At 69.0% G+C, this 56989-nt stretch carries 53 protein-coding genes and 1 pseudogene (2 of these 54 running past the window's edge); 24 read left to right on the top strand and 30 right to left on the bottom strand.

Going from position 1 to position 56989, the window contains the following annotated elements; genetic code table 11:
• Both IEY17_RS15650 and IEY17_RS15645 read left to right on the top strand, forming a co-directional pair.
• Positions 1-1385: the 3' portion of a bifunctional aminoglycoside phosphotransferase/ATP-binding protein gene (locus tag IEY17_RS15650; protein WP_229680198.1), read on the top strand. It extends 115 nt beyond the left edge of the window; 1385 of the gene's 1500 nt are visible here — the last part of the coding sequence; its start codon lies beyond the left edge, outside the window; it ends in the stop codon at positions 1383-1385.
• Between the two features lie 111 nt (positions 1386-1496).
• Entirely contained in the window at positions 1497-2351 is an 855-nt protein-coding gene (locus IEY17_RS15645; RefSeq protein ID WP_229680197.1) for a universal stress protein, read from the top strand.
• A 3-nt stretch (positions 2352-2354) separates the two neighbouring features.
• Here IEY17_RS15645 and otsB read toward each other — a convergent pair whose 3' ends face one another.
• Entirely contained in the window at positions 2355-3938 is a 1584-nt protein-coding gene (gene otsB, locus IEY17_RS15640; protein ID WP_188988342.1) for a trehalose-phosphatase, read from the bottom strand.
• Between the two features lie 174 nt (positions 3939-4112).
• Positions 4113-4556: an Hsp20/alpha crystallin family protein gene (locus IEY17_RS15635; RefSeq protein WP_229680196.1), complete on the bottom strand. Its 444-nt coding sequence runs from the start codon at positions 4554-4556 to the stop codon at positions 4113-4115.
• A 110-nt stretch (positions 4557-4666) separates the two neighbouring features.
• On the opposite strand from IEY17_RS15635, the gene IEY17_RS15630 reads away from it, so the two are divergent.
• On the top strand, positions 4667-5662 hold the full coding sequence (locus IEY17_RS15630; protein ID WP_188988340.1) for an Acg family FMN-binding oxidoreductase: 996 nt from the start codon (positions 4667-4669) through the stop codon (positions 5660-5662).
• A gap of 4 nt (positions 5663-5666) precedes the next feature.
• On the opposite strand, the gene ppsA is transcribed toward IEY17_RS15630, so the two are convergent.
• The 9 genes from ppsA to IEY17_RS25840 form a co-directional block, all read right to left on the bottom strand.
• On the bottom strand, positions 5667-7937 hold the full coding sequence (gene ppsA, locus IEY17_RS15625; protein ID WP_188988339.1) for a phosphoenolpyruvate synthase: 2271 nt from the start codon (positions 7935-7937) through the stop codon (positions 5667-5669).
• Positions 7938-7944: 7 nt separating this feature from the next.
• Positions 7945-8172, bottom strand: a complete 228-nt coding sequence (locus IEY17_RS15620; RefSeq protein ID WP_188988337.1) for a DUF1918 domain-containing protein — start codon at positions 8170-8172, stop codon at positions 7945-7947.
• A 192-nt stretch (positions 8173-8364) separates the two neighbouring features.
• The gene (locus IEY17_RS15615) at positions 8365-9375 is read right to left on the bottom strand and encodes a DUF5914 domain-containing protein (protein ID WP_188988335.1); all 1011 of its coding nucleotides are present in this window, start codon (positions 9373-9375) and stop codon (positions 8365-8367) included.
• Entirely contained in the window at positions 9372-10928 is a 1557-nt protein-coding gene (locus IEY17_RS15610) for an FAD-dependent oxidoreductase (protein WP_188988332.1), read from the bottom strand. Before IEY17_RS15610 ends, IEY17_RS15615 begins: the two co-directional genes overlap by 4 nt.
• Positions 10918-11658, bottom strand: coding sequence for a class I SAM-dependent methyltransferase (locus tag IEY17_RS15605; protein WP_188988330.1), 741 nt, complete (start codon positions 11656-11658; stop codon positions 10918-10920). The genes IEY17_RS15610 and IEY17_RS15605 overlap by 11 nt, the downstream gene beginning before the upstream one ends.
• Positions 11655-11984 (bottom strand): lycopene cyclase domain-containing protein, encoded by a 330-nt coding sequence (locus IEY17_RS15600; RefSeq protein WP_188988328.1) that lies wholly within the window; start codon positions 11982-11984, stop codon positions 11655-11657. The genes IEY17_RS15605 and IEY17_RS15600 overlap by 4 nt, the downstream gene beginning before the upstream one ends.
• Complete coding sequence (locus tag IEY17_RS15595) at positions 11981-12322, bottom strand: lycopene cyclase domain-containing protein (RefSeq protein ID WP_188988326.1); 342 nt, start codon at positions 12320-12322, stop codon at positions 11981-11983. The genes IEY17_RS15600 and IEY17_RS15595 overlap by 4 nt, the downstream gene beginning before the upstream one ends.
• Positions 12319-13365: a phytoene/squalene synthase family protein gene (locus tag IEY17_RS15590; RefSeq protein ID WP_188988324.1), complete on the bottom strand. Its 1047-nt coding sequence runs from the start codon at positions 13363-13365 to the stop codon at positions 12319-12321. Before IEY17_RS15590 ends, IEY17_RS15595 begins: the two co-directional genes overlap by 4 nt.
• A 370-nt stretch (positions 13366-13735) precedes the next feature.
• Positions 13736-13858, bottom strand: coding sequence for a hypothetical protein (locus IEY17_RS25840; RefSeq protein ID WP_268240356.1), 123 nt, complete (start codon positions 13856-13858; stop codon positions 13736-13738).
• 261 nt (positions 13859-14119) lie between these two features.
• Here IEY17_RS25840 and IEY17_RS15585 point away from each other — a divergent pair, with 261 nt between their 5' ends.
• The 4 genes from IEY17_RS15585 to IEY17_RS15570 all read left to right on the top strand — a co-directional run bounded on the left by IEY17_RS15585 (position 14120) and on the right by IEY17_RS15570 (position 17105).
• Positions 14120-14740 carry a TetR/AcrR family transcriptional regulator gene (locus tag IEY17_RS15585; protein WP_188988322.1) on the top strand — a complete coding sequence of 207 codons (621 nt, stop codon included), beginning with the start codon at positions 14120-14122 and terminating at the stop codon, positions 14738-14740.
• 23 nt (positions 14741-14763) lie between these two features.
• Positions 14764-15240, top strand: coding sequence for a hypothetical protein (locus IEY17_RS15580; RefSeq protein ID WP_188988320.1), 477 nt, complete (start codon positions 14764-14766; stop codon positions 15238-15240).
• 333 nt (positions 15241-15573) lie between these two features.
• A complete protein-coding gene (locus IEY17_RS15575) occupies positions 15574-16005 on the top strand; it encodes an NfeD family protein (protein ID WP_188988318.1) in 432 nt (143 codons plus the stop codon).
• 2 nt (positions 16006-16007) lie between these two features.
• Positions 16008-17105: an SPFH domain-containing protein gene (locus IEY17_RS15570; protein WP_188988316.1), complete on the top strand. Its 1098-nt coding sequence runs from the start codon at positions 16008-16010 to the stop codon at positions 17103-17105.
• Positions 17106-17193: 88 nt separating this feature from the next.
• Here the strand turns inward: IEY17_RS15570 and IEY17_RS15565 are convergent, their stop codons facing one another.
• A complete protein-coding gene (locus IEY17_RS15565) occupies positions 17194-17430 on the bottom strand; it encodes a hypothetical protein (RefSeq protein WP_188988314.1) in 237 nt (78 codons plus the stop codon).
• Positions 17431-17940: 510 nt separating this feature from the next.
• Complete coding sequence (locus IEY17_RS15560) at positions 17941-19068, bottom strand: PucR family transcriptional regulator (protein ID WP_229680195.1); 1128 nt, start codon at positions 19066-19068, stop codon at positions 17941-17943.
• A gap of 449 nt (positions 19069-19517) precedes the next feature.
• Here IEY17_RS15560 and IEY17_RS25470 point away from each other — a divergent pair, with 449 nt between their 5' ends.
• On the top strand, positions 19518-19934 hold the full coding sequence (locus IEY17_RS25470) for a TraR/DksA family transcriptional regulator (RefSeq protein WP_229680194.1): 417 nt from the start codon (positions 19518-19520) through the stop codon (positions 19932-19934).
• 105 nt (positions 19935-20039) lie between these two features.
• Here IEY17_RS25470 and IEY17_RS15550 read toward each other — a convergent pair whose 3' ends face one another.
• The 4 genes from IEY17_RS15550 to IEY17_RS15535 form a co-directional block, all read right to left on the bottom strand.
• The gene (locus tag IEY17_RS15550; protein ID WP_188988311.1) at positions 20040-21539 is read right to left on the bottom strand and encodes an alanine/glycine:cation symporter family protein; all 1500 of its coding nucleotides are present in this window, start codon (positions 21537-21539) and stop codon (positions 20040-20042) included.
• Positions 21536-22432 (bottom strand): 4-hydroxy-tetrahydrodipicolinate synthase, encoded by an 897-nt coding sequence (dapA, locus tag IEY17_RS15545; protein WP_188988309.1) that lies wholly within the window; start codon positions 22430-22432, stop codon positions 21536-21538. The genes IEY17_RS15550 and dapA overlap by 4 nt, the downstream gene beginning before the upstream one ends.
• Positions 22429-23871 carry a flavin monoamine oxidase family protein gene (locus IEY17_RS15540; RefSeq protein WP_188988307.1) on the bottom strand — a complete coding sequence of 481 codons (1443 nt, stop codon included), beginning with the start codon at positions 23869-23871 and terminating at the stop codon, positions 22429-22431. Before IEY17_RS15540 ends, dapA begins: the two co-directional genes overlap by 4 nt.
• Positions 23872-24295: 424 nt before the next feature.
• On the bottom strand, positions 24296-24979 hold the full coding sequence (locus tag IEY17_RS15535) for a GntR family transcriptional regulator (RefSeq protein ID WP_188988305.1): 684 nt from the start codon (positions 24977-24979) through the stop codon (positions 24296-24298).
• Between the two features lie 693 nt (positions 24980-25672).
• On the opposite strand from IEY17_RS15535, the gene IEY17_RS15530 reads away from it, so the two are divergent.
• The 4 genes and pseudogenes from IEY17_RS15530 (at position 25673) to IEY17_RS15520 (ending at position 29532) form a co-directional block, all read left to right on the top strand.
• Positions 25673-27184: an aminobutyraldehyde dehydrogenase gene (locus IEY17_RS15530; protein ID WP_188988303.1), complete on the top strand. Its 1512-nt coding sequence runs from the start codon at positions 25673-25675 to the stop codon at positions 27182-27184.
• 431 nt (positions 27185-27615) lie between these two features.
• Positions 27616-28017 (top strand): annotated as a pseudogene (locus IEY17_RS26110) (helix-turn-helix domain-containing protein); the annotation flags it as partial.
• Positions 28018-28176: 159 nt separating this feature from the next.
• The gene (locus IEY17_RS15525; protein ID WP_229680193.1) at positions 28177-29085 is read left to right on the top strand and encodes a GntR family transcriptional regulator; all 909 of its coding nucleotides are present in this window, start codon (positions 28177-28179) and stop codon (positions 29083-29085) included.
• A 6-nt stretch (positions 29086-29091) separates the two neighbouring features.
• Positions 29092-29532 carry an FCD domain-containing protein gene (locus IEY17_RS15520; RefSeq protein WP_188988392.1) on the top strand — a complete coding sequence of 147 codons (441 nt, stop codon included), beginning with the start codon at positions 29092-29094 and terminating at the stop codon, positions 29530-29532.
• Between the two features lie 536 nt (positions 29533-30068).
• Here the strand turns inward: IEY17_RS15520 and IEY17_RS15515 are convergent.
• Together IEY17_RS15515 and pruA are read right to left on the bottom strand one after the other, a co-directional pair.
• Positions 30069-30869 (bottom strand): proline dehydrogenase family protein, encoded by an 801-nt coding sequence (locus IEY17_RS15515; protein ID WP_188988299.1) that lies wholly within the window; start codon positions 30867-30869, stop codon positions 30069-30071.
• Between the two features lie 476 nt (positions 30870-31345).
• Positions 31346-32986: an L-glutamate gamma-semialdehyde dehydrogenase gene (gene pruA / locus IEY17_RS15510; protein WP_188988297.1), complete on the bottom strand. Its 1641-nt coding sequence runs from the start codon at positions 32984-32986 to the stop codon at positions 31346-31348.
• Between the two features lie 168 nt (positions 32987-33154).
• Between pruA and IEY17_RS15505 the strand changes: the two genes are divergently transcribed.
• Together IEY17_RS15505 and IEY17_RS15500 are read left to right on the top strand one after the other, a co-directional pair.
• Positions 33155-33790 (top strand): GntR family transcriptional regulator, encoded by a 636-nt coding sequence (locus IEY17_RS15505; RefSeq protein ID WP_229680192.1) that lies wholly within the window; start codon positions 33155-33157, stop codon positions 33788-33790.
• 110 nt (positions 33791-33900) lie between these two features.
• The gene (locus IEY17_RS15500) at positions 33901-34590 is read left to right on the top strand and encodes a hypothetical protein (protein ID WP_188988293.1); all 690 of its coding nucleotides are present in this window, start codon (positions 33901-33903) and stop codon (positions 34588-34590) included.
• Positions 34591-34668: 78 nt separating this feature from the next.
• Here IEY17_RS15500 and IEY17_RS15495 read toward each other — a convergent pair whose 3' ends face one another.
• From IEY17_RS15495 to IEY17_RS15475, 5 genes are all read right to left on the bottom strand, one after another.
• Positions 34669-36261 carry a hydantoinase B/oxoprolinase family protein gene (locus tag IEY17_RS15495; RefSeq protein WP_188988291.1) on the bottom strand — a complete coding sequence of 531 codons (1593 nt, stop codon included), beginning with the start codon at positions 36259-36261 and terminating at the stop codon, positions 34669-34671.
• On the bottom strand, positions 36258-38270 hold the full coding sequence (locus IEY17_RS15490) for a hydantoinase/oxoprolinase family protein (RefSeq protein ID WP_229680191.1): 2013 nt from the start codon (positions 38268-38270) through the stop codon (positions 36258-36260). The genes IEY17_RS15495 and IEY17_RS15490 overlap by 4 nt, the downstream gene beginning before the upstream one ends.
• 142 nt (positions 38271-38412) lie before the next feature.
• Positions 38413-38673, bottom strand: coding sequence for a hypothetical protein (locus tag IEY17_RS15485; protein ID WP_188988287.1), 261 nt, complete (start codon positions 38671-38673; stop codon positions 38413-38415).
• A 271-nt stretch (positions 38674-38944) separates the two neighbouring features.
• Entirely contained in the window at positions 38945-39685 is a 741-nt protein-coding gene (locus tag IEY17_RS15480) for a GntR family transcriptional regulator (RefSeq protein WP_229680190.1), read from the bottom strand.
• A gap of 67 nt (positions 39686-39752) precedes the next feature.
• Positions 39753-40673, bottom strand: coding sequence for a LysR family transcriptional regulator (locus IEY17_RS15475; protein WP_188988283.1), 921 nt, complete (start codon positions 40671-40673; stop codon positions 39753-39755).
• Between the two features lie 118 nt (positions 40674-40791).
• Between IEY17_RS15475 and IEY17_RS15470 the strand changes: the two genes are divergently transcribed.
• From IEY17_RS15470 to IEY17_RS15425, 10 genes are all read left to right on the top strand, one after another.
• Positions 40792-41955 carry an FAD-dependent oxidoreductase gene (locus IEY17_RS15470; RefSeq protein ID WP_188988281.1) on the top strand — a complete coding sequence of 388 codons (1164 nt, stop codon included), beginning with the start codon at positions 40792-40794 and terminating at the stop codon, positions 41953-41955.
• A 41-nt stretch (positions 41956-41996) separates the two neighbouring features.
• Positions 41997-43259: an allantoate amidohydrolase gene (locus IEY17_RS15465; protein ID WP_229680189.1), complete on the top strand. Its 1263-nt coding sequence runs from the start codon at positions 41997-41999 to the stop codon at positions 43257-43259.
• Positions 43260-43573: 314 nt separating this feature from the next.
• The gene (locus IEY17_RS15460) at positions 43574-44305 is read left to right on the top strand and encodes a GntR family transcriptional regulator (protein WP_188988279.1); all 732 of its coding nucleotides are present in this window, start codon (positions 43574-43576) and stop codon (positions 44303-44305) included.
• 39 nt (positions 44306-44344) lie between these two features.
• The gene (locus IEY17_RS15455) at positions 44345-45409 is read left to right on the top strand and encodes an ABC transporter substrate-binding protein (protein WP_188988277.1); all 1065 of its coding nucleotides are present in this window, start codon (positions 44345-44347) and stop codon (positions 45407-45409) included.
• On the top strand, positions 45406-46482 hold the full coding sequence (locus IEY17_RS15450) for an ABC transporter ATP-binding protein (protein ID WP_188988275.1): 1077 nt from the start codon (positions 45406-45408) through the stop codon (positions 46480-46482). Before IEY17_RS15455 ends, IEY17_RS15450 begins: the two co-directional genes overlap by 4 nt.
• Positions 46440-47327, top strand: coding sequence for an ABC transporter permease (locus tag IEY17_RS15445; RefSeq protein WP_188988273.1), 888 nt, complete (start codon positions 46440-46442; stop codon positions 47325-47327). The genes IEY17_RS15450 and IEY17_RS15445 overlap by 43 nt, the downstream gene beginning before the upstream one ends.
• The gene (locus IEY17_RS15440; RefSeq protein ID WP_188988271.1) at positions 47324-48127 is read left to right on the top strand and encodes an ABC transporter permease; all 804 of its coding nucleotides are present in this window, start codon (positions 47324-47326) and stop codon (positions 48125-48127) included. The genes IEY17_RS15445 and IEY17_RS15440 overlap by 4 nt, the downstream gene beginning before the upstream one ends.
• 116 nt (positions 48128-48243) lie before the next feature.
• Positions 48244-49746: an alpha/beta hydrolase domain-containing protein gene (locus IEY17_RS15435; protein ID WP_188988269.1), complete on the top strand. Its 1503-nt coding sequence runs from the start codon at positions 48244-48246 to the stop codon at positions 49744-49746.
• 129 nt (positions 49747-49875) lie between these two features.
• Entirely contained in the window at positions 49876-51354 is a 1479-nt protein-coding gene (locus IEY17_RS15430; protein WP_188988267.1) for a peptide MFS transporter, read from the top strand.
• A 32-nt stretch (positions 51355-51386) separates the two neighbouring features.
• Positions 51387-52484, top strand: coding sequence for an NAD(P)/FAD-dependent oxidoreductase (locus IEY17_RS15425; protein ID WP_188988265.1), 1098 nt, complete (start codon positions 51387-51389; stop codon positions 52482-52484).
• Between the two features lie 54 nt (positions 52485-52538).
• Here IEY17_RS15425 and IEY17_RS15420 read toward each other — a convergent pair whose 3' ends face one another.
• The 6 genes from IEY17_RS15420 to xylB all read right to left on the bottom strand — a co-directional run.
• On the bottom strand, positions 52539-53060 hold the full coding sequence (locus IEY17_RS15420; protein WP_308423997.1) for an MIP/aquaporin family protein: 522 nt from the start codon (positions 53058-53060) through the stop codon (positions 52539-52541).
• Positions 53061-53086: 26 nt separating this feature from the next.
• A complete protein-coding gene (locus IEY17_RS25965) occupies positions 53087-53275 on the bottom strand; it encodes an aquaporin (protein WP_308423996.1) in 189 nt (62 codons plus the stop codon).
• 181 nt (positions 53276-53456) lie between these two features.
• Positions 53457-54209, bottom strand: a complete 753-nt coding sequence (locus IEY17_RS15415) for an SDR family NAD(P)-dependent oxidoreductase (RefSeq protein ID WP_188988263.1) — start codon at positions 54207-54209, stop codon at positions 53457-53459.
• A complete protein-coding gene (gene rpiA, locus IEY17_RS15410) occupies positions 54206-54967 on the bottom strand; it encodes a ribose-5-phosphate isomerase RpiA (RefSeq protein WP_188988261.1) in 762 nt (253 codons plus the stop codon). Before rpiA ends, IEY17_RS15415 begins: the two co-directional genes overlap by 4 nt.
• A 26-nt stretch (positions 54968-54993) precedes the next feature.
• Entirely contained in the window at positions 54994-55656 is a 663-nt protein-coding gene (locus IEY17_RS15405) for an HAD family hydrolase (RefSeq protein WP_188988259.1), read from the bottom strand.
• On the bottom strand, positions 55653-56989 hold the 3' portion of the coding sequence (gene xylB, locus IEY17_RS15400; protein ID WP_188988257.1) for a xylulokinase. It continues 172 nt past the right edge of the window; the window shows 1337 of its 1509 coding nt (coding positions 173-1509); the start codon falls outside the window, past its right edge; it ends in the stop codon at positions 55653-55655. Before xylB ends, IEY17_RS15405 begins: the two co-directional genes overlap by 4 nt.

The following is a 56989-nucleotide window of genomic DNA, read 5'->3' as shown; positions in this document are numbered from 1 at the left end:
AGAAACCGGTCGACTTTGGCTTCCTGGACTTCAGCACCGTGGCGGCCAGGGAACGGGCGTGCCGGGCCGAGCTGGAGCTCAACCGCCGATGGGCACCCGACGTCTACCTCGATCTCGCCCAGGTCCTCGACGGGCGCGGCGTGACCTGCGACTGGCTCGTGGTGATGCGCCGCATGCCCGCCTCGCGCCGCCTGTCGACACTGATCGAGCAGGGCGCGGACGTGCGCCGTGACGTGGAGAAGCTGGCGCGGCTGGTCGCCTCCTTCCACAGCACCGCCCGGCGCGGCCCGGAGATCGACCGCGCTGGTGGCCTTTCCGCACTGCGCAGGCGGTGGGTGGACAACTTCGCCGGAACCGAGCCGTTCGTGGGAACGACGATCGATCGCGCGGAGTTCGACGAGGTGGTTGGGCTGGTCCTGCGGTACCTGGACGGCCGGGCGCCGCTGTTCGACGAGCGCGTCCAGCGGGGCTGCGTCGTCGACGGGCACGGAGATCTGCTCGCTGACGACATCTTCTGCCTGCCCGACGGGCCGCGGGTGCTGGACTGCCTGGAGTTCGACGACGCGCTGCGGTACGTCGACGGTCTTGACGATGCCGCGTTCCTGGCCATGGACCTCGAACGTCTCGGTGCCGCCGATCTGGCGCGGGACTTCCTGGCCTGGTACCGCAGGTTCTCCGACGACCCCGGTGTCATCTCGCTGGCGCACCACTACGTGGCATACCGGGCGTTCGTCCGCGCCAAGGTCGCGTGCCTGCGGCACACCCAAGGCGTGCCCGAAGCGGCCGCGCAAGCCCGGACGTTGATCACCATGGCGCGGCAGCACCTGCGCACCGGGCAGGTCAGGCTGGTCCTGGTGGGCGGCCTGCAGGGCACCGGCAAGACGACCCTGGCCGGTGCCCTGGCCGACCGCATGGGAGCGGTCCTGCTGCGCACCGACCAGATCCGCCGGGAACTGCCCGGTGCCGCAGGGCTGGCCGCCCACGCCGGGTACGGCCGCGGTCTGTACGACAGCAGCAACGTCCATGACACCTACCAGGAGATGCTGGAGCGCACGCGGACACTGCTCGCGCACGGCGAGAGCGTGGTGCTGGATGCGAGCTGGAGCAGCGCCGCGGAACGCGCATCGGCCAGGGTGGTGGCGGAAACCTTCGCCGTACCCAGCGAGCTGTGCTGCGAAGCACCAGCCGAGGTCATCGAGTCCCGCATCGCGTCCCGGGTCGGGGATGCCTCGGATGCCACGGTCGAGGTCGCTGCCCGGATGAGCCACCACTTCGCCCCCTGGCCGGAGGCCATCCGCATCGACACCTCCGGCCGCCCCGACACCGCGATCGCCGCGGCCGCGGAGGCGGTCGCCTGCGCTCAGGGACCGGTGCGTACCCGGTGACGCGGATTGGCGCGGGCGCCGACCGGGGTATCGCAGGTGTGACGGGGTTCGACAGTCGGCGAACCGGGAGGTGGGCGAGTCGTGCGGGGCGCGGGAACGAGGCCCGTCGTCGTGGGTATCGACGGATCCTCGGCGGCGCTGGAGGCCGCCCGGTGGGCCGCCGTCGAGGCCCGCAGGCGTGGCACCTGGCTCCGCCTGGTTTTCGCCGACGTCTTCGCACTGGTGTACATCCCGGACCTGCCCACCGTGCCGCTGCCACAGAGCTATGCCGAGGCCATGGCACGGCAGGGGCAGCAGTGGCTGCACCGCGCCGAGGAGGAGGCGATCGCCGCGTCCCCGGGCGTGGAGGTCGTGACCCACGTGCACCAAGGCGGTGCCATCCCGGTCCTCGTCGAGGAGTCGCGGCACGCGCAACTCGCCGTTGTCGGCAGCAGCGGCCTCGGCGGCTTCACCGGGCTGCTGGTGGGCTCGGTCGCGGTCGGTCTGTGCACGCACGGCCACTGCTCGGTCGCGGTGGTGCGTCAGCGATGGACCGTCCCCGCCGACGCCCCGGTCGTCGTCGGTGTGGACGATTCTCCGGACGAGGAAACCGTGCTGAGGACGGCATTCGAGGAGGCCGCGATGCGCGGTGTCGCGCTGGAGGCCGTGCACGCCTGGTACGCCGTGGGCACCGAGGAAGCCTGGTACCGCTTCCACCGCGATGGCCACGGGGCGGCGGTGCAGGCCGAAGAGGAACGCGTCCTCGCCGAGAAACTGGCGGGCTGGGGCGAGGAGTACCCCGCTGTCGAGGTGCGTCGGATCGTGGCGCACAACAAACCGGCGCGTGCGTTGCTCGACCACGCCCAGCACGCGCAGTTGGTGGTGGTGGGCTCCCGCGGACGCGGCCCTGTCTCCGGCCTGCTACTGGGATCGACGAGTCAGCAGCTGGTGCACCGCGCCCCGTGCCCACTCATCGTGGCGCGGTGACGTTCATGGCGGCCTGCCCGTCGTCGATCCCCGCAGCAGGGATGTGACGTGGGTCAGCAGTGTGCACAGTGAACGGGGGCCGTCGACGCGGTAGTGGGCCCAGGTCAGGCGGTCGCCGTGTTCGCCGCCGAGCACGACGATGCCGATGCCGTCGTCGTGGATCTCGTGAAAGGCGTCTTCGTCGGTGCGGTCGTCACCGGCGAAGACGGGAGTGACAGCGGAGTGGGTGAGTCCCGCTTCGTCCATCAGCCAGCGCAGTGCCCGGCCCTTGTTCCAGTAGGTGTTCGGCAGCAGCTCCACCACACGTCGGCCGTACGCGACCCGCAGCGTCAGCCGCTCATCGCCGATCCGGCGCACCACCGAGATCACCTGGTCGACCTCGGCGGGCCGGGCGTTGCGGTAGTGCACGGCGAGGGCGAACCGCGTGCGGTCCACCAGCACGCCGGGCACCGATCCGACCTCGATCGCCAGGAGCCGTTCGGCCTCGCCGAGGTCCGGCAGCGCAGTCTCGGCAGCGTGGTGTGCGATCGGTTCGCCGCCGGGGGCGAGGAGTTCGAATCCGTGACTGCCGGCGTACCAGGCCCGGGCGACTCGCACCCGGCGGCGAAGGTCCCGCAGGTCGCGGCCGCTGCTGATGACCACGGGGCAGTGCCGGGCGAGCAGCTGCAGAACCACGCGGGTTCTCAGCGGCAGCGTGACCCTGCTCGGGTCCTGGCGGATCGGGGCGAGGGTGCCCTCGAAGTCCAGGAGCAACACGGGCCGCCGTCCCCGCAGCCGGTCGGCGATGTCCGCCCAGTGCGTGAGCGCATCCGGGACCTCGGACAGGAGGAGTTCGTCGGATTTCGCGACGGCCACGTCAGCGAGCGTGGCGACCACGGTGTCGGCTCCGGCATCGAGCAGTCGGCTCGGCGGCCCGGCCCGAGCCACACCGAGCACGAGGGCGAAGCCCCCGGATCTGGCGGCGTGCACCCCGGACTGGGCGTCTTCGACGACGACGCACCTCGATGGCGGGGTGTCGAGCCGACGTGCCGCCTCCAGGAAAACGGCGGGGTCGGGTTTGCCGGGCAGGTGCAGTTCCTCGGCCAGCACACCGTCCACCCGCACGTCGAACAGGTCGGCGATCCCGGCCCTGTCGAGCACCAGGGCGCAGTTGCGGCTGCCGGAGATGACGGCGGTGTGGATGTCGTGGCGGCGCAACGACTCCACCAGCGCGACAGCGTCATCGAACACCGCGACTCCGCCGGTTTCCAGGGCGTCGTGGAAGTAGCGGTCCTTGAGCCTGCCCAGACCGTGGCCGGTTTCCCGCCCGGCCGGGTCGCTGCTGGCGCCCCGGGGCAGCCGGATACCGCGGGACCGGAGGAAGTCGAGCACTCCGTCGACCCGGGGCTTGCCGTCGACGTGTTGGCGGTAGTCGGCGGCGGTGAACGCGCGGTGATCCTCCAACGGGCTCGGCGGACGGTCGGCCAAGTACCGATCGAACAGGCGCTGCCATGCGGCGGCGTGCACCGACGCGGTGTCGGTGAGCACACCGTCGAGGTCGAACAGCACCGCGTGGTGGCGGCGCGGATCGATCCTCGTGGTGGTCACGGCGTTTCCATGCCGGTTCGTGCTGTGCTCGCGGCACATCCGGGACGCCGAACCGTGCCACTCGAGTGGTGCCACACCGCGAGCGCGGTCCCGGCAGTGCCGGTGATGACCGAAAACAATCCGCGACCCGCGGGTTCCCTGCCGTCGTCGGGTGGTTCCGCCACCCGCCTGAGCTCATTTCCCTTTGCGGGCCACCGGGATTTCCTTGTGCATCCCGGCTTCTCGCCGGGGCATGCGGATGGTGAGGATGCCGGCCTCGTACTCGGCCTTGATGTCGTCGGTGTTGCAGCTGGTCGGCAGCAGGAGGGTGCGGCTGAACGTGCCGTAGTAGAACTCGCTGTGACGCTCGGTGCGTTCTTCGTGCCTGCGTTCGGCGCTGATCTTGAGCTGGTTTCCTTCAACATTGATGTGGATGTCCTTGTCGGGGTCCACACCGGGCAGTTCGCAGCGCACCACGAATTCGCCCTTCTCGGCGTAGGTTTCCACCCGCATCGCGTGTCGTTCGCCGAAGGGCCATCCGGTTTCGAACATCTCGAGGATGTCGGGCAGGCCGAGGCTCGGACGAGGCAACAAGCTGGTCATGGTCTCCTCCCTGGGAAAGCTGGACGTCTCGAGCATCCGTCCGGTCAGGGGCGCGGACCAGGGCCGACCGGCCCCGTTCCCGCCGGACGTATCGCGGGTACCCCGGGTCGTGGTGCAGGAACCAGCTCGTGCTGGGGTGAGTGGTGATGGCAGCCAGGAACGTCCCGTCGCAGGAGACGATGAGGTCCGCGCTGGCCTTGGCCTGCCGGGCTCCTTCGGTGCACAACAGCCAGCCGTGGAAGTGGAAGCTGGCCGAGCGCACGGTGCATCTCTACCTCGACCGCTCCCGCCTGCTCGGGGTTCTCGATCCGTGCGGACGGGAGTTGGTGATCAGTTGCGGTGCTGCGCTGAACCACGCGCGGATCGCGTTCGCCGCCGAAGGCTGGCAGACCACGGTGCACCGGCTGCCCAACCCCGCGCAGCCGGACCACCTGGCGTCACTGGAGTTCGCCAGGCTGGACGAGGTGGACGAACATGTCGTGACGCTGGCGGCTGCCGCGGCTGCGCGCCGCTGCGACCGGAGGCCGTTCCTGACCGATCCGGTGCCGCGGGCGGTCCTTGTGCCGCTGCGGGAGGTCGCGCGGTTGGAGGGCTGCACGCTCACCTTCGCCGTGGGTGACCGGGAGCGCCGGGAGCTGGAGCTGGCGATCGAGCATGCGGGGTCGGAGCAACGCCAACGCCCGGAGTACCGGGAAGAGCTGGCCGCCTGGGCGGGACGGCACGCTTCCCCGGAGGGGGTGCCGGTGCGCAGCATCCCGGCCGAGCACCTGCGCGGCATGCCCGAGCGGGACTTCGCGTTGGTCGCAGAGGGGGAGCTGCCCGTGCCGATCCTGGACGACGGGGCAGTGCTGGCTGTGCTGTCGACCCGCGGCGACAGCTACGAGAGCTGGCTGGCGGCCGGCGAGGCGCTCAGCGCCGTCCTGCTCACCGCGACCGAGCACGGCTTGGCGACCTGTCCGCTGAGCCAGATCAGTGAGGGCGCGGCGTCGCGCAACCAGGTTCGGGAGGAAATCCTCGGTGGCACCGGGTTCCCGCAGCTGGCGATCCGCATCGGGTGGCCGGTGACGCACGAGTTCCCTGGTCCGCTCACCCCGCGCCGACCGGTGTCCGACGTCGTCGAACCCCTGTTCCCGCAGGACTGATCGGTCACAGCCGGGTTCGGGCGGCTTCGAGGAGGATCGTGCGCTCGGCCGTGGCCGCGGCTTGGCGCACGGCGGGCACGGCGTCGGGGTTGACCGAGATCGAGGTGATGCCCAGCCGGATGAGGTGTTCGGCGAAGGCCGGGCTGGCGGAGGGTGCCTGCCCGCACAGCGAGGAGGTGATCCCCGCGCGGCGGGCGGCTCCGACGATGTTGCCGATCACATCCAGCACCGCGGGGTCGGATTCGTCGAACAGCGGTGCGCACACCTCGGAGTCGCGGTCGACGCCGAGGACGAGTTGGGTGAGGTCGTTGCTGCCGATGGACACACCGTCGATGCCCAGCCGGGCGTACACGGGCAGCCAGTACTGCACCGAGGGGACCTCGGCCATGACCCAGCGGTGCAGATCGCGGTCGTCGCCCAGCCTGCTGCGGTCGATTTCGGCCAGGCACTGCTCGAGTTCCCAGCGGGTGCGCACGAACGGGATCATCAGGTGCAGGTTGGGGGTCTGCTCCCGGACGCGGGCGAGGGCTTCGAGTTCGAGGCGGAACAGCGACGGGTCGCGCACGTAGCGGTAGCACCCGCGGTAGCCGATCATCGGATTGTCCTCGACCGGTTCGAACTCCTCGCCGCCGGTGAGGTGGCGGAACTCGTTGCTGCGGAAGTCCGCCGCCCGGTAGATCACCGGCCGTGGTGCGAACGCGGCGGTGATCGTGGACACCGCCGCCACGATCGCGGTGATCGCCGCTTCCTGGCCGTCGCGGGCCACGACGCGGCCGGGGTGCTCGCCGCCAAGCGCGTCGGTGAGCACAAACTCGGCCCGCAGGAGCCCGACACCGTCGACGGGCAGGGCAGCCACCCGCTCGGCCTGGTCGGGCATGGCCAGATTGACGTAGATGCGGGTGGCCAACGGCTCCACCGCAGAATGCGGGGCGGCGGCAACCTGCGCCGGTCGGCGGGAGGTGTCGGCGGTTTCTTCGTCGACGGCAATACCTTCGACGACGGTGCCTTTCGAGCCGTCAACGGTGACCTGCATGCCGGTGCGCAGTGTCGTGGTGGCGGTGTGCGCACCCACCACGCACGGCAGGCCGAGTTCGCGGGCGACGATCGCGGCGTGGCAGGTCATGCCGCCGCTGTCGGTCACCAACGCGGTCGCCTTGCGGATCGCCGGCAGCCAGTCCGGCGCGGTCATCGGAGCGACCAGCACCTCACCCTGCTGCAACGCTCCCGCCTCGGTGGGGGACCGCATGACCCGTACCGCACCCGAGGCGGTGCCGAACGAGGCGCCGAACCCGGAGACCAGGACCGCGTTCGTCCGGGCGCGGTGGCCCAGCGCGGTGACCGGGCGGGACTGCACGAGCCACCAGGCGTCGTTCTCGATCGCCCACTCCACGTCCTGCGGGCTGCCGTAGTGCTGCTCGACCTGGACCAGCAGTTTCGTCAGGTCCGCGAGCTCGTTGTCGCTGAGCACGCGGTGAGCAACTTCGTCCGGCCCGACCGCGACGCGGGTCTGCGTTCCGCCGGTGTCTGGGATGATCTTGTGCGTTTTCCTGCCGACGTCGACGTGGATGACCTGGGCATTGGTCTTGCGGATGGTGTAGGTGTCGGGTTCCACCGCGCCGCTGACCACGGATTCGCCGAGCCCGTAGCTGGCCTCCACCAGTATCTCGTCCCGCGCGCCGGTAACCGGGTTGGTGGTGAAGGCGACGCCGGAGCGATCGGCGTCCACCATCTGCTGCACGATCACCGCCATCACCGGTGCCTCGCGCACGCCCTGCGCCGCCCGGTAGACGATCGCCCGCGGGCCGAACAGCGACGCCCAGCAGTCGATCACCCGTGCGACCAGGTCGTCGGCGCCGGTGACGTTGGTGAAGCTCTCGTTGACCCCGGCGAAGGAGAGCTCCGGCGCGTCCTCCGCGGTGGCCGACGAGCGCACCGCCACCCTCCGGTTGCCGTCCAACTGGGCGTAGGCCGCGAGCAGTTCCGCGCGCACCGCAGGCCGCATCCCCGCTCGGTGCACCCGCTCCCGCAGCCGCGCGCAGACTTCGGCGAGCCGGTCCGGGGCGTCGACGACCCGGGCGGCTTCGGCCAGTTCCCGGTCCAGTTCCACCCACGCACCGCCGTCGGCCATGCAGGTGCGGTAGGCGTTGGCGGTCAGTACGAAACCCGGCGGCACGGGCAGACCCGCCCGGGTCAGCTCACCCAGGTTCGCGCCCTTGCCGCCCGCGGTGGGCACATCCGCAAGCCCCAGCTCGGAGAACCACTTGGTCCAGGACATCGCGGCCTCAGCGGGAAGCGGTGTGCTCGGTGACCTTCAGGTGCGGCGGCAGATGCCGCTCGAGGTGCGTGTCCGGACCCGGGAAGAACAGGGTCACCCGGTCGTCGTCGATCCAGCGCACCAGATAGGGCGGCTCGCCGTCCGGGCCGTGTACTTCGATGATCTGTCCCTTGCGGCGGTGTCCGTCCAGGTGGACGGGCTCGGCGATGAGCCATTCGCCGACTTCTGCTCGCATGGCGTTTTCCTCTGAGGAGGTGACTGTCTTTCCAGTGTCGGCCGTGCGGGGCGGTGGTCGGAAGTGCCGAAGGACTCGGGTTGTGCCGGTGCGATGCGGTCGCGCGGTCGGGATGGGAAGGGTGCGCGGTCATCGGTGCCCGCCTCACGGACGAGCACACATCTGGAGCATCAAACGTGGAAACGCTCCGCGTCAGGAGGTTCGTAGCGCGTAGCGGCGCTCGGCGTAGGCCAGGTCGTCGCGCCACAGCCGGGCTGCGGCGCGCGCCATGACCGGACGCAACAACGGTGCGAAGGCCCGTGCCACGGCGAAGCCCGGCCTGGTGGAGTCCGCGACCACGGCCTCCACCACCGCTGTCCTCGGACGTCCGTCCCGGCCGGTGCCGAGTGGGGTGGCGTGCGTTTCGACGACGCTGCCGACACCTTCACCGGAGACGATCCGCATCACCACGGTCCGCGGCTCGGGGGCGGTGAACTCGGCGTGGACCGGGACGCCGAGGCGCCCGCCGACGCGGAACGTCACCGCGACCGTGAACCGGTCGTCGTCGGGCGGTACGTCGACCTTGCCCGGCGCGCCGAGCACCCGCAGCCGGGTGAAGGAGTAGGGGTGGAACCACGCGCCGTGCCACGGGTCCAGACGGTTGGCGACGACGTCGGCCGGTTCGCACACGCCCACCAGCGAGGCCACCGCATCCACGGCGGACTCCGCCGGTGGCCGGGTGGGGACGACCGGCTCTGGCAGCGGCTCCTCGCCGCCGACGGCGTCCAGCCGGACCCACGCGAGCACGCCGTCATCATGGCTGGGCACCGCGCGCCACCCGGAGCAGCCGCCCACGCCGATGCGGAGCCCGTGCCACCGGCACACGAGATCCCCGCCATCGACCGCGGCCCGTGCCAGCGGGGCGCCGAGGTGCGGGCACGCGCCGGGACCGACGACCAGGCGGCCCGCGGCGTCGCGCCAGGCCACCAGTTCCACCCCGGCGACCCGGAAACCGAGCGGCCGGTCGGCGCGCACGCTGCGGCTCGCGGCGAAGACGTACCAGTTCCCGGCGGCTCGTGCCTCCGCGCGTTTGAGCGCCGCGGCGATCACCTGGGGGTCGGCGTCCGGGTAGGTCGGTTCCTGGTGCTCCCACCGCGTCCGCGGCACCGGCTGCAGCGGCCAGTTCGCCGGCCACCTGCGCAGCAGACCTGACAACCTGCTCACCGCATGTCCTCCCTTCCCCGCTGCGCGAGTCGGCGCAGCGGCGCCAGACGGCCCCTGGTCGGCACCGACACGAGCTCGTGCCCCCGCACGCCGAACCGGGCGAGCAGACAGTTGGCCGCGTGCCACCCCGTGGTCGCGGCGCGTTCCATCAGCGCCACCGGCACGTCGATCCGGACTCCGTCCCCGGCGAGCACGAGCCCCGGGTGCGGGGTGCGCACCCGGGGGCGGCGGCGGAAGTCGCCGATACCGAACAGCGGGCAGTCCGCGCGCCACTGCACCGATTCCGCCACGACGCCCGCCTTCCGGGTCTCCGGGTAGAGCTGCTGCAGCCTGGCGATGAGGTGCCGGCGCAGCCGACCGATGTGCTCCGCGGTTCCCTCCGTGGGGAGGGCGTAGGCGTGCAGTTCGACGACCGAGCCCCCGCGCCGGGCGGCCCAGTCCTGGGCGTCGCGGTCGTAGCGGTCCAGCACGCTGATGTTGTCCAGCGGCGGCAGTCCACCCGCCGCCAGGAACGCCGGGCGGTGCGCGGCGACAGCCCGGTCGAGCCAGAGCCGCTGGACCAGAAACGGTGGCGCGGTGCGCAGCCCGCGCACCGACTCGGCCCACCCGGCGGGGGCGGCGAGCCCGGGCGAGTCGTGCACGAGCCGGCGCAGCCCTGCCACGTCCACAGCCAGCACGACGCCGTCGGCGTCGAGGACCCGCCCGCTGTCGAGCACAACCCGGAACCGGTCACCGGTGGGTTCGACGCCACGCGCGGTGGTGCCGAGGTGGACTCCGACGTCGAGCGCGGTGAGGTACTCCCGCAGCGGTGCCCACAGACTGCGGTCGAACCCGGCGTCGGGGACGTCGAACAGCAGTCCCTCATCGGACCCGAGGAAGTAGATGTGAAACATGGTGGCGAGCTCGGCGGCAGACATCTGCTCCGGCGGGGCGAAGAAGCTGCGGGAGAACACCTCCAGCGCGAGGTGCCGCGCGGCGTCGGGGAAGCGGATCCGCTCCAGGAACGTGTCGACCGCGACGTGGTCGAGCCGGTGGTAGATGCCGGGCACCGACACCGCGGCCAGCGGCGCGGCGGCACGCGGATCCAGCCGCAGCAGGTCGGCGAGCCGGAACGTGGGGCTGCGCAGGGCGAACAGCAGTGCGTTCCACGGCGGGGTGCGGGGCAGGCCGCGGAAGGTGTCCCGCCTGCCTGTGGCGTCGACCAGCGGGTAGTCGTCCAGGGCGACGAGGCGCTCCAGCTGCGGGTCGCCGCGCCGCAGCAGTGCGCGCAGGTTGTAGTACTGCCGGAAGAAGGCGTGGAAGCCGCGGCTCATGGCCACGCTGGTGCCGTCGGGCAGCCGTTCGATCCACCCCGCGACCCGCCCACCCAGCTGGTTGTCGCGCTCGACGACCCGCACGCCGACACCGCGTTCAGCCAGACCGGTGGCCGCGCACAGCCCGGCGATACCGCCGCCGACCACGACCACGTGGGGCCGCCGCCCCAGTGCCCGGGCATCCGCCACCCCGTCCGGGGCGCGGTGGCGGACGGCGCGGCGGTCGATGTCATGGCGCATCCGGCGGCTCCTGTCCACCGGGAGCGGTGCCGAGGAAGGTGTGCACCACGCCGCGCTGCCAACCGGTCATGGTCATGGCGCGCACGTCGGTGAATCCGCAGTCGGCGATCCGCCGCCGGAACCGGTCGACCCCGTCGAACGTCGCGACGCTGCGCCACAGGTGGCGGAACAGACCGGTCCGGCCGGTCGCCACCAGTCCGGCGGGGATGATGACGCTCCAGCACACCGCGGGCCACACCACCCTGGCCCGCAGCGAGTCGCGCACCGAGTACTCGTGCACCGCCAGCGTCCCGCCCGGCCGCAGCAGGTCTCGGAAGGCCCGCAACTGCTCGTCCGGATCGGCCAGGTTGCGGACCAGGTACGCCGCGAAGATGCCGTCGAACGGTTCGGTCTCCGCCAGGTCCTCGACGCGGGCGTGCACGAACCGCACGGACGTCGGCCACGGCTTGCGCCTGGCCTGCCGCAGCATGCACGCCGAGGCGTCCACGGCCACGATCTCGGCGGCCCCGGCCACCGCGAGCAGGGCGGCGGTCGACGCCCCGGTGCCGCATCCGGCGTCGAGCAGCCGCAGCCCCGCACCGCCCGCCGGCAGGCGCATACGGCGCACCGAGGTGCGCAGGTGCTCGTGGTAGCCGGGATTGGCGGCCACGAGCCGGTCGTAGGCCGCGGCCCCGGCGTCGAACGCGGCGGGGACCGCATCCCGGCGCAACCCCGTCCGGCCGAGCTTCACGGCACCACCTCGCCCTCGCGCCGCCGCAGGTGCTCCCACAGCAGCAGCACCGCGGTGATCAGCGCATAGCCGTGGAGGAAGTCCTCCACGGGGATGTCCCACCACGGGAACCGCAGCCCGCTGATGTGCTCCGGGCTGTACACCACGATGGGTGCGTGCAGCTTGGTCAGCCACCCGTCGACGGGAACCTGGAACGCGAGCACGATCGCCACCGAGAGCCAGTAGTCCGGCCGGGTGAGCAGGCCGGTGCGCAGGTACGCGCACTCCCACACCAGCACCGCGCACACCGACAGCAGCGCCGGCAGCGTGTAACCGAGTCCGATCACCGCAGTCTCCCCCCGGACGGCTGGCCGCTGCGGCGCAGCAGGGCTCGCACGCAGCCGTGGACGAGCAGGGCGCAGGCCGGGACGACCAGGAAGAACACCAGTTCCTCCAGCGGCACGCCGAACACCGGACGCAGGCCGGTGACGTAGCGCGGGTTGAACGTCCACACCCGCGCGGCGATCGCGATCGCGTCCCAGGCGAGGAACACCGCCGCGACCGGCAGCACCGCCCGGGCCAACCGGGCAGGGTTGCGGTAGACCCGGGCGCCGAGGAACTCCAGCGGGACGGTCACCAGCAGACACGCGGCCATCACCAGCAGGTACTGCCACTGCTCGGTCATGCTCCACCCCCAGTCGCATACGGCGGCGCACTCCCGCGCTGAGCCGGAAGCCGCAGACCGGCGGTACTCACCACGGCCGGTCGGACGCGTGCCGGCCGGCTGGGCGCGACCCAACCGCCGCGGCGGGCCCACAGCGCGCGAGCCAGGCCAGCACCGGCGACGCTCGCCCGCCGCCACCTGCCGACCACGGCACGTCGGGTGAACACGGCGAAATCCGCCGCTTCGATGCGGTCGAGAATCTCCTGGTACAGCACCGCCGCGGTGGCCACGCAGGGCCGGGACACCGGGTCCAGCATCGGGATGCCGGCCCGGGCGAACCGGTAGACGCGGCGGGTGATGGCGTGCTGCTCGGCCAACGCCTCCCGCACCCGCAGGTCGGTGCAGCCGCGCCACCGGCACCACTGGAGCAGGTCGCGGTCCACCCCGTGCGCGGCCAGTTCGTCGGCAGGCAGGTAGATCCGCCCGCGGTCGAGGTCCTCGGCCACGTCGCGCAGGAAGTTGGTCAGCTGGAACGCCTTGCCCAGCGCGCCGGCGTGCGGTGCGGCCACCTCGGCGGGCACGACGGTGTGCAGCACCGGGAGCACCTGCAAACCGATCACCTCGGCCGAGCCGCGGACGTAGCGGTCCAGCGCGGCCCGGTCGGGGTAGTCGGTGATCACCAGGTCCATGCGCATGGATCGCAGAAAGTCCTCGAACAGCTTCCGGTCGAGCCCGTGGCGCAGCGCGGTGTCGACCACGGCGGCCAGCACCGGCGCTTCGCTGCCGCCGTGGTCCAGCGCCGCGAACAGCTCCTGGGCGACCGCGTCCAGAGCCGCGGCCCGGTCCGCGTCGGACTCCCCGGGGCGGGCCACGTCGACGATGTCGTCAACCCACCGCGCGAACCCGTACAGCGCATGCACGGCGGGACGTTGGGCGCGGGCGAGCAGGCTGGTGGCGAGGAAGAAGGTCCGGCCGTGCCGGGCGTTGAGTTCCCGGCAGCGCGCGTAGGCCAGCCGCAGGTCCGGGTCGGTGATTCCCGCAGCGTCCAGTTCCGCCCGCATCACCGGCGCACCTCCGCGAGGCCGGCGGCACGCACTCCCCGCATCCGTCCCCCTCACCACGGCATCCGGCTGTGCCTGACTCGCCCCATGGGCCGCGCCCTCCCGGTGTTGATCCGGGCGGGCCCGGGGAGCCGCCGGCACCTGGCAGGCGCCGGTCAGCTCGACGATGCTCGTGGTCCTGCGGTGCCGCAAATCGCCGCCCGTCCCGCCAGTGCCGACGACGTGGCCGTCCCGTGGTGAGCAGGGCGGGGGTTCAGGCACCCAGGTCTGCGGGCAGGAGTTGTTCGGTCAGCGGCGCCGGACCCGGTCGTTTACGGTCGGGAGCGTCGAGCCAGGTGTTCGGCAGCGTTGCGCGCCCCGCAAGCCCCGGCAGTCACGGGAGCGGATCGTGCGCGCCGCGGTCGAACTGCTGGACGCCGAAGGTCGACCTCGCCATCGAGGCGGTCTTCGCCGAGATCGACTGCCCGGACGACGACACCGCGTCGTGGCGGGACATCGTGGCGCGGCAGGTGATCCATTCGCAACCCCGCCGACCGCACCGAGCTGCACCGCCAGGCACAGCTCTACCTCGAGGCACGCCGGCCTGTCCGCCCACGCGCAGCTGGAGGAGGAGGACTTCGACGGCCAGTTCCGACTCGGTCTGGCCACCATCCTGGACGGGATTCAGGCCCAGCTCACTGCTGGGCCTGGTTCGTGATCTCTCGGGCGGAGCGAACCGCGGCTATACAATACAGACCTGTACTGTATTGTAACCGGCATGAGCGCCGAGAACCGCGCGCCTGGTCGCCCGCGGAGCAGGGAAGCCGACAACGCCATCCTGGGCGCCGCGCTGGAGCTGCTGACCGAGCGAGGCGTCGAAGCGACCAGCATCGAGCAGGTGGCCCGGCGCGCCGGAGTCACCCGGGCCACCGTGTACCGGCGCTTCCCGGACAAGACCCGGCTGCTGCTCGCCACGATCGAGGCCGCCTACGGCGATCCCCCGCGAACGCCGGAGATCCGCGACGTCGAGCACCTGCTGGTCGGCTGGGCGTCCGTGCTCGCAAACCCGCGCCAGCGCCGCCTCCTGCGCCGCCTCTACGGCGCGATCGAGGACTACCCAGGACTCGCACGCGCCTACCGGGATCTGTTCGGCCGGGAACGGGACCAGACCCGCCGAAACGTCCTCGAGCAGGCCCGTGACCGCGGGCAGTTGCCCGAGGACGCCGACCTGGACGTCGTGCTGGACCTGCTCACCGGCGCGGTCTGGCAACACCTGGCAACCCGCCCGGACACCTGCACGCCCAGCGACGTCGAGCAGTTCCTGCGTGCCGTGCTCCACCAGGTCGGCTACCGCCCCGGTGCTCAACAACACCCCGCCGGCCAGGTCGGATACCTCTGAACGGGAGACGAGGAGCGAACACCATGTCAGCGAGCATCGAGGCGCAGCGGCGCACCCGGGCGTTCGCCCGTGTCATCGGTCCCTACATCGCCATTTTCGCCACCGTCTACGCGATCCGTCTGCCCGAACTGGTGGGTCTCATCAACGACCTGTTCGCCCGCCCCGTGTTGGTGTGGCTGCTCGGCGCCGTGATGCTCGGCGCGGGACTGGTCATCATCGGCGGGCACCGCAGCTGGCGCGGCCCGCTCGCGGTCACCGTGTCGCTGTTCGGCTGGTTCGTGGCCGTACGCGGTTTCCTTCTGATCGCAGCACCCGAGGCGATCCGCTCGGGTGTCGATGCCACCATGCTCTCACCGACCGCGACGACCCTGGCCCGCATCTTCTTCGTCGCCCTGGCCGCCGTCGGCCTACTGCTGACCTATTCGGGCTGGTTCACCAAACCCGCCACCCCGGAACAGGGCACCCTGCTGGGAGACCTGGGTGTCCGCCGCCGTCGCTGATCGGGTGGTTAGCTCGAGCTAACAGCACGTGTCAGGCGGTTGTGGTGCCGCTCACCCTGATCTAGCACGAGTTAAGAGCACCGGCTCAGTCCCCGCTGCGGGGCTGAGCCGTGGGGACCGCGCTGGCGCCACCGACCACAGCGAGTTTTCCCGTCATCGGCGAATCGAGATCCGCACGGTGCACAGCGCCTTTCGCGGCTTGCCGGAACCCGGAAAACAACTCGCTGTCGTTTTGGCGCTTCAGCGCCTTGCCTGCACATCTGCCGCAGCTCAGGCTGGTAGTGACGGTGCGTGGTTGTGCTGCGCGTCGTCGAGTCCGGGAGAGGTCGCGGCATGGACGCATGGGCCATCTGGTTGATCTTCGCGGTGGCGCTGGGCATCGCAGAGGTCTTCACGCTGACAGCCGCGCTGGGGATGTTGGGCATCGCCGCGTTGATCACGGCCGGATCGGCGGGCATCGGTCTTCCGCTACCCGCCCAGCTCGGCGTGTTCGCCGTCGCCTCCGTGATTGGTGTGCTGCTCGTGCGGCCTGCTGCCCGCAGGCACATGCTCCGGCCTGAACCGCAGCGCTTCGGTGTGGATGCGCTCATCGGCAGGTCCGCCTACGTCCTGCAGGAGGTGACCGGTCACAGCGGCCGGGTGCGGATCGACGGCGAGGAATGGACGGCGCGCCCCTACGACGACGCTGTGGTGATCCCTGTCGGCGCAACGGTCGACGTCATGCACATCAGTGGCAGCACCGCGATCGTCTACCCACGGGAGTGACCATGGAAATCTCAGCGGCGGTGATCGCGGTCGCACTGATCGCGCTGCTCGTCGTCGTCACCGTGCTCCGCGCGGTGCGCATCGTGCCGCAGGCGCGGGCCCGCAACGTCGAACGGCTTGGTCGCTACCAGCGCACGCTGCGACCCGGTCTCAACTTCGTCATCCCCTACATCGACCGCGTCTACCCGGCGATCGATCTTCGGGAGCAGGTTGTCTCGTTCCGCCCGCAGCCGGTCATCACCGAAGACAACCTGGTCGTCGAGATCGACACCGTGCTGTACTTCCAGGTCACCGACCCGCGTGCCGCGGCGTACGAGATCGCCAGCTACCTGCAGGCCGTCGAACAACTCACCGTCACCACACTGCGCAACGTCGTCGGGTCCATGGACCTGGAACGCACGCTGACCTCCCGCGACACCATCAACAGCCAGCTTCGAGGCGTGCTGGATGAGGCCACCGGCAAGTGGGGCCTGCGGGTCAACCGGGTGGAGATCAAGGCCGTCGACCCGCCGCAGACCATCAAGGACGCAATGGAGAAGCAGATGCGGGCCGAGCGGGACAAGCGGGCCGTGATTCTTTCCGCGGAAGGCCACCGCCAGTCGCAGATCCTCACCGCCGAGGGCGAGAAGCAGGCCGCCGTGCTGCGCGCCGAGGGCAACCGTTCCGCGGAGATCCTCAGAGCGGAGGGCCAGTCGCGAGCCATCGACCAGGTGTTCCAGGCCGTCCACCGCAACGATCCCGATCCCAAACTGCTCGCCTATCAGTACCTGCGGGTACTGCCACAGATCGCCCAGGGCGCCGGCAACACGTTCTGGGTGATCCCCAGTGAAGTCACCTCCGCCCTCCACGAGGTATCCCGAGCCTTCAGCGAATCGCTGCCCACCTCCACGGCCACCCGCGAGGACTCCACCGACGAAACAGCGGCACGAGCGTCCGAGGACGCGGCCCGCGCAGCCGAGGCCGCCGCGGAGGCCGTCGCTGATGCTGCCGAGACCGATACCATGCACATCGCAGCGCCGCGAACCGCGCCCGAGACCGTACCCGGGCGTGATGACCAACGATCGCATTCGACCAGCGACCAGCCCAGCTGTGGAGCGTGATTCGGCGTGCACCCCACCCGGACCGCAGGCTGGCATCGGCCGGTCAGAAAGGGGGATTGCCGCAGTGTGCCGCCACGGGGCGGCATGATCAGCCATCCTGGCGGGCGTCGAGAATTTCCTGGATCCGGATGGCGAACTCGGCCAAGCCCGCACTGAGCGCGGGATACTCCTCACTCCGGCTGCATGCCGCCACCAGGTGCTGCAGCTTCTGGGCTTCCGCACGAACCCACCCCGCCTGCTGCGTGCAATCCCCAACGCGCGCACGATCGAGCGCGTCCCGCAATGCGTTGGCTGACGCCAAGGCGAACATCAGCTCCTGCGACATCGTGACCTCCCTGGATATCGATTCGTGTTTTCCGGCGCGCTCGACCGGGTTGTGTTCTCGCCGGCTCAGGTGAGCGGGTGTCGACCTTTGGGCGGGGGTCGCTATTCCGGACGGCATTTCTTTTTCAGGTAGTGTTCGTCAATTGGGACCCGAGTCGCGGTTTCCCTCTTGCTGCTGCCCGCGAAGCGTCGGCGGCAAGTGATCGAATGACCGGCATCCGGGTGCAACGCCCGCTTGCCGGTCCGGATGGCTTCATTCTGCCTGGGTTCGCCGCCCGTATCTCCGGTGATACCTGGCGAACAACCGCGGCCTCACATTGCCGTTCCTCGGCAAACGTCGCACTGACAGCCGTCCCGGTGACCGCCCGAACGTTCTTGCGGCATTCATCTGGTTGATACGCCTGTGATTAGGTTGTACAGACGCCCGACGTGCAGCGCGTCGAGTGCAGAAACGGCCAAGCCCAAGCACACTCACCAACCGGCGGATCGGTGAACGAGGTGGGTGCAGCGGTCAACCTGCCGGCAGCTCATGCTGGGGCCAACCGAAGAACCTTGCGCCCAGCACTGCCGCGTGCAACGTCAAGCGCTGCGCAGGATTCGTGGGGGCATGTCCGGTGAGCGCCTTCACCCGGTCCAGCCGGTAGGTGACCGCACGGACCGACAGGTGCAGGCGTCGCGCGGTTTCGGTGACCACGCCGCCGGTGGCGAAGAATGCCTCCAGCGTCGCCAGCAGGGGTTCAGCGCCGCCGCGGGCGCGCGTGAGCGGGCCGAGCACCCCTCGCACCAGATCGACCATCGCGGGTTGGTCGCGGAAGAGCACGCGATAGACAAGCAACTCCTCGGCATAGATCACCGGGTCTTCCAAGTGCATCGTGGAGGCCATGGTGAGCGTGTCGCGCGCCTCCTCGTACGAGCGGGCGATACCGTACGAACCCGCGTACGGTCGACCGACCGCTACCCGCCAGGGCTTGCCGCGCGGCAAGCGGCTCAGCTCCGCATGCATCCGCTCGCCAAGGCGGCCAGTCCCCTGCGCGCCTGACGAAACCTTCCCGGCTGGGGCAGCATCAGCGGGCGCCAGCACGACCAGCACACCCTCCTTCGTAGCGACCAGCACATCGCGGTCGCCCAACCAATCCAGCATGACCTTTTCGAGAGAACTGGTCGCGGCCTCGGCATCGATCGACCGGCCGCAGGGAGCCGCCAGTGCCACCCGATGACTACGACTCAGATCAAGGCCGAACGGCTCTGCTCGCTCCACCAGCCCGCCGACATCGGCGTCCCCGCGCAACAGGTCATCGATCAATTCCCGGCGCAGTGTCTCCTCCCACCGAACCAGCTGGCGGCGAGCCTGCGTGTACCCCTCGGCCAGTGTCGCCACCGAGTCGGCCACCACGTGCAGCACCGCCTCGGCAGCCGCCCGCACCTCCTCGGGGTCGTCTGAGCGGACCACTTCCGGAAGTTGTCGCCACAGCCGCCAGGCCGCCGACAGGTAGAGCTCCACCGCGCTACCGGCCGAGATTCCCAGCTCGGCGGCCCGATGCCCGAGCGCGTCCACCACCTTGAGTTCCGAGCGCTTCGGGCGCCGCCCAGTGGCGGCAGCCTCTGCCAGCAGCGGGAGGTAATCACCGAGCAGCTCCACCGGCACACCGCCTGCGGCTTGGCTGGCGGCCTCCGCCACCGCTGTCAGCCACACCGTCGCCGTGTCGGTATCGGACGCCGTGCGTCCGCGCCCTCGGCCCGCTCTGCCGACCATTTCAGTCCCACCCTCCAGGACTGACCGTTGCCGCACAGAGCCCGCCCTCTGCGCTGTGCGGTGGGCGCTTTCGCTGATCACCACGCATCCTCAGGCGGACCGGCTTCGCCCCCGCGTGATTCGGCACCCCCACCATACGTCCGTCCTGCCTGCGCAGGCATCGTCGGACGAACACGTGCCGTACCCAGGCAACGAACCGCCGAGTTGTTGGCCGGGAGCAGCTCCGGTCAAGCCGGATGGCGGACGAGCACCCTGGGGAGTGCCAGGAAGTGCTGTTGATCTCGTCGACAACACGTTCGGTGCCCATATGCGTCATGGTGGAGGAGACGACACGGATGGGTCAGCTCGTCGCAAGCCGGAGATCCGGAGCGATTCCGGAACCACGACGCCATCACGAGAAACTCTCGCGGCGGCAGGAGCGCATCGGCAGTGTCGCGGCGCACCTGCCCGCCCTGCGGAGAGCTCTGGAACAGCAGCTCGCCTTCCGGCGCGAACAGCTCACCGAGCTCGAAGCCCGGACCACTGCACGGCATGCTCACCAGGAAGCCAGCGCATCAGCAGTTCGCGAGGTGAATGCCGTGGTGATGCGCGGCGCTCGGCGCGCGCTGGCAGACATCGAGGTGGCGTTGGCGAGGATGCGTGACGGCGTGTACGGCCTCTGCCGTGCATGCGGGTCTGACATACCGCTGCAGCTGCTCACCGCCATCCCCAAGACAACCCTGTGCCTGTCCTGCCAACGCACAACCAGCTGACCAACAAGGTGCAGAGAAACCGGATCGCGTGTGGTGCGTGGCGCCGGGTGCGGTGGGGCAGAGTCCCATCACACCCGGCGCCACGTGTCTGGCGCACACGTGTGGCTAGCGTTCGTTGACGGTCCGCTTCTCGTGCTGTGCGGTGCGCGACTCGTCGTGCTCCCAGAAGTCGGCGCCGCGGATGTGCAACGCCTTCGGGTCGAAACTCGGATCGAGTCCCTGCTTGCGCTGGTTCTCGTAGTCGCGCAGGATCTTGGCGACCATCGGGAAGAGCAGGGCGAGGCAGGCGAGGTTGATCCACGCGAGGAGCCCGAGCCCGATGTCGCCCACGGCCCAGATCAGCTCGGCGTTCACGACCGAGCCGATGAAGACGATGGCGAGGGTGCCCAGCTTGAGCACCAGCTGTGCACGCGGTCCTCGTTTGCCGTCCAGGAGGAACAGCAGGTTCGAGTTGGCGACGTAGAAGTAGAGCAGCAGGCAGGTGAAGCCGAACAGCAGCACCGCCACGGCGACGAACCCGGCGCCCCACCCGGGAACGAGGGTGTCGATCGCGGCCTGCACCCAGTTGGGGCCGGCCTCGACCCCGGGCAGGTTGTGGACGAGGAAACCGCCGGATCCGTCCGAGACATTGAACTTTCCGGAGACGACCATCATCAGCCCGGTGGCCATGCAGATGAGCAGCACGTCGATGTAGATGCTGAAAGTCTGGACCAGGCCCTGCTTTCCGGGGTGCGAGGTGCGGGCGGCAGCTGCCGCGAACGTGGCCTCGCCGAGGCCGTTGGCCGAAGCGAAGACGGCTCGGCGCACACCCCAGGCGACGGCGGCACCGACGATGCCGCCCAGCATCGGCTCGATGCCGAAGGCGGATCGCACGATCAGCAGGATCGCGTCGGGCACGCGCTCGATGTTCGCGACGATGACGCCGAGTGCCAGGAGCAGGTAGCCGATCGCGAGCACGGGGACCAGGGTCTGCGTGACCTTGACGATGCGTGTGGTGCCGCCGAAGATCACCGCCGCGATCAGCCCGGTCACGAGGACCGCGGGAACCCACTTCGGCAGACCGAACGCCACCTGTGCGCTCGCTGCGATGGTGCTGACCTGGAAGCCGGGGAAGACGAAGCCGTAGCCGACCATGCCGAGCACGGCCACGAGGCCGGCCACCAGGGGAAGGCGCAGGCCGTGCTTGATGTAGTACGGCATGCCACCGATGTCCTCATTGGCTTTCTTGCGGTCTTCGTCGTCCACCTGACGCTTGAACGTCTGCGCGAGGGTGGCTTCGGCGTACCCGACGGTGCATCCGACGATGCCGGTGGCGGCCATCCAGAACAGCGCTCCCGGTCCGCCGGCGGCGATGGCGGTGGCGACACCGGCGATGCTGCCAACGCCGACCCGGCTGGCCAGGGCGAGGACCAGCGCCTGGAAGGACGAGAGGCCGCCCTCCTCGTCGTTGGTCTCCCGCAACTGCCGGATCATGTCCGGAATCCGGCGGAACTGGACTCCTCTGGTCGCGATCGTGTAGGCGATCCCGAGTCCGAGCACCACGTAGGCCATCGGTGCCCAGATCGCGTCGGAGACGTTCGACAGAAGCTCCGTCAGGTCGTTCATCGGGCCACCTCCGGCACGAGCCGGGACAGCGCGTGCCTGATGCGCTCGACCGCGTCGGCGGACAGGGCGCTGGTCGGACGACGCAGCACTCCCGCGGGCTCGCCCTGCAGGTCGAGCCCGGCCTTGACGGCGGCGACGAACGGCACCGAGATCATCGCGTCGATCACCGGGTACAGGTCCTTCCATCGGGACAGGGCCCCGGAAAGGTCGCCCTCGGCGATGAGGCGGCTGACCGCGACGATCTCGTGCGGAACGACGTTCGCCGCACCCGCCATCACGCCCGCGGCACCTTCGACGAGCGCGCTGTAGATGTAGGCGTCCCAGCCGATGAACGTCCCGATCACGTCGTTGTGGTGGTGGATGAGCTGCAGCGCCTGCTCCCAGTTCGCGCTGGAGTCCTTGATGTACCGGACGTTCTCGACTTCCTCGGCGAGGGAGCGCACGGTGTCGGGGTCGAGGTTGACGCCGGTCACGGCCGGAATGTTGTAGAGCATGATGGGCAGGTCGACCGCCCCGGCGACGTCCTTGATGTAGGCGACGGTCTCCGGGACCGACAGCGGCTCGTAGTACGGCGTCACCAGCATGAGGACGCTTGCACCCGAGCGCTGGGCCGCGCGGGACAGGCGGATGGCCTCGCGCGTCGACGTCGCGCCGGTCTGGGCGATCACCGGTACGCGGCCGTCCGTCTGCTCGATGACGGTGTCGATGAGGCGGAGCCGCTCTTCCGAGGACAACGCGCCGACCTCGCCGGTGGATCCGGCGGCGACGACGCCGTTGACCCCGGCGTGGATGGAGCGGTCGACCACGCGCCGCAGCGCGACCTCGTCGATCTCCTCGTGCCGATCGAAGGGAGTGGTCAGGGCGGTGAGCACACCGTTGAGCTGGTTGGTCATGCGGAGGTCCTCGTTTCGGTGTTGGGGGCGGAAACGGGCTGGTGGCGGGTAGGGAGCGGGACCGCCGCAGCGACGCCTCCCGCTGCCTGCCGTTGGCTGGCGAGGACGCTGGCCGCTTCCTGGGCGGCGGAGAAACCCGAGGTGATCGCGCTCTCGGTGTAGAGAGTTCCGAGGTAGTCGCCGGCGAGGAACACACGTCCTGCGCCGCGCTGCAGGATGGGCTGGAGTTTCGCCCGGCCGGGGAAGGCGTACGGCGAGGCGATCTCCCACCGCTCGGCCTCGGCCTCGACGACCGTGTCGGCGAATCCGGGGTAGCCGAGCACCTGCTCCAGGTCGGACAGGTGGGTGTTCACGACCTCCTCGTCGCTCTTGTCGAGCAGCGCGCGCCCGAGGCTGGCGGGCGAGAAGGTCATGAAGCTGCCGCCGGGCCGGCGAACGGACTCGGAGCCACGGACGATGCTCGCCTGGTTCAGCGCGATCGCGAAGGAGCGCTTGGGAGCGGCGATCGCGTAGACGTCGTCCCATGGTCGAGCCGAGGTCTCGTCGGTCAGGAAGGCCGAGCTGACATGCGGGCCGTACCTGATCTGGCGGAGCGCGTCGCGCAGTTCGGACGGCAGATCCACGCCGATCCGGTGCGTGACGTCGGCGGTCGTCGCCAGGACGGCGGTGCGCGCCTCAACCTCGTGGTCCACGCCGTCCTGCCGGTACCGCACGACGACGGAATCCTTCTTGCGCACCACCTCCAGCGCCTCGGCACCGAGCCGCACGCGATCGCCGAGGGCGGCCGCGATCGACTCCGTCAGGGTCGAAGGACCGCCGACGATCCCGCGGCTGAGGCCCTGGCCGAAGCCGAGGACGAGGCTGAAGTACCCGATGCCCGCCCCGGCCGAGATCTGGTCCATGTCACCGGCCGACCGCGTGACGGTGGTTTCGAACAGCGCGGCAGCGTCCTCGGGCAGGTCGCCGATGAGCTCGGCGAAGGACCGCTCGTTGGCGAAGTTGTAGATGCGTTGCTGGCGCATGGCGCCGGATTCGCCCGGGCGTTTGCGCACCACACCGGCGTACCTGGCCACGCCGGCCACGACCTTCATCCCGGCGCGCAGGGTCGCGATCCGCGACGAGAGCGACATGGGAACGCGCAGCGGGTACGTCGCGATGTGCCCCTTGCGCAGGAACTTGCCGTTCATCGACAGAGCCTGCAGTGAGCCCGGGATTTCGACGGCGGTCACGCCGACTTCGTTGAGCAGCGCGTCGGTCGACGAGCCCGGGCCGGCGAAGACGTGCCCGCCCCAGTTGAGCCAGTAGTCCCCTCGGCGCTCGGAGCGGATCCGCCCGCCCACGCGGGTGGCGGACTCAAGAACGAGGGTGTCCCAGTGACGCAGGCGCCAGGCGGCAGAGAGCCCGGCGAGCCCGGCACCGACGACAACGGCGTCTTTCATGTGTGAATCCTTCGAGTGAACTGAGTTCTGGGGCGTGCTGCGCCACCGATGGCAGCGGCGCCGTCGCCCGGCGCTGCGGGTCCGCAGCGGTGCGAGGCGAGCCTTCCGGGCGGACGACGCGTCGGTCCGCCCGAGGCCGGGGCTGCGAGAAGAGTGCGTCCGAATCCGTGTTCCACCGAGTGGTTCTCTCCGTTGGGTTCCTCAGTTGCGCACCCCGGACCGGGCCGGTCAGGGATGCGTGCCGGTCCGCTGGATCCGACACAGATCGACCACGTCGCAGCGCACGGGGGGACGAGCTCGCGGCCGGATGACCGGGGATTTCCGTGCGCCGGATCTGGCGTGGTGCTGGTCACCATAAAATGTGATCTGTGATCACACAAGACCCTGGTTGAATCCGAGGTGAACGTACGGGTGCCTCACGCGGTCAGTGAGCGGAGCCGGACTCGCTCAGAGCCTGTTCGATGCGCCGGGTGGCCGCGTCGATCGAGGCGGCGGTGACGCGCACCGCAGCCTCGGCATCGCCGCTCTTCACGGCGTCGAGCAGCTGCTCCTGGTAGACGAGCAGCAACGATGAGTCACCGGATTCGAACTCCCGCCGCACGCCCACGATCTTGTAGGACCGGCACCGCTGCCACAGCGTGTGGATCATCTCGACGAGCACCGAGTTGTCGGACGCCGTGTAGATCGTCGTGAGGAAGTCCTCGTCCCGCGCGAGGTAGTCGACGGCGTGCTGCGCGGCGACGGCGGCGGCCATCGCGTCGTACGCGGCCTCCATCTGCTCCACGTCGGAGCGGGTCAGCCGGGTGGTGCCGAGCTCCGTCGCCTGGATCTCAAGGGTGCGGCGCACGGAGTACAGGTCGAGCAACTCCTTGTACGTGAACCCCTTGACCACGGCACCGCGGTACGGCAGCGCCTCCGCGAGGCCGATCTCCTCCAGCCGCCTGATGGCTTCCCGCACCGGCATGACGCTCGTACCGAGTTCGTCGGCCAGCTCCCGGATCCGTAGGCGGTGCCCGGCTGGCAACTCGCCGCTGATGATGGCGGTCCGGATCGTCTCGAACACCTGGTCACCCACACGACTGTTGGGGACGAGTCTCGGGAGGGCCATGCTTGGAGTGTATCGACCGAGGGTGGTGCTCCTGCCGCACGAGTTCGGGCACATCGGGCAGGTCACGCGTGCGCAGCGAGGCCGTTCCGGCTGGGCCTGCTCCGCGCCGGCTTGCACCAACCGTTGGCGAGTGCTTCGCACACGAGTTGGGCGACCGTGTGGCGTCGCGTTCTGATCGACATTCCCCCGCAGCTCGTCGGGGCTCTTTGCCCGTGTTGAGTCAGTAATCTGCCCAGATTCCGATGACGAAGGATAGTCGCGGCTGCGAGTGACGCATGAGCGTGGGACGTTCGCTGTCGGGAAGGAGCGCCGCATCGCGAAGACAGCTGGCCCTGAACCGAATCGCAGCGTTATTTATGACTCAGCTAACGATCCTGCCTGGTTGCGATACATGGTCGTTGTCGACAAACGGGCGCGTTCGCATACTTCGTCGCTACCGGAGGTCGCAGGCTGGCGCCCACAAGGCACCCGCGCCCCCACGACAACCACATCCCCTCGACGACGTTCCAGCAGTGGGCCCGATCCTGCGACGCGGAACCCGCTGAGCAGGGCGAACGCGCGCAGAAACTGGTCGGTTGCGGCCAAGGCGTATGTGCAGTGCGGCCCCAGGTTTCGGCTGCGCGCTGACGCATCTCAGGACATCCGCTGAAACACGAATCGTGTCGTGCGACAACGCAACGGAGGTAGTGCTTCATGCCCGCTTCAGCCGACTTCGGCACGGCCGAGGTTCGCCGCGCACCGGACGCGCCACCACTGGTCAAGGCGGACGACCTTCCGCCTGCCCGGCACTTCATCGGCGGCGAGTTCGTCGAGGCGATGTCCGAAAGCTGCACCGACGTGGTCGATCCATGCTCGGAGGAGATCCTGGTCCAGATCCCCGAAGGCACGGCCGAGGACGTCGACCGAGCCGTCGCCTCCGCCGCCGCGGCCAAGGACGACTGGGCGCGGCTGGTCCCCAAGGCCCGTTCGGAGTTGTTGCACGCGATCGCGGACAGGCTGGCCGAACACACCGAGCTGCTGGTCGCGCTCGAATCGGCGAACACGGGTAAGCCGATCCGCGTCGCGCAGGACGACATCGCCGGCACCATCGACACCTTCCGCTTCATGGCCGGGGCGTTGCGCGCGACGACCTCCCTGGCCGCCGGTGACTACATCGAGAACCACTTGTCGCTCATCCGCCGCGAACCGATCGGCCTGGTCGGGGTGGTGACACCGTGGAACTACCCGCTGCTGATGGCCGCGTGGAAGATCGCTCCGATCCTCGCGGCGGGGAACACACTGGTGATCAAGCCATCCGAGCAGACACCGCTGACCACATTGAAGTTCGCCGAACTCGTCGGCGATCTGGTGCCGTCCGGGGTGCTCAACGTGGTCACCGGACTGGGCCCCGCCGTCGGTGCGCGCCTCGCCGAACACCCCGATGTGGACATGGTCGCGCTGACCGGGTCGGTCAACAGCGGTCGTGCCGTCGCCCGAACCGCCGCCGAGACCCTCAAGCGGGTGCACCTGGAGCTCGGCGGAAAGGCCCCGGTGGTGGTCTTCCCCGACGCCGACCTCGCCGCCGTGGCGTCGACGTTGCGCGTTGCCGGTTACTGGAATTCCGGTCAGGAATGCGGGGCGGCCTGCCGAGTGCTCGTGCACGAATCAGTCGCCGGGGAGTTCGTCGAGCGCCTCGTCGACGAAGTGCGCGGGCTCGTGGTGGGAGAGCCGCTGGCCGGGGAAGACGTCGAGATCGGGCCGTTGGTGTCGAAGGCGCATTTCGACCGCGTGCGGGCGTATCTGGAGCGCGCCAGGAACGAGGGCGCACGCGCGGCCGTGGGTGGCGAGGCGCTCGGCGGGCCCGGTTACTTCGTGGCGCCGACGGTGCTGGTGGGTGTCCGCGAGGGCGCGGAGATCAGCCGCGAGGAGGTCTTCGGCCCCGTCGTCACGGTCGAGACGTTCCGGGATGAGGACGAAGCTGTCCGTCGCGCCAACGAGGTGCCCTTCGGTTTGTCGGCCTCTGTGTGGACCGAGAACGGGCGCCGTTCCCACGACATGGCGGCCCGCCTGGACGCGGGAACGGTGTGGGTGAATGCGCACCTGGTGCTCGCCAACGAGGTCCCGTGGGGCGGTTTCAAGGGCTCCGGATACGGCCGGGACCTGTCGATCTACGCCCTCGACGACTACTCCCGCACCAAGCACGTGATGCACAACCACGGCAGATGAGTCTGCCGGGAGTCCGAGGCCGGTGGGCGGGGGCGATCAGCGTCGCTCCCTCGCCCACCGGCCTCTGGCGCACGTTGCCCGCGGTGCGCACGACCGACAGCACCCGACCGGGGCCTCACCGGCCCGATGGACCTTGGTGCTGATGTGCCCGACGATGCTCGAATCCACCAGCCGGCGGATCTCGGGTAGGGTGCCCGCGATCATGTCGTCGTCGCCGACGCTGATTCCCCTTCTATCGCAGGAGCTTTGGTTGCTTGCGAGCCAGGCCGGGGCGAGCATGGACAGGGTGATGTGGGCATACCACGCCCGCCAGCTCCGAGCCTGGTGGTGATCAAGCTCGGCTTCGTTTTCGCTTGTTATCAGCATTTCGATCTGCTTCCGGTGATCCAGGCCAGGTCCACCAAGGTGGCTTGGCGAGGGCCTTGGCAGACGTGGTAGGCGATCTCGCTGGGATTGCTGATCGAGCGGCGTGCCGGCAGCCAGTGACGCCGGCAGGAGCGAGAGTCGAGGCGGATTCGAATTTCCTGCCTCGTCGTAGTCGCGGGGATCGTGCACCTCGGCGGATCGTGCTCGCCTGTGAACAGGAACCCACCAACACCGCTGTGGCCGAACGACTCGGGGTTTCCCGATACACGGTCAGCAAATGGCCTTCCCGGTTCCTGTCCGATGGCCTGGATGGACTGTATGAGCGGCCGAGGCCCGGACGGCCGTCGGCGATCTGCGACGACACCGTCGCCCAGATCCTCGTTCGCTTGCTTGATCGACCCTCCAACGGACGAGCTTGGTCAACCCGCTCCATGGCGACCGAGGTCGGACTCAGTCAAACGACCGTGAGCCGCATCTGGCGTGCTCATCGTCTCCAGTCGTGGCCGGATAGTTCGCCGTTACCAGGTCGCCGGACAACGTTGGTCCAAGCCGAGATCCGCGACATCGTTGGACTGTTCCTCGCTCCGCCACTACGGATCCTCGCCGTTGCCGTCGACAGTCACGGGATGACCCGGTCGGAACGGGAGAGCACACCAGCCACACCAACCTGGCCGGCGGACCGGCGTTCCACCGAAGCCAGGAACATTCTCGCTGCCGCGAACGCGTTTGCGTTACTCCGCAGCAAGAGCGCCGCACACGAGGTGTCCCGAACACACGCGGCACTGTGCACGTTCCTGGAGACACTCAACAGCAACGTGGCCGAGAGCCTGGGAGTTCGTCTGCTCGTCGACAGTCGGCCGGGTACCGCGGTACCCGAGGCAATTGACGCCTGGGTGCGGCGGTATCCCCGGTTCCAGCAGGATTACGTACCCGCCATCTCGTCATGGATCGATGAGGTCGAGCTTCTTCTGGCGGGCAATCCGCTGTGCGACAACGAGGGCATGCCCGGTTTCACGTCCTCGTTGTCGGCTCTCCGCGATGACATCCGGTCCTGGTGCGACGGCTGGACACCGCACGCGAGCCCGTTCTCGTGGGTCGGGCGAACCAGCTCCGGCTGTCACGGCCTTGCCAGGAACCGGGAACGTGACAAGGACTCACGCGCAGGACAGCTCGGCTCCGCGGGCCATGACTTCGCTGCCGAAACCACGGACAGGAATCCCGGTACGCCACGCATCACTGACCGCGTCGTCCAACTCGTGCGGGAAGCCCTCGCCGCCGGCCAGTTCCACCACGGTCAACGCGTCACGGAGGCACTCCTGGCGGAGCGGCTCGGAGTCTCCCGCGGTCCCGTCCGGGAGGCGCTTCGAGTACTCACCGAGGAAGGAATGCTGGAGCGCCGTCGCAACCGTGGCGCAGTCGTTCCCCGGATCAACACCATCACCATCCTCGACCTCTACGCTGCCCGGGCCATGCTCGGCACATTGCTCATGCGCCGGGCCGCCATGCTGCGCCGATCCGAGCTCAGGCCCGTTTAGGCCGCTCTGGACGATGTCCATGCTGTCGCCCGCGGCGGTGAACATGCCCGTATCGCAGACGCCGACCTGCGTTTCCAAGACGCGATCGCGCAAGCAGCGAACATGTCGCAGACCGGCCTGATGTTCCAGCGGCTCACCATGAGGCTGCGGATGTTCATCGCGATTCTGCACCTGGACTACGGCGGTGCGGCAGTCGATCTCATCGCGCGCGCGAACGCTGGGATCTTCGAAGCGATCCGCAACGGTGACGGTGACGATGCAGCACGACGCTGGCGAGTCAAGGTCGAACGCAGCGTTCGCTACATGGCCGCCCGACTACCCGATGATCACTTCGATCCCGACCTCTGGGGCACCATCGCCGGTCGAGCCGCCCCTGAACCCGGCGATCCACGCATGAACTGTGCTGCGGAACAGCACGGGGACGACCGCCCAAGGAATATCCCCTGAACAGCGCTCGCTGACACAGCGTGCGTATTCCAGAAATTACGGTGTCCGCAGACCCTGGAGTGATGGTAAGGAAGTCCTCCAGCCCTACGGACGACCATGTTTCGCGTAGCCGGTAAGCAGTGCCCACCCCGCCGAGGTGCTGCGCCGGGCGACGAGAGATCTGGCCGTCGTCGCCCGGAGCCCGACGAGGGGGCGATGTTTGTTCTTCACTCATCCAGGACACAAACGCTCTTGCTGGATTAGTCAAGCCCGCGAACGATGTGCGACTCGTCGTCGTGCTCGCCTTCGTCCTTGCTGCGGCTCGCGATGTCGTGCTGGTTCACGGTGGTGGTCCTCCTCTCCATGATTCTCGTCGTTTTCCGAAAGGGCCGGCGTTTGGTGGGATGGAGCCGTTCCGGAAATCGGGTGCGGGCTCAGGTCGGGTCGGACACGGACCACGCCGTCGGCAGACATGGTGTGCGCTGGTGGCGGCACGGCGCTGTGGGATCCGGTCACGGTCGTCGTTGCCAGGCAGGCAGGACGTGCGGCGGTGGGTGTCAGCCGCCGATCAACGAGCGGAGGAAGAACAGGAGGTTTGCTGGGCGCTCGGCCATCCGCCGCATCAGGTAGGGATACCACTGGCTGCCGAACGGGACGTAGACGCGAACCCGGTAGCCCTCGGCGGCCAGTTGTTCCTGGAGGTTGCGGCGCACTCCGTAAAGCATCTGGAATTCGAAGTCGCGGCGGTCGAGCCCCAGCTGGTTTGCCACCGCTTTGACGTGGTCGATGCAGGTGCTGTCGTGGGTGCCGAACGCGGGATCGGGCAGATGACGCAGAACCCAGTCGGTGAGGTGCAGGTACTGGGCGGTCACCTCGTCGGCGTTGCAGATGGCTGTGTCGAGGTTCTCCCGGTAGGCGCCCTTCACCAGTCGGATGCGGGGTTTGACCTCGGTGAAGGAAATCAGGTTCTCCTGACAGCGGCGCAGGGCCGCCTGCTGGGCGATCCGGGTGTGCGGGAACGACGGGAGGAATGTCCGGTAGGTCGCCAGCGTCTGCGGCCCGACCGAGCTGTGCTCCATGTCCACTTCGACCGTGACACCGCACTGGTCGGCGACTGCGAGCATTCGTTTCAGGTGGCCAGCGCACACGCTCTGGTCGAGAGCCACGCCGAGCTGTGAGAGTTTGACCGAAACGGTCGCTCCGGGTGCTTTCTCCGCGATGGCGTGAATGGTGTCCACGTAGGCGTCGGTCGCTGCGGCGGACTCCTCCAACTCACTCACGGTCTCGCCGAGCAGGTCGAGGCTGACATCGATGCCCTTGGCGTTGAGTTTCCGGGCCACGGTGATGGCCTCGTCCAACGTGGTCCCGGCGACGTAGCGGGAGACGAGCCCCTTCGTGAGCGGATTGCGGCTTACCCGTTCCTCGAGCGCCTTGTTCTCCGCGGCCAGGAGCAGCAGTTTTCTGATCATGTTCTTCCTCGTGTGTCGCGAGCGCGGTGTGTGGCGCGTGTGAGACGAAGGGGAGGACCGACGCTGTTCAGCGTGATATCGGCGTCGTTGCGTCCATCCGTTGAGTTCACACCGTAAAATGCGAACGCATATTACACAATGTTTCGGATGAAGTCGATATTTCTTAAACGAGGCGCTCCTGACCGAGCTCTACGCCGCTGGGGGAAATGTTGTCATGCTCGACGTTATCCAGGGTCTGTGGGAACGTTTCGGCAGTGAGCCGGGTGACGTGGATTCCGCGCGGTCGGCGGGGTCGGCGTTGACGCTCCGCCGACCGCGCGGAGGCTCATTCCTGTGGTGACGCCAGCGAGGCTGGCCGCCGGTGATCACCCCATGTACGGGTAGGTCCAGTCCAGGTCGGGAGCCATGTTCTCCTTGATGAACCGGCCGCTGACCCAGCGCTGCAGGGCGAGCACCGAGCCGGTCTTGTCGTTGGTGCCCGACCCGCGGCCGCCACCGAAGGACTGCTGGCCCATGGTGGCACCGGTGGGCTTGTCGTTGATGTAGGTCATTCCGGCGGTGTCGCGCAGCCGGTCCAGCGCGGTGATGATCGCGCTGCGGTCGTTGGCGAACACCGAGCAGCTCAGTGCGTACTGGCTGGTGCCGTCGACCAGGTCGAGGGTGCGCTCCCAGTCGGCGTCGTCGTAGACGTAAACGGCCAGCAGCGGCCCGAAGAACTCCTCGGACATGGTGAACGCCGTCGGGTCGTCGGTCCGGACGATCGTCGGGTCGACGAACCAGCCGCGCTCGGTGGAGGTGGTCCCGCCGACAAGGATCTGGTGGGCGGGGTCGGCCTTGGCTCGGTCGATCACGCCCTGCAGGCGGTCCACCGCGTTGCGGTCGATCACCGCTCCGACGAACGTCCTGTGGTCGACGACGTCGCCGACCTGCAGGCCCGCGCTGGTCTCCAGCAGCGGTGCCTCCAGTTCCTTCCACAGGCTGCGGGGGATGTAGGTGCGGGAGGCCGCGGTGCACTTCTGGCCCTGGTACTCGAACGCGCCGCGGACCAGGGCGACCAGCAGCGCCTGCGGGTCGGCGCTGGGGTGCGCCACGACGGCGTTCTTGCCGCCGGTCTCACCGACCAGTCGCGGGTAGGCGCGGTAGTGGTGGATGTTCTGCGCCGTGCTCTGCCAGATGTTGCGGAACACGGTCGTGGAACCGGTGAAGCTGATCCCGGCGAGGTGCTCGCTGGCTTGGGCGGTGGCGGTGACCAGGCCGCCGTCGCCGTGCACGAGGTTGATCACGCCGGGCGGGAGGCCGGCCTCCTCGAACACGCGCATGACGACTTCGCTGCTCAGCGCGGACTTCTCCGAGGGTTTCCAGACCACGACGTTGCCCATCAGCGCCGGGGTGGCGGGCAGGTTGCCGGCGATGGCGGTGAAGTTGAACGGGGTGAGGGCGAGCACGAAGCCCTCCAGCGGGCGGTGGTCCATGGTGTTGTGCACCCCGGTCACCGAGAACGGCTGGGTCTGGTAGATCTGCGAGGCCAGCTTGACGTTGTAGCGGAAGAAGTCCACCAGCTCGTTGATGTCGATTTCGGCCTGGTGGAACGTTTTGGACTGGCCGAGCATCGTCGTGGCCAGCAGCTCGTCGCGGTATTTGCCGTTGGCCAGCTCAGCTGCCCGCAGGAAGACTGCGGCGCGGTCCCACCACGCCATGCGCGACCAGTCGTGCCGGGCTGCCAAGGCGGCGTCGATCGCCGCGTTGACCTGTTCGGCACGGGCGACCGGGAACCGGCCGAGGTGCAGAGTGCGGTCGTGCGGCGCTACGACGTCAGCGGTCTCGCCCAGCTCGAAACGCTCACCGGCGATCACGTTCGGCAGGTCGCGAACCCGGCTGCGGACCCGGTTGACCTCCTCGAGCAGCCGGACGGCCTCGGGCGACCCGGGTGCGTAGTCCCGTGGCTGCTCGTTGACCGGCTCTGGGACACCGGGGTTGCCCGCCACGCTGACACCGGTCGAAGTCATATGCGCCTCCTGGAGGCTCTCGACGGAAAGACATCCGACTGAAGTTGTTCTAAAATTTCAGACCTAAGGGTAGGTATACTGCGTCGCGTGGGTCAACACCTCGAAGCGAGCAACACCGCCACTGCAGTCCAGATGAGTCCAACCCGGTCCGAGGCTGTCGACCGCCCAGTGCGGAAGGTCGACCGTGCCTACGAGCAGTTGCGCGACGACCTCATCGCACTGCGCATCGAGCCGGGCGAGCCGTTGGATGAGAAGAGGCTGAGCGCGTCGTTGGGGGTCGGCCTGACCCCGGTGCGCGACGCGATCAAACGGCTGACACTCGAGCGGCTCGTGGTGACCTACCCGCGCCGGGGTACGTTCGCCGCTGAGATCTCGGTCAGTGACGAGCTGTGGTTGACCGAGATCCGCGAGGACCTCGAGGGGCTGGCCGCAGCGCTGGCCGCGGTGCGGGCGACGGCCGCGGAGCGGGAAGAGCTGTCACGGCTGGCCGACCTGGTCGACTCCCACCCGTCCGCGGGCCACGGCTCGACCTCCTACATCGAGGTTGACGCCGCGATCCACCGGGCGATCTACGCAGCGGCGCACAACCCGTTTCTCGAAACCAGCCTGAACCAGTACGCCAACCTCGCCATGCGGATCTGGCACTACGGACTCCGGCGGGTCGCCCAGCAACCGGCGGCCGGCTGCGACCAGGCGGAGGTGGTCGAGGCGATTGTCCGCGGCGACGCCGATGCCGCCCGCGAGAGCGCTCGAGCGCACCTGCGAGACTTCTCCAACAGCGTCCGAGCACTGCTGACCCGCTGAACCGCGCGCCGGCCCGCGATCCGGGCCGGCACCTCCCGAACAGACCGACCGACCGTCGGTGGCCCTGCTCCGCGCGAACTGCCCAACCGTCAACAGGACAGGACACGCCCGTGACCGCCAACCCGTCGGACATCCCCGAACCGCCCCGTGGCCAGCGAATTCTGATCATCGAGGACGACGAGCAGCTCGGCGAGCCCGTCGCTGCCTTCCTCAGCGACTGGGGCAACCTGCCCCGCCGTCTCACCCTGCCTGACGATGCTGCGCTGAGCGAGGCGTTGGCCCAAAGCGAGCTGGCCGAACCCGATGTCGAGGCGGTCGCGATCGTTTCCCGGGACGACATCGTTGCACTGAGGTACGCCCTGCTCGCTGAGCACCTCCGGCCCGGTGTCCGGCTCGTCGTGACGATCTTCGATCGCACCACCGCTGGGGAAGTAGCCCATCGAGTGCCCAACTGCACGGTGCTGGCGATGCCTGATGCGATCGTGCCCACCCTGCTCGCCGCCTCCGGCCGTCCGGTGACACCGCCAGCAGCCTCCCGTCGCGCTGGAGCACACTGCTGTACCGGTCGTCCAGGCAATTGGATCCCTTCAACCAGTGCCCAAGCGTTCCCGCGGTTGGCTGTTCCAGCGGTGGCGAACCCTCGACACCTCAGCGCGAGCACTTGTCGTCGGCTTCCTGGGCATCCTCGCCAAGCGCACGGGGTGCTGGAGAACGCCACGATCTTCCCGTTCGAGAACTGGAGCGCAGCCGCACGGCAGGACGAGCTCGCCCGTGGCGCCGTCACCGCCACAGGGCGGTGACCACCCGCTGTCACACCGACGCGGAACAGGGCGAAGGGGCGCGCCCTCGGCTCCGCGCACGGAGCCGAGGGCGCGGCATCAGACGTCGGGTTGTCCGTAGCCACCGCCACCTGCGGTTTGGATGCGCAGCGACTCACCCCGATGCAGGTCGAGGCGGTCCATCACAGCCAGCTGCTGCCAGGTGCCGTTGCGCAGGACGTGGACCTGTGCGGGAGAACCCGGTTCTCCGCCGTGGAGTCCCCACGGGCATCGGGTCACTCGCGCGGTGGCTACCACGGCTGATGCTCTCCCCACGGTCAGTTGGAGTTCCCGGACGAGTCCGCTGCCGCCGGTGAACCGTCCGTTGCCGCCGGTACCGTGCGCGATGGCGTAGCGCTTGACCCGAAGCGGGTATTCGCGCTCGATGACTTCGCACGGGGTGTTTCTGGTGTTCGTCATGTGCGTGTGCACGGCGTCCGCGCCGTCCATGTTCGGCAGCGCACCCTGGCCGCCACCATAGGTTTCGACATACGAGAAGTAGCGGCCCGTTTCGGGATCGTGGCCACCGATCGTCACGATGCTCATACTGCCGCTGGCGGCGGCCGGGACCCGCTCGGGAACAATCTGCTCGAACGCCCCGAACAGCGCATCGACGATGCGCTGGGCGGTTTGCGTGTTGCCGTGGGACACCGGCGCCGGATACTGCGCCGCGACCACACTGCCAGGGCGGGTGAGCACGGTGACCGGGCGTATCAGCCCTTCGTTGGAGGGCAGCGTCGGATCGGTCAGTGCCTTGACAGCGTAGGCCGCACACGCCTCGGCGACCGCGTAGGAGCAGTTCACCGCACCCTCGACCTGGTCCGCACACTCGGTCAGATCGACGACGAGCTCGTCGCCCTGCTTGCGCACGGTGGCCACGATGGGCACATCGTCCTCGCGGATGCCGGTGTGCTCCAGGTAGTCCACGAACCGTGCGCTGCCGTCAGGCATCGCGCCGAGCGCCGCACGGGTGCGGCGCTCGGCATAGTCGATCAATGCCTGTCCCGCCGTGCGGAATCGCGCCACGCCCCAGTCCTCGACGAGTTCCTGGATGCGCCGGACTCCGAGGCTGTTGGCCGCGACCTGGGCCATGAGATCACCGCGGGTCTTGTCTGCGGTGCGGACGTTGGTCAGCAGCAGGTCGAGGATGTCCTGCTGGATCTCGCCTTGCCTGATCATGCGCAGCGGTGGGATCCGAATGCCTTCCTGGAAGATCTCGGTGGCGTGGGTGGCCATGGACCCCGGGGCGAGCCCGCCGACGTCGACGTGGTGAGCCATGTTCGCGACGACCGCGACAACCTCACCGTCCAGGTGGACCGGGGTGATCAGGCAGATGTCCGGGAGGTGCGATCCGCCCTGGTAGGGGTTGTTGGTGATGACGACATCCCCCGGGGCCAGGGAGTCGACGCCGATCTCGGCCAGGGTGTTGCGGATCAGAACAGGCATCAGGCCCAGGTGCAGCGGGATGTGCTCGGCCTGGGCGATCAGTTCGCCATTGGGGCGGTAGACACCCGCGGAGCAGTCACGTCGATCCTTGATATTGGGGGAATATGACGTGCGAATCAGTGCCGTGCCGACCTCTTCGGCGATGGATTCCAGGCGGTTGCGGGCGATCTCCAGGTCGACCGGGTCCAGGGAGAGCTGGTGGGTCATCGGGCTTCCTCCGGGTGGATGTGCAGGAACCCGTGCTCGTCGTGCCAGCACGCCTGCCCTGGGCAGATGACTGTCGTGGAGTCGAGTTGGTGCAGGACGAGTGGTCCGGTGAGGCGCGCGTGCGCCGGCACCTGCTCCCTGCGGTAGACGGGTGTGTCGTACCACTCGCCGTCGAAGTGAGCCCGGCGCCTCCCAACCGCTTCAGGAACACCACCGGTGGTGCGGTGGGGCTCGACGTGCTGTTCCTGCCACGCTGCGGTGACCGTGACGCGCGCGGTCACGATCTCCAGTGCCGCGTCGGGGTCGCAGAACCCGTAGTGCTCCTCGTGGATGGTGTCGAAGGCTCGGCGTAGTTCGGCGAAATCGTCTGTCCATGCGACGCGGAGCTCGAAGCTCTGCCCGAGATAGCGAGCATCCACGGCTCGCTCGATGACGGCATCGGCGGGACTGATACCTTCGCTGTCGGCCAGGAAGTCCCGCGCCTGCGCAGCAAGGGAGTCAAGCGCTGCGGATACCGACGGCAGCTCGGAAGCATCCATGGCCGAGACGCTCCTGGCGAAGTCGTGTCGCACCGGTGTGTCCAGCATGCCGACCGCGGAGGCGATTCCGGGGTGTGGTGGCACTACTGCGGCACGCATGCCCAGTTCGCGGATGAGCTCCGAGGCGTGCAGCGGTCCCGCTCCGCCGAAGGCCATCAGCGTGCACTGCCGAAGATCAACGCCGCGCTCGATGCTGACCTTGCGGATGCCGCGCCCCATGGTCGCGTTGACGACGTGCAGGATCCCGGCCGCGGTCTCGGTGTCGCCGAGCCCCACCTTGCGGGCGAACTCCGAGAGTCGGTGTCGTGCTACTGGCAGATCCAACGGAAGGCGGCCATCGAGCAGACTGTCGCCGAGGCGGCCAAGGAGTGCGTGGGCGTCGGTGACAGTGATGTCGGTACCACCCTGGCCGTAGCAGACGGGGCCGGGGCGAGCTCCTGCGCTGTGCGGGCCGACCCGCAGGCTGTCCCCGGAGTCCTGCCATGCGATGGAGCCGCCCCCGGCTCCGATGGTGTGTACGTCCACCATGGGCATCCGCAGCGGATAGCCCTCGATCTCGCCGGCGGTCATCTCGTCGGGAACGCCATTGCGGATCAAGGCGATGTCGGTGCTCGTACCGCCGATGTCGATGCTGACCACGGACGGCAGGTCCAGTTGCCGGGCCCACCGTGCCGCGCCGACCACGCCGCCCGCAAGTCCGGAAAGCACGGTGCGGACGCTCTGTTCCTGCGCCACGCGAGAACCGAGCAGGCCACCGTTGGACTGCATCACCCACAGCCGCGCCGGCACCCCGACCTGCGACAGCCGCTTGTCGAGGCGGTCGAGGTAGCCGGCGATCTTGGGCTGCACGTAGCCGTTGAGCACAGCTGTCGACGTGCGTTCGTACTCGCGCATCTCGGAGGTGACCGAGGTTGCGGCGAACACCGAGCGGGCCACGCCGGCCTTGCGCAGGACCTCGACGATTTCGTGCTCGTGCGCTGGATTGACATAGGCGTTGAGCAGGGAGACGACCACGACATCGGGTTCGGCCGCACGGATCTGTGACGTCACCTCGGCCAGCTGGGCCTGGTCCACCGGCGTGAGCTCTGAGCCGTCCGCGGCGAGACGTTCGCGCACTTCCCAGGTCAGCTCGGCGGGGGCCAGGGGGTGAGGACGGCGCGCCGTTTGGTCGTACAGGGAAGGGCGCGTCTGGTGACCGATCGCCAACAGGTCACGGAAGCCATCGGTGGTCACCAGGCCGACGCGTGCGCCGGTCCGGGTGATGACGGTGTTGGTGGCGACCGTCGTGCCGTGCACGAAATGCGCGACCTCATGGGGATGAGCGGCTACTTCGGACAATGCTTCGGTGAGTCCGGCGATCACCGCTTCATCCGGGGCGTGGGGAGTGGACGGTACTTTCCATACGAAGACAGAGTTGTCCGGCCGATTCACCGCGATGTCGGTGAACGTACCACCGGTGTCGATGGCCACCCGACAGGCGCGCTCGTCCTCCGGTGTGGGAAGGGGCATCAGCACTCCTCGAATCCAGTTCTGCCGACCAACCGCGTCGGCCAGGATGTTGCGCGGCTCTCGGGCAGCAGACGTCCTCGCGCGGAGCGCGAAGAATTCCTCCTCACGGAGAGGACCCGGCCTCGGCCGCGACCCTGCGCACCGTGAGCCACAGCGTGCTGTCACCGACGACCTCGCTCAGCCGCTTGGAGGTGTCGCTCGCGACGACCGACAACCTTGCTCCGCAAGCCCTGTGCAGGAAAACGTGGTTTTGGGCGCCGTTGGCCACGTAGGAGAACGAGTCGATGCCGACGGCAGCGAGTGCGGACCGGACGCCGTCGCTGTCGAGCCGGACACCCTGCGGCACGGTGTAGAGGTCTTCCATCGCTGACCACCCTTTCTCGTCAGCTTGATCGTGAGGCCGGCCTGGGGCGCTCGCACCCACTGGAGATCGCGGACTTCGCCGCCCGGACCGGAGTCGGTGAGGGCCACGGGCGGCGGGTTCGGCGGTCGTCTCGGGCTCGAACCACCCGTCCGGTCATGTGGAATTCGATCCGTATACGAAAAGCTAACCGGGTGTGCGGTCCGAGCACAAGACCCCGCGTCACCCGATAGGGCGACGCGGGGTCTTCGGCTGGGAACCAGAAGGTGGTTGGTCAGGAGTTGTGCGAAGGCGTCAACGGGGCGGCAGGCAGCTCGCCAGCCAGTGAGACGTCGTCCACCGTTCGGGCCTGGAGGAATTCCACGATCCTGTTCCGGAACAGGTGGACGTGTCGTGCGGCGATCTGCTCGGCTGCGTCCGGATCGTGATCGCGCACCGCGGCCAGCATCTCGTCGTGGTCCCGGCAGGTGCGCCTGAAGTGCGCGGCGAGGTCGGCAGCGAGTCCGGCGTCGCCGCCGAAACTGAGGTACGCGAGCCGTTGACCTTGGTCGTGGATGGGCCAGGCCAGGCTGCGCAGGTGCTCGTTGCGCGCGTGCAGCGCTTCCAGCCGGTGCAGGTGCGCGTTCGCCGCGGAGATCGCCGCCGGAGAGCCCGCCTTGATCGCCTCGTTGACCTCCGCGTTGGCCCGCGCCAGTTCCTCGATGTTGTCCTCGGTGGCTCGGGTGGCCAGCAGTCGCGCGATCGCGCGCGCCACCACGATGTGAGCTTCGAACAACTCGGCGATATCCACGAGATCCAGCGGGCGCACCGTGAAACCGCCCCTGGGGCCAACGTTGACCAAGCCCTCCGAGCTGAGACGGAACAGCGCCTCACGCACCGGGGTCCGGCTCAAACCGAGTTCCTCGGCCAGGCTGATGTCGTCCAGGCGCTCACCAGGGCGGGCTTGCAGCGTGACGATCTTGCGTTTGATCTCCTTGTGCGCCTGGTCCATGACGGAACGATCGCGTTTGGGCACCGGGTCACCTTCCCGCTGACGAGAGCAGCGAGTCCGCGGCTCGCTACGGCTGCTTCGCACTCGGATACTAGTGGCATTCCACCGTGCTTCGCGGGCCAGACGTCTCCTGGGCGGCGATGCGCAGGTACTCCTGGAAAACGGTCGCCGCCGCATGAGCAGGAGCCCCTTCGGGCGGGGCCGCGACCTTCATCGTGGTGGTGGGGCGTGACGAGATGGGCACCACCTGCACCGCATCCGGTTTGAAACGGGAAACCGATTCGGGCAGGACGGTGAACCCCAGCCCGCCGGCGACGAAGCCCAGTGCGGTCTCCTGGTGGACGACGCGGTGCGTGACACGCGGAAACGGTACCGGGCTGCGGAAGATCGACCGGAGCTGCGCGGTGAACCCGGGCATGTCGCGTGACGGAAAGCCGATCATGGGTTCGCTGGCGAGATCCTCGGGGGTCACTTCGGGATACGACGCCAGCCGGTGGTCGGAAGGCACGCAGGCGACCAGGTGCTCGGTGCAGAGGTCGTGCAGGGGCAGCCCCATGCTCGCGTCGCCGTCGCGTACGACCCCGAGGTCCAGTGTTCCGTCATGCAGCTTGTCGAACTGCTCGCCGCTGGTCAGGGGGCTGAGCACCAGCTCGACCCCGGGCAGCTCCCGCCGGAACCGCCGCACGGCCCTGGGCATCACGCTGTAACTGGCTGAGCTGACAAAGCCCACGGTGAGCTTCCCGGCGCGCCCCGTGCGCACCTCGTGCAGATCCGAGACGGCGTCGTCCAGAGCGTCCAGGAGCCCGTCGAGTCGCCTGCGCAGTTCTTCGCCCGCCGCGGTGAGCCGCACCCGTCGTGTCGTGCGGTGGAACAGCTCGACCCCGAGCTCGGCCTCCAGCTGGCGGATCTGGTGGCTCAGCGGGGGCTGGGAGATGTGCAGGCGTTCCGCCGCGCGGCCAAAGTGCAGCTCGTCGGCGACGACCATGAAATACCGGAGGCGACGTACGTCCATCACGCGATTGTAAAAGACCCGTGTATCAGTTCGTGAAGAACAAGTATTGGACAGATCTGAATGGGGCGAGTTTGATGCTCCTCGTCCACCCATACCCACGATCTTTCGGAGCCGTGCCGTGCCTTCACTCCAGTCGCAGTACGTCGTCATCGGCGCCGGTCTGGCGGGTTCTGCCGCCGCGTGGCAGTTGGCCGCCCGGGGCCACGAAGTCACCTTGCTCGAACAGGCGACCCCGGCTCACCGCGGAGGCAGTTCCCATGGATCGGCGCGCATCCTTCGCTACGCCTATCACGAGCACCTCTACACCCGCTTGATGGTGCGGGCGAGGCCGCTGTGGAACGAACTCGAACGCAGCGCGGGCCGCACCCTGATCACGCCGACCGGTGCCGTCGACTTCGGCGCGCAACGCCAGCCCGAACACCTGGCGGAGGTGCTCGGCGATCTCGGGGTCGACCACGAGCTGCTGAGCGTGCAGCAGGCGACCGAGCGATGGCCGGGATTTCGCTTCGACACGCCGGTCCTGTGGCACCCGGATGCCGGGGTGATCCACGCCGAGGCGGCGGTGGAGGCGATGATCGAGCTCGCCGTGGCGCACGGAGCACATCTGGAAACGGGCTGGCGGCTGGCGTCGGCCGTCCGGGACGGGGCCGGCTACCGACTGGTCTCTACCGACGGTGCGGTCGTGGCGGCGGAACGGGTCGTGGTGTGCGCCGGCGGCTGGCTGCCCGAACTGCTGGCGAGCCTGGCGCTCCCGCAGGGGTTTCTGGCTGGCATGCCGTCGCTGTCGGTCCGCCAGGAGCAGGCATACCACTTCCCGTACCGAGACCAGGACGCCGACGGGGCCGCTGCGTCGTGGCCGACGTTCATCCACAAGAGCGAGCGGATCCAGGTCTACGGCCTGCCCGGTGGTGCGGACGCCGGTTTCGGCGGCCAGAAGGTCGCCGAGTTCAACGGGGGCAAGCTGTTGCCGTCAGCCTCGCAGCAGGACCAGGTCGTCGATCCGGTCAACCGTCGGCGGGTCACCGCCTACGTGCGGGAGCACATCCCCGGTCTGGAACCGGAGCCGTATGCCGAAACCACGTGCCTTTTCACCAACACCCCGGACGAGAATTTCGTCCTCGACCGCGCCGACGGGGTCACCGTGGTGTCGCCCTGCTCCGGGCACGGGGCGAAGTTCGCCCCGCTGATCGGCGTTCTCGCCGCAGACCTGGCCAGTGCCGCAGACGCCTCGGACGTGCCCACCGTGCCTGCGGAGTTCCGCGTGGCGGTCGAGTCCAGCTGACCCGGGTCACGACCGGCCGCACGAAATGGAGGAAACGCATCGTGCCTGACCAGCTCAACACAGTGACATCGTTGCTCCGTGACATCGCCGACGTCGGTACCGACCCGGTGCGCGGAGGGTATTCGCGCCCGGTGTTCTCCCGCGCCGAGCTCGACCTCCGGGCGTGGTTCAGCTCCGAGGCCGCCGGGAGAGGGCTCGACGTTGAGACCGACCGCAACGGCATCATGTGGGCCTGGCTGGACACCCCGGCGGGGGAGCGGACCGACGCGGTGGTCACGGGCAGCCACCTCGACTCGGTGCCGGGCGGCGGAGGCTTTGACGGTCCCCTCGGAGTCGTCTCCGCGCTCGCTGCGGTGGATCTGCTCCGGAGCCGAGGACATCAGCTGCGTCGGCCTCTGGCCGTCGCGGTCTTCCCGGAGGAGGAAGGCTCGCGCTTTGGCTTGGCCTGTCTCGGTTCCGGAATCATGACGGGAACCGTGGACGTGGCACGCGCACTCAAGCTCACCGACCAGGAAGGCGACACGCTGGCCGACGTCGCCGCCCGCAACGGCTTGGACCCGAACCACATCGGACCGGACCGCGAAATGCTCGACCGTATCGGGGTGTTCGTCGAGCTGCACGTCGAGCAGGGCCGCGGCCTCGTCCACCTCGACCAGCCGGTGGCCATCGGCTCGTCGATCATCGGCCACGGCCGCTGGCGGCTCACCGTGGCCGGGCAAGGAAACCACGCCGGGACGACGCTGATGCCCGACCGTCGCGACCCGATGATCGTCGCGGCCCGGATCGTGCTGGCCGCCCAGGAAACGGCACGGTCCACACCGTCCGCGCGTGCCACGGTCGGGCGGATCACACCGATTCCGGGCGGCACCAACGTGATCGCCTCGGCGGTGGAGGTGTGGCTGGACGTCCGCCACCCCGATGACGAGGTGGCCCGCGCGGTCGTGCAGCGGATCACCGACGCCGCACACGAGGCAGCGTCCCAGGAGGGCTGCACCGTGGCATTGCGCGAGGAATCGTTCAGCCCCACAGCACATTTCGACTGCGGACTCCAGCAACGGCTCGTCCGCGTCCTCCCACACGCCCCGATCCTGGAGACGGGAGCAGGCCACGACGCCGGCGTTCTGGCGCCGTTCCTGCCAACAGCAATGCTTTTCGTCCGCAACCCCTCCGGCATCTCCCACTCCCCGGAGGAGCGCGCCGAACCCGCCGACTGCGCAGCCGGCGCCGAAGCACTCGCAGCCGTCCTGGCCGACCTGACCGGACATCCAGACACCGACGACCCGGTCCGGAGGGAGGACGTCTGAGGAGCAGGCGTGTCCCGCAGGGGCCTCTGAAGAGGTGTCGGGACCGCACCAGGCCATCCGGGAGTGGCTGTCATCGCCCCAGCTCTCCCGCGCGTGCACGCCCACGGGAACCGCGCGTGTGGGCGGGTCGAGAGGGCGCACCAGAGCGACGAGCACGGGCCGGGTGCGGTGCGACGCGCACCGCACCCGGCCCGCCCAGGAGTGGCGCACCCTGTCAGCGGAGCTTCTCGGGCAGCAGCCGGTCGAGCTGGCACATTGCCATATCCATTCGCACTATTGACATATCAAGTGCGCATGCCCAAGATCTCCAGGTCATGAGCGGACGTGACCTCCCGCTGCACGCGCGGATACGCAGGGAGTTGGAGGCGCGCATCCGGGATGGTCGGTGGGCGCCCGGGACCCGGATCCCCACCGAGGCCGAGCTCAGTGAGCAGTACGGCGTCTCCCGGATCACCGTGCAGCGCGCACTCCGCGACCTGGCCGATGCCGGAATGGTCGTGCGGTACCGGCGGCGCGGCACGTTCGTTGCGCAGACCGCCGGGGAGCACAACCTGCTTCGGGCGACCGGTCTGCTGCTCAGCGGTCCTGAGATGCACGGTGATCACCGAGTGATCAGCGCCCAGGTGCTGCTCGCCCGGCAGGCCGCCTTGGAGTTGCCGGACGTGGCCGGCGACGAAGCCGTCGTCCAGGTCGAACGCCACAAGCTGAGCGCGGACGGCGCGCGGGTGGTGGCTGCGGAACTGGCGGTGCTGCCGTTCCGCGTCGCGCCCGATCTGGTGGACCAACCGCTCATCACCACGACCACACACGTCTACCTTCGCAACCGCGGGGTCGCGCTGGGGCGGAGTCGGCTCTATGTGGAGCCGTACGCGCTGGACGACGAGCACGCCGAGCTGTTCGGGCTGCCCGTCGGCACGCCGGTCTTCCGCTGGCTGCGGATCACCTGGAGCGCCGACGGCGACGTCGTCGAGCTCCTCCGCGTCATTCTGCCCGCTGATTCTTCCCGTTTCTACGTCGAAACCTCGCTCAACGGCCCGCCTTCCTGAGTTCGTTGCCCCTTCGCCTGAGCCCGTTGGGAGACGCTCATGCGTACACGCCGTTCCCTGCTCACCGCTCTCGGCGCCGTCGCCGGCGCTGCCGTACTTGGCCTCACCGGGTGCGCCCCGCCGAACCCGTCCGCCGGGGCCGAAACCCTGGTCGTCGCCGGCTACGGCGGCTCCTTCGAAACCGCCCTGCGGGAATCGGTCATCCCCGAGTTCGAGAAGACCTGCTCCTGCAAGATCACCTACATCCCCGGTTCGTCCACGGACAGCATTGCCAAGCTCAAGGCGCAGCAGGCGAGCCCGCAGATCGACGTCGCGCTGCTCGACGATGGGCCGCAGGCGCAGGCCGTCGAAGCCGGGCTGCTCGCCCCGCTGGACACCAGGGTCGTCCCCGTCGACCAGGTGGTGGACGTGGCGCGGCTGCCCGGGGACGTCGGCGTCGGGTTCGGCATGACCGCCACCGGCATCGCCTATCAGCCGGAATGGTTCGCGCAGCGCGGGATTCCGGCGCCGACCAGGTGGATGGATCTCGCCGATCCGCGGCTCAAGGGTTCGCTGGTGCTGCCCTCGATCACCAACACCTACGGCGTCGGGCTGCTGGTCGGATCGGCCATCGCCAACGGCGGTTCCGAGCACAACATCCAGCCCGGGTTCGCCGCCGCACGCAAGATCGCCGACAACGCGGTCACCTTCGACACCACCGCCGATGTGTCCAACTACTTCCTGCAGGGGCAGGCCGCGGCGTCGGTGTGGGGCCTGTCGCGGGTGTCCACGCTCGCGGAGAAGAACTTCCCGGTTCGCTTCGTCTACCCGGAGGAGGGCGCGATCGCCCTGGTGGCCACGGCGAACGTGGTGAACAAGGCGCCGCACGGCGAGCTGGCGCAGAAGTTCGTCGCCTACCTGCTGGACAGGAAGGTGCAGGGCGCGATCGCCAAGGCCACCTACGACGGTCCGACCGTCAAGGGCGTGCCCGTCGATCCCGAGGTGTCCGGGAAGGTCGTCGGTCCCGACGAGATCGACAGGTTGCGCAAGCTCGACTGGAAGGCCATCAACGCGCAGCGGTCGGCCTGGACGGACCAGTGGAACAAGCAGGTGGAGGTCCGATGACGACCCTCACAGAATCCGCCACCCGCGGTCGGCTGCGGCTGTCCGAACTGCGGAAGAGCCTGGGCGGCAAGGAGATCGTGCGCGGCATCGAGCTGAGCACCGAGCCCGGCGAGTTCCTTACCCTGCTCGGCCCGTCCGGCTGCGGCAAGACGACGACGCTGAACATCATCGCCGGGCACCTGCTGCCGGATTCCGGGGTCGTCGAGGTCGACGGCCGGGACCTGACCACCACGCCGGCACACCGCCGATCCATGGGCATGGTCTTCCAGTCCTATGCGCTGTTCCCGCACATGACGATCGCGGACAACGTCGGTTTCGGGCTGCGGATGCGCCGGACCGCCCGCGCCGAGCGGGCCAGGAAGGTCGCCGAGGCACTGGACATGGTCGGACTCGGCGGCATGGCGCAGCGATATCCCCGGCAGCTCTCGGGCGGACAGCAGCAGCGGGCCGCGTTGGCCCGGGCGCTGGTGGTGGAGCCCGACCTGCTGCTGCTCGACGAGCCGTTCTCGAATCTGGATGCCCAGCTACGGGTCCGGCTGCGGGACGAGGTCGTTGCGCTGCAGCGCCGGATCGGCACCACCACCATCCTCGTCACGCACGACCAGGAGGAGGCACTGGCGGTCTCCGACCGGATCGCGGTCATGGACCAGGGCGTGATCCACCAGATCGACACACCGCGCGAGGTGTACCTGCGGCCCAGAACCGATTTCGTCGCCCAGTTCATCGGTGAGGTCAACGTGCTGGACGGCACGGCTGAGAGCGGCGCGGCCTGCCGGCTCGCCGATGGCGTCGTCGTGTCTGCCGAGCCGGTCGGAACCCGGCCGCGGCCCGGCGAGGACGTCCGGATCTACGTGCGGCCGGAAGCCGTCCGGATCGCGGCTTCGGGCGACGGGCTGCCCGGCACGGTGCGCGACACCAGGTTCCTGGGGGCCAGGGCCCGATGCACCGTGTCCACAATGTCCGGCGACATCGAGGTTTTGCTGCCGTTCGGGGAATCCGTGCCAGAGGTGGGGCAGGAGGTGAGGTGCAGATGGCAACCGCAACACGCGTCGTTGACGGTCCGGGGATCCTGACGGCCCAGCGCGGACCGCGCTGGCGCACCGGGCTGCTGCTGGCAGCGCCAGCCATCGCGGCGTGCGCCTTGCTGTTCGTCGCGCCGCTGTTCACGTTGGTGTTCAACAGCTTCCGAACCCAGCAGGGCGATTTGACGCTGGCCAACTACGTCCGGTTTCTCGGCGATCCGTTCTACCGCGACGTACTGTGGCACACCCTGTGGATCGGCGTACTGACCACCGCCGGCTGCCTGGTTCTCGGCTACCCGTTCGCACTGTACCTGCGCGGCCGATCGCCACGGGTGCGCAACTACCTCTCGCTGATCCTGCTCTCGCCGCTGCTGATCAGCATGGTGATCCGGGCCTACGGCTGGCTGGTGGTGCTCGGTCCCAACGGCCCTGTCGCCGGGCTGCTGGGCTTGTTCGGCATCGCACCGCCCAACCTGCTCTACACCGACACCGCCGTGGTGATCGGCATGGTGCACGTGATGTTCGCGTACATGGTGCTGCCGCTGATCGGAAGCCTGGACCGTATCGACCCCACGCTGGTGCCCGCCGCCAAGGGACTGGGTGCCAACGCGTGGACCTGCTTCTGGCGCATCACGCTGCCGCTGTCGGCGCCCGGCATGCTGGCCGGGTCGCTGATCGTGTTCAGCCTGACGGTCTCCAGCTTCGTCACCCCGGCCATCCTGGGCGGCCCGACCGTCAAGCTGATGCCGTACTTCGTCTACACCGAGGCCACCAACACTTTGGACTGGTCGTACGCGGCGGCCATCGGCTTCATCCTGATCGTGGTGACCACCCTGCTGGTCGCCGTCTACTCCCGGCTGCTGCGGGGGCGTGGTGCGAAAGGAACGTTCGCATGAATCGGACGGTAGGCGCACTGGGCGCCGGTTTCGCGACCCTGGTCGCGCTCTTCCTGCTCGCCCCGGTCCTGGTGACGATCGCATCGTCGTTGACCACCACGAGCTACGTGTCCTTCCCGCCACAGGGCCTCACGCTGCGCTGGTACGCCGAGCTGCTGCACCGGCCCGAGTTCCTGGGCTCGTTCGCACTGAGCCTCGGCGTCGCGGCCGCCGCTGCGGCGGTGTCCACACTGCTCGGACTGGGCGCGGGGCTGGCGATCCACCGCTACCCGTTTCCCGGCCGGTCGGTGCTGGACAACCTGTTCTCCAGCGCGTTCGCGGTGCCGACGATCGTGCTCGGCATCGGGCTGCTGCAGTGGTTCGCGCAACTCGGCCTGGCGGCCAGCCCGGTCACGCTGCTGCTGGCACACCTGATGCTGACCGTGCCCTACACCGTGCGACTGGTGCTCGCCGGGCTCGCCGGCCTGGACCGCTCCACGGAGCGCACCGCGGCAGGACTCGGCGCGTCACCGCCAAAGGTGTTCTGGCACGTCACGCTGCCCGCGCTGCGCGGATCGCTGATCGCCGGTGCGTTCTTCGCGCTGATCACCTCCTTCGACGACCTCACGGTCGCGTTGTTCGTGGTCACCACCGACATGCAGACGCTGCCCGTGCGCATCTTCAACTACCTGCAGTACAACTACGACCCGACGGTGACCGCGGTCGGCACGCTGATGGTGCTGTTCGCGGCGGTGGCGGTCGTCGTCATCGAGCGCGTCGTGGGTGTGGCGCGGCTGTTCGGGTCTGAGGCGCAGCGGTGAACGCCGCGGCGAGTCTCGTGCTCGTGCGATGACCGAGCGCGTCGCAGGTTGTCGTCCACACAAGAGTAGATCACAGCACCACCTGTCTGTTGGCAATCCAGAACGTGGAGAACTCGATGAAGAGACTCCTTCCCAGGACCAAACGCAGGTCGCGTCCGGTCGCGGTGCTGGGCGTCCTCACCGCTGCCGCTGTGCTGTCTGCCGCCGCACCACCGCAGATCGCGGCCGGGCCGATCGCGGAGCACGCGACGCCGAAGACCGCGGATCTGGCCGTTGCGGCGAAGCCGGTGGCCACGCCGATCGTCACGGGCCCGATACCGGCGGCGATGCCTCCTGGCACCGACCTCACGCACAACTACCCGCAGCTGGCCGCGGAGCCGGGCTTCGATGTGTCCGGGCGCGGATACGTCGAAGAGGAGTTCTTCTTCGAAGGCAAGGCGACGCGCTACGACACGCCGCCGATGGCCGACGGCGTCGCCGTATCCACCGACCACCCGTACAGGACCCGGATGATCGTCCGGCGCCCGGACACACCCGCGAAGTTCAACGGCGTCGTGATCGTCGAATGGGTCAACGTGACCTCGGGCTACAACCTCGACGTGCACTGGCAGGAATCTCGCGACTACCTGACCCGCGAGGGTTATGCCTACGTGGGCGTGTCAGCGCAACGCGTCGGTGTGCAGCAGGAGCCCTACGGCCTGACCGCCTGGAGTCCGACCCGCTACGGGACACTCGACGTCACCGCTGGTGGCACGATCACCGACGACTCGCTGTCCTACGACATCTTCTCCCAGGCCGGACAGGCTGTTCGCACCAACCCCGCCGTGCTCGGCGGACTGCGGCCCGACACCGTGCTGGCCGTCGGGCAGTCGCAGTCGGCTTCGCGGCTGGCGCTGTACTACAACTCGATTCAGCCGCTGGCCCGGGTCTACGACGGCTTCATGCTCTTCGTGGGCAGCGGTGGGCCGTTCCGAACCGACGTTCCCGCGAAGCTGCTGCGCATCAGCACCGAGACCGAGGTCGCCCTGAACCGCGTGCCGTACCAGGCGGATTCCCGGGTCCTGCGCTCGTGGGAGATCGCGGGTGCATCGCACGTCGACTACTGGTTCATGATGAACCGCATGCAGGGCGTCGCCCGTGACGGCCTGCGGCCCTTCGAGTTCGCCTGCGACCGGCCGCCGCTGAGCCACGTCGACACCAAGAACGTGCTCAACGCCGGGTATCACCACCTCGTCAACTGGGTTCGCCACGACGTGCAGCCGCCGACCGCACCGCGAATCCGGACGATGCCCACACCGGACGGGGTGGTGATCCCGCGCGACGAGAACGGGATCGCGTTCGGCGGCATCCGGCTGGCTGAGGTCGACGCGCCGATCGCGACCAACACCGGTGAGAACTCCGGGCCGGAACTGTGCCGCTTGTACGGGTCGCACCAGCCCTTCACCGCCGAGAAGCTCGCTTCGCTGTACCCGACCCACGATGCCTACGTGCGCGCGGTGCGCAACGTGACGAACAGCAACCTCCGGAAGGGCTTCATCCTCGAGCGAGACGCAGCGGAAACGGTCCGCGAGGCGGAAGTGTCGCGCGTCGGGACGTCGCACCCACTGCCGATCCCGTAACCACGACCTTCGACGATGCGCTGAGAAGCAGGCAGCGGAGCCTGCGGTGCAAACGACTACCACAACCCGTGATCCGCGTCGAGTGGAGAGCTCCGCTGCCTGCTCGAGGCCATCTACCGAAAGGCGGCCATGAGCGAGCTGACGAAGGTTTCACCGAGTGACCGAGGTTTCTTCGGCCACCCCCGCGGCCTGGCCACGTTGTTCTTCCTGGAGATGTGGGAGCGGTTCTCCTACTACGGGATGTCCGCGATCCTGCTGTACTACCTGTACGACCAGACCTCCGATGGTGGGCTTGGGCTGGACAAGCCGACCTCGTCGGCGTTGGTGTCGATCTACGGTGCCCTGGTGTTCATGTCCGGCATCCTCGGCGGCTGGACGGCCGATCGGTTGCTGGGTATGCGCCGTGCGGTCCTGCTGGGCGGCGTGATGATCATGTGCGGTCATCTGGCGCTGGCGTTACCCGGCGGGATGCCCGCGCTGCTGGTGTCGATGCTGCTGATCGTGGCCGGCACCGGGCTGTTGAAGCCGAACGTGTCCAGCCTGGTGGGGGAGTTGTACTCGCCGACCGACAACCGCCGCGACGCCGGGTTCTCCCTGTTCTACATGGGCATCAACCTGGGCGCGTTCATCGCGCCGTACCTGGTGGGCACGCTCGGACAGCAGGTCGACTACCACCTCGGCTTCGGTCTCGCGGCCGTCGGCATGGCTGCGGGGCTGGTGGTCTACGCCCGGGGGCGGACGCGACTGGGCCAGGCCGGGAGCGTGCCGACGAATCCGCTCCACGCCGGTGAGCGGCGTCAGGTGGCGATGCGCGCAGGCGTGGGCCTCGCGGTGTTGGCGGTGGCGCTGCTGGCTCTCGGCGTCAGCGGATCCCTGACCGTCCAGGCGCTGATCAACACCGTGACGGTGCTCGCGGTGCTGCTGCCGGTGGCGTACCTGATCACGATGCTGCGCAGCCCGCACACCGATGCCGTCGAACGGACCCGGTTGATCGCCTACATCCCGCTGTTCATCGGCGCGGTGTGCTACTGGGTGGTCAACGAGCAGTCCGGTTCGGTGCTCGCGCAGTTCGCCGACACGCGAACCGACCTGGAGATCTTCGGGTTCGCGGTGCCGTCCTCGTGGTTCCAGTCGTTGAACCCGATCGCCACGCTGATCCTGGCCCCGACCTTCGCATGGCTGTGGACCAGGCTGGGAGACCGGCAGCCCACCACGCCGCGCAAGTTCGCCACCGGACTGCTGCTCGGTGGGGCCTCGTTCGTGTTGCTGGCTGGGCCTGGTCTGCTGCACGGCGTGGATGTGCCCGCAAGCCCGTGGTGGCTCGTCGCGAGCTACTTCGTCGTGATCTGCGGGTCGATGTGCCTGTCGCCGGTGGGGCTTTCGGCCACCACCAAGCTCGCACCGCGGGCCTTTCTGGCCCAGATGATGAGCCTGTGGTTTCTGGCCTCTGCCGCCGCGGAAGGCATCAACGCGCAGCTGGTGCAGTTCTACCGGCCCGAGACCGAGATCGGCTATTTCGCGGGAGTCGGTGCGGCGGTGATGGCCGCCGGAGTCGTCATGCACCTGATCGCACCATGGGTGCAGCGCCGCATGGGCGGTGTGCGGTGAGAAGAAGTCGGTCGAACCAGGAGGAGCGCAAGATGCGGGTGGTGGTCGTCGGCAGCGGCATCGCCGGTGCGGCAGCCAGTTACGAGTTGGCCCGGGCACGGGTGGATGTGGTCCTGGTGGACTCGCTGACCCCGGGCCGTGCGACGTCGGCTGGTGCGGGCATCGTCTGCCCCTGGTCGTCCCGGGTGGACGATCCGGACTGGTACCGGATCGCGGTCGCCGGGGCGGAGTACTACCAGGAGCTGCTGGCAGCGTTGACCGCTGATGGCGAGACCGAGCTCGGCTACCGGCGGGTCGGCTCGCTGCGGCTGGTCTCCGACGTCGAGGCCGAGGATGCGCTGCGGCGCGTGGCCGCGCGTGCCGCGCAGTCCCCGATGGCCGGCGAGGTGGAGTTGATCAGCGCTGGCCGGGCCCGCGAGCTCTTCCCGCCCCTGGAACACAACGGTCCGGCGATCCACATCTCCGGAGCAGCGCGCCTGGACGGCCGCTTGGTGCGCGACGCGATGCGACGCGCCGCGGTCCAGCACGGCGCCCGGATCATCAACGGCACGGCGACGATCGTCGCTGACAGCGCGGTCCGCGGAGTGCAGGTCGACGACGTGTTCATCGGCGCGGACGCCGTGATCGCAGCGGCCGGTGCCTGGTCGCCGCAGCTGCTCGAACCGATCGGCGTCCAGGTGCGGGTCACGCCGCAGCGCGGCCAGATCGTGCACCTGCGGCTGCCGGGCGTCGACACCGCGAACTGGCCGGTCGTGCTGCCGCGGTCGCGGCACTACCTTCTGGCCTTCGACGACTCGCGGGTCGTGGTGGGCGCGACCCGCGAGGACGGCGTCGGCTTCGACCACCGGGTGACCGCAGGCGGGATGGCGGAGGTGCTGGGCGAAGCACTGTCGGTGGCTCCTGGGCTGGCCGGTGCCACGCACGTGGAGACCCGCATCGGGTTCCGTCCGATGGGACCTGACGTCCGACCGATGCTCGGCACGGTTGCGCAGGTCGCCGGGCTGGTCGTGGTCAACGGCCTGGGGGCGTCCGGTCTGACGATGGGCCCGTACGCGGGTTCGGTCGCGGCGCGGTTGGCCCGCCAGGTCGACCCGGGGATCGACCTGGCACCGTACGACCCGCTGCGTTGAGGGTTGCGCCCGCGCCGGGTCAGCCCGCTGCTGACCCGGCGCGGGCGCCGACGGTCACCCCGCAGTGGGGATGAGCGGTGTCAGGTGGTACAGCGCGCCGGCGATGGCGCCACCGAGCAGTGGGCCTGCGACCGGAATCCAGGCGTAGGACCAGTTGGAGGTGCCCTTGCCCTTCATGGGCAGCAGTGCGTGCAGGATGCGAGGGCCGAGGTCGCGGGCCGGGTTGATGGCGTAGCCGGTCGGGCCTCCCAGGGAGGCACCGATGCCGACAACGAGCATGGCCACTGCGAGCGGTCCAAGGCCGCTGGGGGTGTTGCCGAAAAGCAGCACCACGTACACCAGGACGAAGGTGGCCAGAGCTTCGGTGATGGTGTTCCACGCCGGGGTTGGAATGGCCGGGCCTGTTGCGAAAACACCGAGCTTGGTTGCCGGGTCGGGTTCGGTGTCGAAGTGCTTCTTGTACGCCAGGTAGGTCAGCAGGGCGCCGAACATCGCGCCGAGCAGCTGGGCGAGGACGTAGGTGGCGAAGTGGGGGAGGGTGGCCGGGATGCCGGGGGCGAAGTCCTGACCGGCGATCCACAGCCCGGTGGTGACTGCGGGGTTCAGATGCGCTCCGGTGGGGCGGCGGCGTAGACGCCGGCGAAAACGGCCAAGCCCCAGCCGAAGTTGACGAGCAGCCAGCCGCCGCCCTTTCCTTTGGCTCCTGCCAACGAGACGTTGGCGCCGACGCCCAGGCCGAGCAGGAGCAGCAGCGTTGTGCCCATGAATTCGGAGAAGAAGATGCTCCCCATGGAGTCTCCTGGAGTTGTTCCGCCGGTTTGCGTGTCCGGGGCGGTGTCACTGGATTCGGGCGGGTACGAGCGCGGCTGGTGAGCAGACCTCAGGCGTGCCGGTTCTGCTCACCAGCCGTGCTGGGTGCGTGGCCGACCCACGCGGTTGGTGACCGGGGGAGAAGAGATCAGCGCGCTCGGGTCACCAGACGGTGTAGCCGCCGTCGACGACGAGGTCGGTGCCGGTGCAGTAGCTGCTGGCGTCGGAGGCCAAAAAGACCACGGCGGGGGCGATTTCGTGGGGTTCGGCGACGCGGTTCATGGGGGTGCCGTCAATCCAGGCGCGGCGCCATTCCTCGTTGCTCAGGCCGCGTTTGGTCAGTTCGGTGCCGACGTAACCGGGGGAGACGGAGTTGACTCGCACACCGCGGGCGGCCCACTCGCCGGCCAGCGATTTGGTGAGGTGGATGACGCCGGCCTTCGCGGCGTTGTAGGCGGCCTGGGGCTGCGGGCGGTTGGAGATGTGGCCGCTCATGCTGCCGGTGTTGATGATGCTGCCGGAGCCCTGCTTGAGCATTCGCCTGCCGGCTGCGCGGCAGCAGTAGAACACGCCGTCGAGGTTCACCGACATCACGCGGCGCCAGTCCTCGGTGCTGAGGTCCTCGCTGGGGTGGTTGTGCACGATGCCGGCGTTGTTGACCGCGATGTCGATCGAGCCGGCGGTGCTGACCACGTGGTCGAAGGCGGCCTCGACAGCGTCGGGGTCGGTGACGTCTGCGGCGACGAACTCAACACCGTGGCGCTCGGCGGTGGCTTGGCCGACTTCGGGGTTGACGTCGCAGATGAACACGCGGGCGTCGGCGTCGCGGAGGCCGAGCACGATGGCTTCACCGATGCCCTGGGCGCCGCCGGTGACGATCGCGGTCTTGCCGGTGAGCGTGAACAGGTTGGTCATTTGCCCTCCCGGGCGGTGGTCGACGGACGTGCGGACGGTGCGGAGCTGGTGTCGCGGATTTCGTGCTCCCCCGACGGGAAACCGATGACCATCTCATCGGCGATGCCGGTGAACAGGCCGTTCTCCACCACGCCGGGAATCCAGTTGAGCTGGCTGTCCAGCGCGAGGGGATCCTTGATCGCCTCCAGGTGGGCGTCGATCAGGTAGTTGCCGCTGTCGGTGACCACGGCTTTCCCGTCGACGGTGCGCAGCCGGAGGTCCGGGTCGGCGTAGCCGAGGTGCGCGAGCAGCCGGGCGATGGAGCGCCGGGTGGATTCCCAGGAGAACGGGATCACCTCGATGGGCAGCGGGAATGCGCCCAGGGTGTCGACGACCTTGCTGTCGTCGACGATGGCGATCATCCGCTCCGAGGCGTCGGCGACGATGCGTTCCCACAGCAGGCACGCGCCGCCGCCCTTGATCATGGCCCCGTTGTGGTCGATCTCGTCGGCCCCGTCGATGGTGAGGTCGAGGCGCTCCACCTCGGCCAGGGTGGTCAGCGGGACACCGACCTCCAGCGCCAGGTCGCGAGTGCTGGTCGAGGTGGGTACCCCCACCACGTCGAGCCCCTGGGCCACGGCCTCGCCGAGCGCTCGCACGAACCAGTGCGAGGTGGTGCCTGAGCCTAGGCCGAGCTTCATGCCGTCGCGGACGTATGCCTCGATCGCGGCGGTGCCCGATGCCCACTTGGCCTTGTCCTGCTCAGTGCGCGGTTGCATGCTCTTCCTTCTCCTGGCGGGGGTTTTCAGATGCGGGTTGTCTCGGTGGCCAGCGTTAGCAGGTCGCTGAACCGCTCGATGACGGTGCAGTGGTCGACGGCGTTGCCCCACGCGACGTGGCGGTAGGCCACCCCGGCGCGCCGGGCGGTGAGCGCGTCCACCTCGGCGTCTCCGACGTAGACGGTTTCGGCGGCCGACACGCCGAGCGCGTTTAGAACGGTGGTCAGGTGGACCGGGTCGGGCTTTCCGGCCGGTACCGAGTCGATGCCGGCGACCGCGTCGACCAGCTCGGCGAGACCGGTTCCGGCCAGCACCTCGCGCGTCAGGTCGGTGCGCTTGTTGGTGCACACGCCGATCCTGATGCCGTTGTCGCGGAGCCGCTGCAGGGCGGTGCGGGCGTCGGCGTGGACGGTGGTGTCGACGACCGGCTCGGCGGTGTAGGCGGTGGTGTAGGCGGACAGCACGGCGTCGGTCAGCGCCCTGTCACCGCCGACGGCGGCGATGGCTTCGCCGACCAGAGCCCGTGCGCCGCCACCGAGGATCGGGCGCACCTGATCGGCTCGGATCGGCCCCAGCGAGTGCTGGGCCAGGGCCGTGCCGAGGGCGCGCGCGATGTCGGGCGCGCTGTCGACGAGGGTGCCGTCGAGGTCGAAGACCGCGGCGCGTAGGCGCGGAGGGACGTTGGTCATCGGGGCTCGGTGTTCTCCTTGTAGAGGGGCCTGAGCTCGTCGTAGAGGCGGCGGTGCGTGCGGAAGATCCGGTCGTAGGTCTGCGCGGTCGCCTGCCGGGGGATGAAGGTGCGTTCCACGCTCACCCCGGCCAGTGCTTCGTCGAAGTCGCGCCACTGGCCGGTGCCCACGCCCGCGGCCAGCGCCGCACCGTAGGCGCCGCCTTCGGAGGAGCCGGTCACCGTGGTGGTCTCCCGGCCGAGCACGTCGGCGAGCATCTGCAGCCACAACGATTCGGTGGTCGCGCCGCCGGAGGCGACGACGCGGTCGCAGTCCAACCCGGCCTGCCGGCACACCTCGAGGATCTCCCGCATGTTCAGCAGTACGCCCTCCATGACGCTGCGCGCGAGGTGGCCGACGTGGTGCATCGGGGTCAGCCCCACCCAGCTCGCGGCTGCTTCCGGCGCGACGTGCGGCGAGCGTTCGCCGAGCAGGTAGGGCAGGAACAGGAGTCCGTTGCAGCCGGGTTCGACGGCTTTGGCCAGGCCGACGAGCTTGTCAAAGGAGATCGGATCGGTCGTGGTGACGGGTGCGAGCGCGTCGCGCAGCCACTGGAAGGCCCCGCCCGCGCTGAGGGAAACGCCCATGACGTGCCAACGGCCGGGGGCGTTGCCGCAGGACACCTGGACGCGACCTCCCGGGTTGTCCGGGCAGGAAGCCGCGCCACCGGCCACGATCCCGGCGGTCCCGATGGTGAAACCGACCGGGCCCGCGTCGATCAGGCCCATCGCGGTGGTCTGGATGACCGCGTCCCCGCCGCCACCGAACACCGGGGTGCCCCCCGGGACGTTCCAGCGACGGGCCAGTTCGGGCAGGACCTGCCCGGTCTGGTCGACGGACTCCACGACGTCCGGCAGCAGCGCGCGGTCGATGTCCAGCAGCTGGAGCAGTTCGTCGGACCAGCATCGGTGTGCCACGTCGAACAATCCGGTGCCGGAGGCGTCGGAGACGTCGGTGACGTAGGTGCCGGTCATGCGCAGCCGCAGGTAGTCCTTCGGGTTGAGGATGCGCGCGGTGCGTTCGAACAGCTCCGGCTCGTTCTCCCGGAACCAGATGATCTTCCCGCCGGTGAAGCCGGGCAGCATCCGGTTGCGCGTCATCCGCAGGAGTTCGGCGAGCCCACCCGCCCGTTCGGTGATCCAGTCGCACTGCGGGGCGGCCCGCTGGTCGTTCCACAGGATCGCGTGCCGCAGCGGTTTGCCCTCGGCGTCGAGGGCGGTGAGCCCGTGCATCTGCCCGCACAGGCCGATTCCGGTGATCTCCCGCCCGGATTGGGGCAGCGATGCGGTCAGCG

The organism is Saccharopolyspora thermophila, from assembly GCF_014646075.1.
In the GTDB taxonomy this organism is placed as follows: Bacteria; Actinomycetota; Actinomycetes; order Mycobacteriales; family Pseudonocardiaceae; genus Saccharopolyspora; species Saccharopolyspora thermophila.
The sequence above is the reverse complement of the archived record's forward strand: the minus strand, read 5'-3'. Positions and strand labels throughout refer to the sequence as shown.

Bases quoted from the DNA above. Each gene is read 5' to 3' on its own strand.
- IEY17_RS15440 (WP_188988271.1), top strand. From the start codon at position 47,324: ATGAATCGGACGGTAGGCGCACTGGGCGCCGGTTTCGCGACCCTGGTC.
- IEY17_RS15635 (WP_229680196.1), bottom strand. From the start codon at position 4,556: ATGCTCGAGACGTCCAGCTTTCCCAGGGAGGAGACCATGACCAGCTTG.
- IEY17_RS15550 (WP_188988311.1), bottom strand. From the start codon at position 21,539: ATGAACGACCTGACGGAGCTTCTGTCGAACGTCTCCGACGCGATCTGG.
- IEY17_RS15485 (WP_188988287.1), bottom strand. From the start codon at position 38,673: ATGGAAGACCTCTACACCGTGCCGCAGGGTGTCCGGCTCGACAGCGAC.
- IEY17_RS15450 (WP_188988275.1), top strand. From the start codon at position 45,406: ATGACGACCCTCACAGAATCCGCCACCCGCGGTCGGCTGCGGCTGTCC.
- IEY17_RS15610 (WP_188988332.1), bottom strand. From the start codon at position 10,928: ATGCGCCATGACATCGACCGCCGCGCCGTCCGCCACCGCGCCCCGGAC.
- IEY17_RS15475 (WP_188988283.1), bottom strand. From the start codon at position 40,673: ATGGACGTACGTCGCCTCCGGTATTTCATGGTCGTCGCCGACGAGCTG.
- dapA (WP_188988309.1), bottom strand. From the start codon at position 22,432: ATGACCAACCAGCTCAACGGTGTGCTCACCGCCCTGACCACTCCCTTC.
- IEY17_RS15460 (WP_188988279.1), top strand. From the start codon at position 43,574: ATGAGCGGACGTGACCTCCCGCTGCACGCGCGGATACGCAGGGAGTTG.
- IEY17_RS15570 (WP_188988316.1), top strand. From the start codon at position 16,008: ATGGAAATCTCAGCGGCGGTGATCGCGGTCGCACTGATCGCGCTGCTC.
- IEY17_RS15595 (WP_188988326.1), bottom strand. From the start codon at position 12,322: ATGACCGAGCAGTGGCAGTACCTGCTGGTGATGGCCGCGTGTCTGCTG.
- pruA (WP_188988297.1), bottom strand. From the start codon at position 32,986: ATGACTTCGACCGGTGTCAGCGTGGCGGGCAACCCCGGTGTCCCAGAG.
- IEY17_RS15565 (WP_188988314.1), bottom strand. From the start codon at position 17,430: ATGTCGCAGGAGCTGATGTTCGCCTTGGCGTCAGCCAACGCATTGCGG.
- IEY17_RS15445 (WP_188988273.1), top strand. From the start codon at position 46,440: ATGGCAACCGCAACACGCGTCGTTGACGGTCCGGGGATCCTGACGGCC.
- ppsA (WP_188988339.1), bottom strand. From the start codon at position 7,937: ATGTCCTGGACCAAGTGGTTCTCCGAGCTGGGGCTTGCGGATGTGCCC.
- IEY17_RS15530 (WP_188988303.1), top strand. From the start codon at position 25,673: ATGCCCGCTTCAGCCGACTTCGGCACGGCCGAGGTTCGCCGCGCACCG.
- IEY17_RS15630 (WP_188988340.1), top strand. From the start codon at position 4,667: ATGGCAGCCAGGAACGTCCCGTCGCAGGAGACGATGAGGTCCGCGCTG.
- IEY17_RS15525 (WP_229680193.1), top strand. From the start codon at position 28,177: ATGACCCGGTCGGAACGGGAGAGCACACCAGCCACACCAACCTGGCCG.
- IEY17_RS15540 (WP_188988307.1), bottom strand. From the start codon at position 23,871: ATGAAAGACGCCGTTGTCGTCGGTGCCGGGCTCGCCGGGCTCTCTGCC.
- IEY17_RS15405 (WP_188988259.1), bottom strand. From the start codon at position 55,656: ATGACCAACGTCCCTCCGCGCCTACGCGCCGCGGTCTTCGACCTCGAC.
- IEY17_RS15585 (WP_188988322.1), top strand. From the start codon at position 14,120: ATGAGCGCCGAGAACCGCGCGCCTGGTCGCCCGCGGAGCAGGGAAGCC.
- rpiA (WP_188988261.1), bottom strand. From the start codon at position 54,967: ATGCAACCGCGCACTGAGCAGGACAAGGCCAAGTGGGCATCGGGCACC.
- IEY17_RS15425 (WP_188988265.1), top strand. From the start codon at position 51,387: ATGCGGGTGGTGGTCGTCGGCAGCGGCATCGCCGGTGCGGCAGCCAGT.
- IEY17_RS15495 (WP_188988291.1), bottom strand. From the start codon at position 36,261: ATGACCCACCAGCTCTCCCTGGACCCGGTCGACCTGGAGATCGCCCGC.
- IEY17_RS15620 (WP_188988337.1), bottom strand. From the start codon at position 8,172: ATGCGAGCAGAAGTCGGCGAATGGCTCATCGCCGAGCCCGTCCACCTG.
- IEY17_RS15455 (WP_188988277.1), top strand. From the start codon at position 44,345: ATGCGTACACGCCGTTCCCTGCTCACCGCTCTCGGCGCCGTCGCCGGC.
- IEY17_RS25470 (WP_229680194.1), top strand. From the start codon at position 19,518: ATGGGTCAGCTCGTCGCAAGCCGGAGATCCGGAGCGATTCCGGAACCA.
- IEY17_RS15580 (WP_188988320.1), top strand. From the start codon at position 14,764: ATGTCAGCGAGCATCGAGGCGCAGCGGCGCACCCGGGCGTTCGCCCGT.
- IEY17_RS15575 (WP_188988318.1), top strand. From the start codon at position 15,574: ATGGACGCATGGGCCATCTGGTTGATCTTCGCGGTGGCGCTGGGCATC.
- IEY17_RS25840 (WP_268240356.1), bottom strand. From the start codon at position 13,858: ATGTCCCGCCACGACGCGGTGTCGTCGTCCGGGCAGTCGATCTCGGCG.
- IEY17_RS25965 (WP_308423996.1), bottom strand. From the start codon at position 53,275: ATGGGGAGCATCTTCTTCTCCGAATTCATGGGCACAACGCTGCTGCTC.
- IEY17_RS15535 (WP_188988305.1), bottom strand. From the start codon at position 24,979: ATGGCCCTCCCGAGACTCGTCCCCAACAGTCGTGTGGGTGACCAGGTG.
- IEY17_RS15435 (WP_188988269.1), top strand. From the start codon at position 48,244: ATGAAGAGACTCCTTCCCAGGACCAAACGCAGGTCGCGTCCGGTCGCG.
- IEY17_RS15430 (WP_188988267.1), top strand. From the start codon at position 49,876: ATGAGCGAGCTGACGAAGGTTTCACCGAGTGACCGAGGTTTCTTCGGC.
- IEY17_RS15415 (WP_188988263.1), bottom strand. From the start codon at position 54,209: ATGACCAACCTGTTCACGCTCACCGGCAAGACCGCGATCGTCACCGGC.